The sequence below is a fragment of the Paraburkholderia fungorum genome, from assembly GCF_902833645.1.
GTDB classification, from domain to species: domain Bacteria; phylum Pseudomonadota; class Gammaproteobacteria; order Burkholderiales; family Burkholderiaceae; genus Paraburkholderia; species Paraburkholderia fungorum.
The window spans coordinates 1-57,671 of sequence record NZ_CADFGE010000007.1; the positions used below are offsets into that span (position 1 = coordinate 1).

General features: G+C 59.5%; 45 protein-coding genes (1 of these 45 running past the window's edge). 17 read left to right on the forward strand and 28 right to left on the reverse strand.

Features of this window, described 5'->3' with window-relative positions:
- On the forward strand, positions 1–2,271 hold a 2,271-nt coding region (locus HWX91_RS21340), incomplete at its 5' end, for a hypothetical protein (protein WP_176035677.1).
- 294 nt (positions 2,272–2,565) lie between these two features.
- Here HWX91_RS21340 and HWX91_RS21345 read toward each other — a convergent pair.
- The 7 genes from HWX91_RS21345 to HWX91_RS21375 all read right to left on the reverse strand — a co-directional run bounded on the left by HWX91_RS21345 (position 2,566) and on the right by HWX91_RS21375 (position 10,553).
- The gene (locus HWX91_RS21345; protein WP_028199844.1) at positions 2,566–2,991 is read right to left on the reverse strand and encodes a GtrA family protein; all 426 of its coding nucleotides are present in this window, start codon (positions 2,989–2,991) and stop codon (positions 2,566–2,568) included.
- Positions 2,988–4,271 carry an NAD(P)/FAD-dependent oxidoreductase gene (locus HWX91_RS21350; RefSeq protein WP_028199843.1) on the reverse strand — a complete coding sequence of 428 codons (1,284 nt, stop codon included), beginning with the start codon at positions 4,269–4,271 and terminating at the stop codon, positions 2,988–2,990. Before HWX91_RS21350 ends, HWX91_RS21345 begins: the two co-directional genes overlap by 4 nt.
- A gap of 14 nt (positions 4,272–4,285) precedes the next feature.
- Positions 4,286–5,224 carry an NAD-dependent epimerase/dehydratase family protein gene (locus HWX91_RS21355; RefSeq protein ID WP_028199842.1) on the reverse strand — a complete coding sequence of 313 codons (939 nt, stop codon included), beginning with the start codon at positions 5,222–5,224 and terminating at the stop codon, positions 4,286–4,288.
- 123 nt (positions 5,225–5,347) lie between these two features.
- Positions 5,348–7,057 carry a hypothetical protein gene (locus HWX91_RS21360; RefSeq protein ID WP_028199841.1) on the reverse strand — a complete coding sequence of 570 codons (1,710 nt, stop codon included), beginning with the start codon at positions 7,055–7,057 and terminating at the stop codon, positions 5,348–5,350.
- 14 nt (positions 7,058–7,071) lie between these two features.
- Positions 7,072–7,812, reverse strand: a complete 741-nt coding sequence (locus tag HWX91_RS21365) for an SDR family oxidoreductase (protein ID WP_028199840.1) — start codon at positions 7,810–7,812, stop codon at positions 7,072–7,074.
- Positions 7,809–9,125, reverse strand: coding sequence for an FAD-binding oxidoreductase (locus tag HWX91_RS21370; RefSeq protein WP_028199839.1), 1,317 nt, complete (start codon positions 9,123–9,125; stop codon positions 7,809–7,811). The genes HWX91_RS21365 and HWX91_RS21370 overlap by 4 nt, the downstream gene beginning before the upstream one ends.
- A 3-nt stretch (positions 9,126–9,128) precedes the next feature.
- Positions 9,129–10,553, reverse strand: coding sequence for a UbiA family prenyltransferase (locus HWX91_RS21375; RefSeq protein ID WP_028199838.1), 1,425 nt, complete (start codon positions 10,551–10,553; stop codon positions 9,129–9,131).
- Positions 10,554–10,890: 337 nt separating this feature from the next.
- Between HWX91_RS21375 and HWX91_RS21380 the strand changes: the two genes are divergently transcribed.
- From HWX91_RS21380 to HWX91_RS21395, 4 genes are read left to right on the forward strand one after another with little or no spacing between them, the layout of a single operon-like run.
- Positions 10,891–11,736, forward strand: a complete 846-nt coding sequence (locus HWX91_RS21380; protein WP_028199837.1) for a glycosyltransferase family 2 protein — start codon at positions 10,891–10,893, stop codon at positions 11,734–11,736.
- A complete protein-coding gene (locus HWX91_RS21385; RefSeq protein WP_028199836.1) occupies positions 11,733–12,689 on the forward strand; it encodes a UDP-glucose 4-epimerase family protein in 957 nt (318 codons plus the stop codon). The genes HWX91_RS21380 and HWX91_RS21385 overlap by 4 nt, the downstream gene beginning before the upstream one ends.
- 14 nt (positions 12,690–12,703) lie before the next feature.
- Positions 12,704–13,720 (forward strand): MraY family glycosyltransferase, encoded by a 1,017-nt coding sequence (locus HWX91_RS21390; RefSeq protein ID WP_042276885.1) that lies wholly within the window; start codon positions 12,704–12,706, stop codon positions 13,718–13,720.
- A gap of 12 nt (positions 13,721–13,732) precedes the next feature.
- Entirely contained in the window at positions 13,733–15,619 is a 1,887-nt protein-coding gene (locus HWX91_RS21395) for a polysaccharide biosynthesis protein (protein ID WP_028199834.1), read from the forward strand.
- Positions 15,620–15,687: 68 nt separating this feature from the next.
- Here the strand turns inward: HWX91_RS21395 and HWX91_RS21400 are convergent, their stop codons facing one another.
- Entirely contained in the window at positions 15,688–16,788 is a 1,101-nt protein-coding gene (locus HWX91_RS21400; protein WP_028199833.1) for an MraY family glycosyltransferase, read from the reverse strand.
- 269 nt (positions 16,789–17,057) lie between these two features.
- Between HWX91_RS21400 and HWX91_RS21405 the strand changes: the two genes are divergently transcribed.
- Together HWX91_RS21405 and HWX91_RS21410 are read left to right on the forward strand one after the other, a co-directional pair.
- The gene (locus tag HWX91_RS21405; protein WP_028199832.1) at positions 17,058–18,701 is read left to right on the forward strand and encodes a methyl-accepting chemotaxis protein; all 1,644 of its coding nucleotides are present in this window, start codon (positions 17,058–17,060) and stop codon (positions 18,699–18,701) included.
- A gap of 721 nt (positions 18,702–19,422) precedes the next feature.
- The gene (locus tag HWX91_RS21410) at positions 19,423–20,541 is read left to right on the forward strand and encodes a glycosyl hydrolase (protein WP_042276882.1); all 1,119 of its coding nucleotides are present in this window, start codon (positions 19,423–19,425) and stop codon (positions 20,539–20,541) included.
- A 66-nt stretch (positions 20,542–20,607) separates the two neighbouring features.
- Here the strand turns inward: HWX91_RS21410 and HWX91_RS21415 are convergent, their stop codons facing one another.
- The gene (locus HWX91_RS21415) at positions 20,608–21,588 is read right to left on the reverse strand and encodes a glycosyltransferase family 2 protein (RefSeq protein WP_028199831.1); all 981 of its coding nucleotides are present in this window, start codon (positions 21,586–21,588) and stop codon (positions 20,608–20,610) included.
- 402 nt (positions 21,589–21,990) lie between these two features.
- On the opposite strand from HWX91_RS21415, the gene HWX91_RS21420 reads away from it, so the two are divergent.
- The 6 genes from HWX91_RS21420 (at position 21,991) to HWX91_RS21445 (ending at position 31,130) form a co-directional block, all read left to right on the forward strand.
- On the forward strand, positions 21,991–23,058 hold the full coding sequence (locus HWX91_RS21420; protein ID WP_221306618.1) for a glycosyltransferase family 2 protein: 1,068 nt from the start codon (positions 21,991–21,993) through the stop codon (positions 23,056–23,058).
- Between the two features lie 39 nt (positions 23,059–23,097).
- Positions 23,098–24,567: a N,N-dimethylformamidase beta subunit family domain-containing protein gene (locus HWX91_RS21425; protein WP_028199830.1), complete on the forward strand. Its 1,470-nt coding sequence runs from the start codon at positions 23,098–23,100 to the stop codon at positions 24,565–24,567.
- The gene (locus HWX91_RS21430) at positions 24,567–25,817 is read left to right on the forward strand and encodes a membrane protein (RefSeq protein ID WP_042276841.1); all 1,251 of its coding nucleotides are present in this window, start codon (positions 24,567–24,569) and stop codon (positions 25,815–25,817) included. The genes HWX91_RS21425 and HWX91_RS21430 overlap by 1 nt, the downstream gene beginning before the upstream one ends.
- A 280-nt stretch (positions 25,818–26,097) precedes the next feature.
- On the forward strand, positions 26,098–27,237 hold the full coding sequence (locus HWX91_RS21435; protein ID WP_244144117.1) for a cellulase family glycosylhydrolase: 1,140 nt from the start codon (positions 26,098–26,100) through the stop codon (positions 27,235–27,237).
- 120 nt (positions 27,238–27,357) lie between these two features.
- Positions 27,358–29,619, forward strand: a complete 2,262-nt coding sequence (locus HWX91_RS21440) for a polysaccharide biosynthesis tyrosine autokinase (RefSeq protein WP_042276838.1) — start codon at positions 27,358–27,360, stop codon at positions 29,617–29,619.
- A 26-nt stretch (positions 29,620–29,645) separates the two neighbouring features.
- Complete coding sequence (locus HWX91_RS21445; protein ID WP_028199828.1) at positions 29,646–31,130, forward strand: MOP flippase family protein; 1,485 nt, start codon at positions 29,646–29,648, stop codon at positions 31,128–31,130.
- On the opposite strand, the gene HWX91_RS21450 is transcribed toward HWX91_RS21445, so the two are convergent.
- The 7 genes from HWX91_RS21450 to HWX91_RS21480 form a co-directional block, all read right to left on the reverse strand.
- Positions 31,056–32,117, reverse strand: coding sequence for a glycosyltransferase (locus tag HWX91_RS21450; protein WP_244144118.1), 1,062 nt, complete (start codon positions 32,115–32,117; stop codon positions 31,056–31,058). The genes HWX91_RS21445 and HWX91_RS21450 overlap by 75 nt on opposite strands.
- Positions 32,118–32,351: 234 nt before the next feature.
- Positions 32,352–33,440 (reverse strand): glycosyltransferase family 4 protein, encoded by a 1,089-nt coding sequence (locus HWX91_RS21455; protein ID WP_028199827.1) that lies wholly within the window; start codon positions 33,438–33,440, stop codon positions 32,352–32,354.
- Positions 33,441–33,474: 34 nt separating this feature from the next.
- A complete protein-coding gene (locus HWX91_RS21460) occupies positions 33,475–34,620 on the reverse strand; it encodes a glycosyltransferase (RefSeq protein ID WP_028199826.1) in 1,146 nt (381 codons plus the stop codon).
- 523 nt (positions 34,621–35,143) lie between these two features.
- A complete protein-coding gene (gene galE / locus HWX91_RS21465; RefSeq protein WP_028199825.1) occupies positions 35,144–36,166 on the reverse strand; it encodes a UDP-glucose 4-epimerase GalE in 1,023 nt (340 codons plus the stop codon).
- A gap of 12 nt (positions 36,167–36,178) precedes the next feature.
- Positions 36,179–37,327 (reverse strand): glycosyltransferase family 4 protein, encoded by a 1,149-nt coding sequence (locus tag HWX91_RS21470; RefSeq protein WP_028199824.1) that lies wholly within the window; start codon positions 37,325–37,327, stop codon positions 36,179–36,181.
- A gap of 67 nt (positions 37,328–37,394) precedes the next feature.
- The gene (locus HWX91_RS21475) at positions 37,395–38,225 is read right to left on the reverse strand and encodes a glycosyltransferase (RefSeq protein WP_028199823.1); all 831 of its coding nucleotides are present in this window, start codon (positions 38,223–38,225) and stop codon (positions 37,395–37,397) included.
- Positions 38,222–39,484 carry an oligosaccharide flippase family protein gene (locus HWX91_RS21480; protein ID WP_028199822.1) on the reverse strand — a complete coding sequence of 421 codons (1,263 nt, stop codon included), beginning with the start codon at positions 39,482–39,484 and terminating at the stop codon, positions 38,222–38,224. Before HWX91_RS21480 ends, HWX91_RS21475 begins: the two co-directional genes overlap by 4 nt.
- Before the next feature lie 304 nt (positions 39,485–39,788).
- Here HWX91_RS21480 and HWX91_RS21485 point away from each other — a divergent pair, with 304 nt between their 5' ends.
- The 4 genes from HWX91_RS21485 to waaA all read left to right on the forward strand — a co-directional run bounded on the left by HWX91_RS21485 (position 39,789) and on the right by waaA (position 44,675).
- Positions 39,789–41,183: a phosphomannomutase/phosphoglucomutase gene (locus HWX91_RS21485; protein ID WP_028199821.1), complete on the forward strand. Its 1,395-nt coding sequence runs from the start codon at positions 39,789–39,791 to the stop codon at positions 41,181–41,183.
- A 162-nt stretch (positions 41,184–41,345) separates the two neighbouring features.
- Entirely contained in the window at positions 41,346–42,347 is a 1,002-nt protein-coding gene (gene waaC / locus HWX91_RS21490) for a lipopolysaccharide heptosyltransferase I (protein ID WP_028199820.1), read from the forward strand.
- Between the two features lie 53 nt (positions 42,348–42,400).
- Positions 42,401–43,285 carry a Kdo hydroxylase KdoO gene (gene kdoO / locus HWX91_RS21495; RefSeq protein WP_028199819.1) on the forward strand — a complete coding sequence of 295 codons (885 nt, stop codon included), beginning with the start codon at positions 42,401–42,403 and terminating at the stop codon, positions 43,283–43,285.
- Between the two features lie 76 nt (positions 43,286–43,361).
- Positions 43,362–44,675 (forward strand): lipid IV(A) 3-deoxy-D-manno-octulosonic acid transferase, encoded by a 1,314-nt coding sequence (gene waaA, locus HWX91_RS21500; RefSeq protein ID WP_028199818.1) that lies wholly within the window; start codon positions 43,362–43,364, stop codon positions 44,673–44,675.
- 22 nt (positions 44,676–44,697) lie between these two features.
- Here the strand turns inward: waaA and ureG are convergent, their stop codons facing one another.
- The 12 genes from ureG to urtD form a co-directional block, all read right to left on the reverse strand.
- Positions 44,698–45,351, reverse strand: coding sequence for an urease accessory protein UreG (gene ureG, locus HWX91_RS21505; RefSeq protein WP_028199817.1), 654 nt, complete (start codon positions 45,349–45,351; stop codon positions 44,698–44,700).
- An 11-nt stretch (positions 45,352–45,362) separates the two neighbouring features.
- Positions 45,363–46,043 (reverse strand): urease accessory protein UreF, encoded by a 681-nt coding sequence (locus tag HWX91_RS21510; protein WP_028199816.1) that lies wholly within the window; start codon positions 46,041–46,043, stop codon positions 45,363–45,365.
- Positions 46,030–46,692 carry an urease accessory protein UreE gene (gene ureE / locus HWX91_RS21515; protein WP_028199815.1) on the reverse strand — a complete coding sequence of 221 codons (663 nt, stop codon included), beginning with the start codon at positions 46,690–46,692 and terminating at the stop codon, positions 46,030–46,032. Before ureE ends, HWX91_RS21510 begins: the two co-directional genes overlap by 14 nt.
- Positions 46,693–46,694: 2 nt before the next feature.
- Complete coding sequence (gene ureC, locus HWX91_RS21520; RefSeq protein ID WP_028199814.1) at positions 46,695–48,401, reverse strand: urease subunit alpha; 1,707 nt, start codon at positions 48,399–48,401, stop codon at positions 46,695–46,697.
- A gap of 52 nt (positions 48,402–48,453) precedes the next feature.
- Complete coding sequence (locus HWX91_RS21525; RefSeq protein ID WP_028199813.1) at positions 48,454–48,759, reverse strand: urease subunit beta; 306 nt, start codon at positions 48,757–48,759, stop codon at positions 48,454–48,456.
- A 32-nt stretch (positions 48,760–48,791) separates the two neighbouring features.
- Complete coding sequence (gene ureA / locus HWX91_RS21530) at positions 48,792–49,094, reverse strand: urease subunit gamma (protein ID WP_028199812.1); 303 nt, start codon at positions 49,092–49,094, stop codon at positions 48,792–48,794.
- Between the two features lie 163 nt (positions 49,095–49,257).
- Positions 49,258–50,061 carry a transporter substrate-binding domain-containing protein gene (locus tag HWX91_RS21535; RefSeq protein WP_028199811.1) on the reverse strand — a complete coding sequence of 268 codons (804 nt, stop codon included), beginning with the start codon at positions 50,059–50,061 and terminating at the stop codon, positions 49,258–49,260.
- A 206-nt stretch (positions 50,062–50,267) separates the two neighbouring features.
- The gene (locus HWX91_RS21540) at positions 50,268–52,100 is read right to left on the reverse strand and encodes a tetratricopeptide repeat protein (protein ID WP_063627896.1); all 1,833 of its coding nucleotides are present in this window, start codon (positions 52,098–52,100) and stop codon (positions 50,268–50,270) included.
- Positions 52,101–52,185: 85 nt separating this feature from the next.
- On the reverse strand, positions 52,186–54,288 hold the full coding sequence (locus HWX91_RS21545) for a S8 family serine peptidase (RefSeq protein WP_081833225.1): 2,103 nt from the start codon (positions 54,286–54,288) through the stop codon (positions 52,186–52,188).
- Positions 54,289–54,699: 411 nt separating this feature from the next.
- Positions 54,700–55,581: an urease accessory protein UreD gene (locus HWX91_RS21550; RefSeq protein WP_028199809.1), complete on the reverse strand. Its 882-nt coding sequence runs from the start codon at positions 55,579–55,581 to the stop codon at positions 54,700–54,702.
- A 170-nt stretch (positions 55,582–55,751) separates the two neighbouring features.
- Positions 55,752–56,444 carry an urea ABC transporter ATP-binding subunit UrtE gene (urtE, locus tag HWX91_RS21555; RefSeq protein ID WP_028199808.1) on the reverse strand — a complete coding sequence of 231 codons (693 nt, stop codon included), beginning with the start codon at positions 56,442–56,444 and terminating at the stop codon, positions 55,752–55,754.
- A gap of 808 nt (positions 56,445–57,252) precedes the next feature.
- Positions 57,253–57,671: the final stretch of an urea ABC transporter ATP-binding protein UrtD gene (gene urtD, locus HWX91_RS21560; RefSeq protein WP_028200539.1), read on the reverse strand. The gene runs 445 nt beyond the window's last position; the window shows 419 of its 864 coding nt (coding positions 446–864); its start codon lies off the right edge, out of view; it ends in the stop codon at positions 57,253–57,255.

Consider the following 57,671-nt stretch of genomic DNA (forward strand, 5'->3'; position numbering starts at 1 on the left):
CGCGCCCGGAAAACCACGAAAGAAAAGAAGAAGGAAAGCGAAACGACAACAATCCGTCGGGTAACATTCCTTCGTGAGGCAACACGATGGGCATATGCCATGAATGAGGCTGTCGCCCGCGGCATGGTGTTTGGCCGAGACATGATCTTCACGTATGGCCCATACGCATCGTTGTTTACCCGGCTATACCACCCTGGAACCGACAATCTGATGTTGGGCGGTGCCCTTGTTATTGGAGTGGCGTGGATGCTGATGGTTGTCGCGCAACTCCGATATTCGCCGAAATCGTTCATGTGGCTCTGGCCAGCCATGCTGATTGGCTTCGTGCGTGATGCACCGTTCTTCATGTTGCCGATTTTCTATCTGGCTACCGCTGCGCGAGCAGCATTACCGCCCGACCATCCAGACAGGATCGACCACGACGCGTTGACACGAGTGGCTCTGCTGATCGGAGCGGCGGCACTAGGCATCATTCCGCTCGTGAAGGGTACATTCGCAATCTCCGTCGGACCAGCACTGTTTCTCGCGCCGGCGATGCTCTGGAGACGCTGGAGACGGTCGGTCGTCACTCTGCCAGTTTTCTTCTGTTCAATGGCGCTCGCGTGGCAATTTGCCGGGCAACCGATCGAAGCGTTGCCGCTATTTTTTCACGCGCAGTTGCCCATCGTGTCGGGTTATGCAGGAGCTATGAGCCTACCTGCACATGCTTACGAGGTTTGGCTAACGGCCGTGTGCATAAGCGTGCTCCTACTCGCGTCATGGCAATTTTGTGAGCGTGCAGGGTTCGTCACGTGGGCATGGCGAGTTGGATTTGTCTTCGTTTTGTTCCTCAGTGTCAAAGCTGGATTTGTGCGGGCTGACGCGCATGTCATGATGACGATGTCTCTTGTCGTGATGTGTGTAGTCCTGGTTACGGCGCGTCGCCCAGCAGTAGCAGCAGTGGCGCTCGCGGTCACTTGCGGAGGGTATTGGTACATTGACCAATCGTACTGGCAATTCGAGAACGGCTCGTTTTTCCAACGCGTGTCTCGTGAAACATATGCCATTCTGACAAGTCCGACGTGGGTCGGAAGTCGCGGCGAAGCGCTGGAATCTTCATTCAGTGACCATCTCCGTCAAATCAGAGAGAAAAATCCTCTCTTGAGTATTGACGGTACTGCAGACATTTACCCGATCGACATTTCGATATTGCTCGCATATGGGTTGCGGTGGACCCCCCGGCCCGTTACACAGAGCTATTCCGCTTATACGTCATCGCTTGCAAATATCGACGCCCGCCATCTATCAGACGAAAACGCGCCGCAACACCTATTCTTCGGCATCGCCCCAATCGACGGCCGGTTCCCGACGATCGAGGACGGCCCGAGTTGGATCCCTTTGCTGACCCGATACCATCCAAAGAAATTTGTTAACGAATACGCTCTAATGGATCGCACATCGAACGCTCCTCGCGCTGCTGTCGGTTCAACGATGGAACTTCGCCTAAACGAGGCGACAACAATCCCAAAGACCGAAAATCCACTTTTCGTCCGCATCGACATTCAGCCGACCCTGCTCGGTCAGGTGTTGAACGCTCTACTAAAAAATTCCCGCATCGAACTCCAAGTCACGTTGGTAGATGGTCGATCTCTGACGTATTGGATGCCACCGGATATGGCACGCGCGGGCTTTGTTTTATCACCCCTCGTCCAATCGAAGCTTGATCTCGTCGCCCTATATACCGACGAACGGCAAGAGTATTTCCAAAACCTCCGCGTGCAGACGATCAGAGTCCGAGCGTCTGAGTCGCATTGGAGTCAGAAGATCACGACCGTATTTAGCACGATACCCGTGGCGCGAAACAAACTTGCCAACGCGATCATGATGACATCCCAAGTGCCCGGCAATCTTGCTCCAGCGATTGGCGCGGACGCTGAGTGTTCCCCACCCATGATCAACGGTGAATCGCTCCTGTCGATCTCGACGGTGACCGGCAAAACCCTGCGTGTCGATGGATGGGCTGTCTGGTCAAGAAAGAATGGCATTGCTCCGGAGACGGCCGCTGTCACCCTTACCGGGCTAGATAAAAGAACTGTCAGGATGCCTGCGCATCTGCAGTTCAGAAGGGATGTGAATGCCCATTTTGAAAAGCCCGCTATGGGACCTGCCGGCTATATCGCTTGGTTTGATGTCGCCCCTCTTAGAGGTGACTACTTGCTGGACGTTCAGTTGACCAAAGGCGGTCAAACACTTTCCTGCGGCATTCAAAAGCACATCAGGATTGCGGGGTAGAGGACAGGCTAGCCTGCAACAGGCGTAATAGTCATTGCGATTGAATGTTTTTGTGGTGGCGGCTCTTACCGTTACGTTAGTTGGTCGCTTCGGGCGTACGCTCAGCGCTCGCCCGGCAGCCCAGATGATCGCGTAGCCCTGCGCCCAGTTCGTGCTTAATTAGCGTGTTCTTGAAGACAATCGATATGGAGGGAATCGTTCCGGTTCCCTCAAGTACCGGTGGATCAGATTCTTTCGGATCGATGCCAAGGTTGTCTAGGCCTTTACTGCCAGCTTCAACTTGCGCGGCAGACACTAATGCTTAAAACTCCACCGCTTATGCCCCATATAGCTCGTAAAAACCGGCACAGCGACCCCAACCGCATGCGCGACATCCCTAGCGTGCCAGGTCATCCCCATCCTTGGGAACACGTAATACGCCAGCCCCACGCTAACCGCCCACGTCTGCACCACCGCAACCAAATTCACGAGCGTAAAGAAGAACACTGAGCGCCCGGTCGATTGCGTGCTCTTCGTGAACACAAACAGCTTCGCCAACACAAACGCCGTGATCATGCCTGTGATGTACGCAATCACGATGGCCGTCGAATACGGCATCCAGATGTTGTAGACGATCCGGCTGCCCCAGTTGACCGCCGCAGCGAACCCGCCGGTCAACAGAAACAGCAGGAAGCTCTTCGAGATAAACGTACGTTTGGCGACCGTATGAGCGCGCGTCATATCATCTTCGCCATCTTGCGGGACAGTCCGATGCTCTCCGAAATGCCCCGATCTTCAGGGTAGTAGTAGGAGGTGTCCGCCACTAGCAAACCTTTCACAGGCAACTGGATCGGAGGCAGGCGGTCCAGATACCCCGGCTCGCAAATCGGTTGCGCGAACCGATAGCGGCTCGCCCGCACGTCGATGAAATCATCTTGCGTCAGTGCAGGATTGATCTTCATCAGATAACGCTTCACCTTATCGATAAATACCGAATCGGCCTCCTGATACTTAGGATGCTCACCCGGAATATAGAAAGGCACGTAGACGACGTGATGATCGAGCGGCCGCAGGTTCGTATATTCGACGATGCCCGGAATATCCATCTCAGGGTCATTCGTATTCAGCCAGAAGTTTTCGGTGACCGGCTTCTTTAGCTTGGCGATAATACACACCACCGCCACGTTCTTCACGCTGCGAAACGCGTCGAGAATGCTCGCCGGCAGATCGGGCATCACACGCGGCACGTAAGGCAGCGGAATCGTGCTGATGACCTTGTCAAAGGGTAGAAACTCACCGCCTGCTTCGATGCCGGTAACTTTTCCGTTTTCGATGGAGACCTTCTGTGCCGGCGTGCCTAGGCGAAATTCGCCGCCGTTCGCTACGATGTAATCACGCATCCCGTTGAGCAGCGTATCGGACCCGCCTTCGAGGTAGCCGAGCTTCTCGTGAAAGAGGTTGTAGCGCGACCGGCCGATACGGCGGATGCGGCTCCAGATCCAGGCCGCGGAAAGGTTATAGGCGTAGTCGTAAAACTTGTAGTCGAAGAGCCGCCGCCAAAGGACTTCCCACGCCTCTTCACCGATCCACCGGCGGATCCATCCAGTTGCCTCGACATGATCGAGCGGCTTCCAGTTGTTGCGCTTGGTCGACAGAAATGCGTGCAGACCATAGCGGAATTTGGCCTGCAGGCTGAGGCCTTTGAACTTGAGCAATGCCATGGGGTTACCCCACGGTTGCACGCGATTTTGATAGAAGTAGCCCATCTTCGTTTCGCGCCACTGCATTTTCTCTTCGATACCGAGTTCGCGCAGCACCTCAAAAAATGCGTGATCGGAAATCGCGTGAAAGTGGTAATAACGTTCGATCGAAAGGCCGCCGAAGTCGAAACATGCGGCCATCCCGCCCACGCGATCATCGGCTTCGAAAATGACTGGCTTGCGACCGTCCTTGACAAGCTGGTAGGCCGCGCCGAGGCCCATTGGTCCGGCGCCCAGGACTGCAATGCGCTCTGTGCTCATGGTGTTTTTCCTGCTCAGAATTCTAGTGCGATGTGGCTATACGTCGGATCGTTGAAGGTCTCGTCCATCGCCTTCGCGAACGGCGTAGCTCGGATCTTGAAGATGCCTTCCCAGTCAATCACTTCGAATTCGTCCCCGGCAGTCAACGCTTTGAGCTGGTCGGCAGTGAACGGCGGGTTTTTGTCGAAGAGGGCGTAGATCTTCAGCAACACGTAGAAGAGCCCATACGGAATCCGTACGATCGCGCAGCGTGCGCGAGTTGCGCGTTTTATCTGGCGAATGATATCGATGTAGTCGACTTGTTCGAGGCCAGTGATATTGAACGCCTGGCCCTTGATGCGCGACTCGATGCAGCTGATGATCACGTTGCAAAAGTCACCGACGTACAGCGGTTGGCGCATATAGCGGCCGCTGCCCGGGATCGGGAACACCGGCACGCGATGCATGAAGCGTGAGAGCCAGCCCAGATGCTTACGGTCGAACCAGCCGAACATCAGTGTGGGCCGCAGCACAACACATTCGATACCCGAGGCGAGCACGATCTCTTCCTGCTCGCGTTTAGTGTCCGTATAGAAGTCTTCGCCCACCGAGTTCACAACTGAAGAGCTGATGTGCACGGTGTACGGAATCTGATATTGCTTGATCACGTCGAGTACGTTGCGCGTGGCGGTAATGTTGTTGCGAATGAACGGTTCGATGGTCGGTGCGCCGATCTGCGCTTGCAACATGACAACAAGGTCCGCGCCTTTGAAGTGTTGTTCCCAACCGCCCGGCTCGGCAAGGTCGGCATAAATCGCCGTGACGTCCGGATGGACCTCGCGAAGCACTTCGAGGTTGGCTTTGTGCTTGTCGAGTACAACCAAATTGGAATACCCGCGCGCTTTCAGTCGCGCAACAAGATTCTGGCCGACTAGGCCGGCGCCGCCTGGAAGAAGGATGCGGGTCTGATTCATGCGTTCACTCGGTGAATTTAGATGCTGTTTGCAACGTCGTAGGAGCTAGATGATACAAGCAAGCTCAGGGCGATCCGAAAAGCAGCTGGGGCGTTGGTTACGTGATCGATGCAGCACCGCTGGCTATTGATTCGAAGTGCTGGCCGCAGCGGGCATGGTTTTTTCGTCTTGCAGGGCGCAGTACGTATTTGCAGCAATTTGCCCGCTTATCCGTATGCTCCCCGGCGCCGGCGCCTTGAAAAATGCTGTCCAGCCGCTGTATGCCGCACTTCGGCCGAACCTCTTGCGAATGTCGTCTCGGCCGCCGCCTGTAATGCCGGTGCCGAGAGTTGTGCCCGAGGCATCGGTGACGACGACGGCTCGAGCCGTTCGCCGAATCGCCGTGTCGTAGATCCATCCTGTTGCACGATAGATGCCCGGGGTCCTCGTGGTCGATATGTTCTCGATTGCTCCGTCGCATGCGGCCGCGGTGCTGATGCGATCGGCGGGCACGAGAAAATCGGGTTGATCCGGTGCAAAGATTGAAATCTGGGCTACATCGGCTTGCTTGGCGACATTGGTCAGAGCATCGGGGAACGGATAGACCGCCTTGGTGATGTCGGGATCATAGACGTGGGCGCGCAATGCGAGACCTGCAACGAGACGCGAGTAAACCACATCATTATCGGAATGGGTTACGAAGCGCTGGCCCGACGCGACAATCAACGTAGCGATCACCGCCGCGATTATTACACGCTTAAATTGCTTCGCCGTACTGCTGTTGAGCGCCATAAAGATGATCAGCGCGAGCCAGCATGTCAGAGAGGCGGTGGTGTAACGCGAAGCCAACGCAGTTCCGATACCGAACCAGAGCCGCCCGCTTGCAGTCAGTACTGCGTTGCCCGCTACAAATATGGCAAATGCCAACATTGCGATGCCTTGCGGGCGCTTTTCACGGACCCGTGCGGTCTTGACACAACTGGCCACAAGTACCGCCAAAGCCCACATCCCACTGATGTATGCAACTACCTGGCCGAGTCGGGCGTGGAACGCCGGCGCGCCAAGATACAGCAATACATATCTAAGTGCGCCAATTGGATGCTCGCGCAAGCCGGTGGTCAGGTTGCCGCTGCTGGCAGGCTTTGTCCAGTCGATGAAATACGCAAACCATACGGCTACGGTAAGCACAACGAGCACTGCCAGGTCGCGCCGCTTCAGTCGTAGATAGGTTGCCTGAACGACCAGTACCGGCAACACCAGCACACCGCTCGACATCGAATAGGCCGCGATCCATGCGCTTGCCAACGCAGTAGCAAACCATCCGCGAGACTTTGCGCGCTGATCGCGATCCTCCGCTTCAGCCGTGCGTTCAATCGCATGAAAGGCGAAGAGGGCGAAGAGATAAACGGCGAACCACTGGCTCTGAAAGCCCCACGTGAAGTTCTCGTTCTGAATCCACGAAAACGTAAATACCAGAACTCCGCCTGCGAGGCCAAACCGCATCGGGCGCGAAAGCGTGGCGCGGTGATGGAGCGTGACGCGGTAGAAGGTGGCAGCGAGCGCGCCTGCGAGCACCAGATTGGCGATCAGCGAAAGGACATTTCTCCCGCCAAAATATCGCACGTCAGCGAAAAATATCAGGCGTGAAAACGTCAGGCGGTGTTCGTTGTGCTGCTCAAAGAACGACTGCCACGGCGCTTGCATGGCGCGCATGTAAAAGCCGATCGTGCCATCCCATGAATCGCCGAACGGCACCGGGGAAAAGTGCCGCCACACTGCGAATACCGTCGTCGCGAATGTAACGACGCCCAGCGCGAAAAGGGCATAGCTGCCCACGGTCTCTCGGCGATTCATCTGCGTTCCCTGCATTACAGCGATACGCGCTTGAACAGGAAACGGGGCACTGACCGGATGATCATCATGATGATCGCCCAGAACCACCGCGTATAAAGCACGTCTTTACGTTTTTCGACGGCGCGTACGATGTCGCTCGCGACTTGCTCGGGCGTTGCCACGAGCGGTGCCGGCAACGGCAAACCGGCAGTCATCGGGGTGGCGACAAAACCCGGCTTGATCGTCACCACGTGTACACCGGCCTTGAAGAGCCGGGCATTGAGACCTTCGCAGAACGCGGAGAGCGCAGCTTTGGCACTACCGTACAAATAGTTCGAAGGCCGGCCGCGGTCGCCCGCCACCGATGAGATCACGGCCAGCGCGCCACGCTTCTGGACTTCGAGGATGTTGGCGATCGGAGTCAGCAATGCAATTACTGACACGGCGTTTGTATTGAATTCGCGTACAGCCAAAGCTGGATCGGCCTGACAAGCTGCTTGATCCGGCAAGGTGCCGGGCGCTACGAGGACGATATCGAGTGCGCCGAGTTCGCCTGCACAGCGTTCGAGCATGCCGGAATGCTTTTCCACGCTATCAATGTCCAGTTGATAGCAGGCGGCGAGTTGCGCGCCACGCGCAGTCAGATCGTTCGCTACCTGTTCGAGACGCTCGCCGTTGCGGGCGACGAGGAAGAAGCGCGCGCCTTCTTTGGCCCATTGGCGGGCGCAGGCGATTGCGATTGCCGACGTGGCGCCGACGATAAGAATGTTTTTCATGTTCGAGTAGTTCGTTCCCAGAAGCGCGACAGCAGAGCAGGGTCGCGTAGCGCTTCGAGCTGCTGCCATTGAGGGTAGGCGGCGCGAAAGTCGGCGCCCGGCATGTGGGCGTCCTTGGCCGGATAGATGCGGCCGCCCGCTTCGCGCACGATCGCATCGAGTTGGGTAAAGAGCCGCATGTTCAGCGCCTCGCGTTGCGGAAAATCGAGCGCCAGCGATGTGCCTTCCCGTGGAAATGACAGAAGACCCGGCGAGCGCACATCGCCGCAACGCTTGAGCACAGCGAGAAACGAACCGGTGCCGCTTGCGGCAATCGCATCGAGGATCGCGCGCGTTGCGTCGCGCGCTGTGTTCGGCGGTACGACGCACTGGTACTGCTGGAAGCCGGCGCGGCCATAAATCCGATTCCATTCCAGCAGGCTATCCAACGGATAGAAGTAAGTGTCGTAACTGACCTGTGTGCTTACTTCGCCACGTTGCTGCTTCTGATAGTAAAGCTCGTTGAACACGCGCAACGTGGCGCGGTTAAACACGGGGATCGGCAGCGTAAACGGCACCGTCCGCTTCTTGCGCCGCGTGACCTCGAGGGGGCCGTCATTTGCATGGTCGCCGACCATGAAAATGCCGCGACCCAGCGCCGAACCACGACTCTGGCAATCCACCCACGCAACGCTGTATTCGTGCAGCGGGTCGAGTTGCTCCGACAACGAAAAGAATTCGTCGAGATTGGCGAAGCGGATGCTCGTCATGTCGATCATGCTGGAGCGGATCGGCATCAGCTGGATTTCGGCCCAGAGGATTAGCCCAGTCAGGCCGAGTCCGCCGATTGTGGCGGAAAAATATTCAGGTTGTTCGTCTGGCGTGCATTCGAACTGCGTGCCGTCACTACGCGCGAGCGCGAAGCGGCGTACGTGCCGGCCAAAGGTACCGCGTACGTGGTGATTCTTGCCGTGAACATCGTTCGCAATCGCTCCGCCCAAGGTTGCGTACTTGGTGCCGGGGGTCACGGGAAGCATCCAGCCGCGCGGAATCGCGACGTCGAGAATCTGTTCGAGCGTGACACCAGGCTCCGCCCGCAAGACGCCGGTCTGCCAGTCTGCCGTAATGAGTCGGTCGAGCGGTAGCGTCTGCACGACGTGACCCGAGGCGGCGAGGCAACTGTCGCCGTAGCTGCGGCCGTTGCCGAAGGCGAGCGCGGTGCCATGTTCGCGGCTTGCATCCGTCCACGCAGCGCGTACGCCATCGCGCCAGGCGGCAGTGTGTACTTCCTGCGGCAAATGCGGGTAGCGCCCCCATGACAGCACCGTATTCATCGCTTAGGTCGCAGCCCAGAAGACGAGGCCGCAAAGTACGACGACGGCGAGGCTCATGCGATCTCGCGCGGCGAAAACGATTGGATCGTCGTGCATCAGGCCACGGTGGGCAATGATCCAGGTGCGGCTGACCCAGTAGAGTAGCAGCGGGCAGGCGAGCCAGATTACCTGCGGATGGCGATACATGCCTGCGGTCTTCGCGTCCTGAATGTAGAGAGCAAGAACGAGTACAGCCAGGTAGCCGGATGCCGTCCCAAGGGATGAGATAAGCGAAAGATCGCTCGCTACGTAGCCGCGGCCGCGCGTTTTGACGAGCCCGCGCTCCTTCATGGAATGCAGCTCGGCGTACCGTTTGACGAGCGCAAGGCTCAAGAAAATGAACATGGAGAATGCGAGCAGCCAAAACGTCAAAAGGCCGCCGATGGCCGCCGTGCCAGCGATGATACGGATCGTGTAAAGCGTTGCTAGCACAACGACGTCGACCATCACCTGGCGCTTGAGAAACATCGAATACGCAAGGGTCAAGACGTAGTAACCGAGCAGAACCACGCAGAACCGCCAAGGCAGGAACATCCATGCCAAAGCAAATGAGGCTATCAGTAGGACAGGAAAGAGCCCGATGCCCCAAGTAAGTGGCAGTGCGCCGGAGGCAAGCGGGCGTTTGCGTTTGACGGGGTGATGGCGGTCGTCTTCGAGATCGAGGAGATCGTTTAGCAGATAGACGCTCGAAGCGCACAAGCCGAATGTGAAAAATGCCAGCAGGGCTGCAAAGGCTAGATCAGGGGATGATAATTTATGCGCGGCCAGTAATGGCACAAAAATGAGGAGATTCTTTAGCCATTGGTGCAGACGTAACGATTTCGCCCAAGTCCGGACAGAGGGCGGACGCGATTCAATTACACGTTCCACATTGCCGATCTTACGAGCGGCACGTTCCACGCCATTTCCCGGATTGACGACGTACGCGCGATCTGCCGATTGCCAGACTGTCACGTCGTCATGCGAGTTGCCGGCGTAGTCAAAGCCTTTTTCCCCATACTCGGCCACAAGCAAATCGCGCTTGTTATGGGCGGAAAGATTGATGTCGCCGCTGGTGGCAAAAGTCTTGTCGAAGAGGCCGAGGTGAGCTGAGATTGCTTGTGCATAGCGCTCATGGCTCGCTGTGGCCAGCACGAGAGTACGGCCGGCGTCCTGCTCGGCTTTTAGCCATTTCAGCACGACCGGATCATACGGCAACACGGTGACGTCCACGTTCGTCGTGTCAGCGAGGCGTGCTTTCAATCCGGGCTTGCCGTTGCGCGCCAACCATAGCAGAGGCTCATAGAAGCGGTGCGGCGCCGCCTTAAGATAGGCGAAGCCCGACTCGATCAGAACGTCTGAGCGAATTAATGTGCCATCGAGATCGACTACAAGTGGTCTGCTGCGCATTCAATCTGCCCTTTGGGCTGTAGTCATGTTAGTGAACGTCGGATTACCGAGCGGGCGACGCGTCGAAGTCAGGCTTAATCCCGCTGGTTACGGAAGACGCGGAGTTTGGCGGCGATACTTTACTATTCCATGATATTGCGCACAACCTTGCTGGCAAGGTACTTAATTCTGAGGCGGAGCGTTCGAGGTCGGGCAAAATAACGGGGCTCGATGTGGCAAAGTCGAGCCCGTAACAAAAGGAAATGCCGGTTGCCGAAGCCGCGAAATTTGAGCAAACTTCGGGTTTGTTGCGGCCACACAACGAAGTGTCGTCCATAAGGCACGCAGTTTTACACACATGAAAGCCAAAAGCGCGCCGCACTCCGAATCCGTCGGAATGTCCGTATCGGTGGTGGTCTACCGGCCTGATATCGAACAGTTAACTTCCACGCTCGCTAGCCTCGGCGCCGCGTGCGACGCGTTGCATGCGGCGCGGCCAGGCCTGCCGGTCACTCTTTATCTGATCGACAACGGCGGCCTGTCTGACGTTTCCGTAGCGCTGGATAGGCTTCGGGCGCGCGGTGTCCTCTGTTCGATCATTGCTGGCCATGGGAATGTGGGTTACGGCCGTGGCCACAATCTGGCGATCGAGCGCAGCAACAGCCTCTATCACCTCGTGCTGAATCCTGATATTGATCTCGCGCCCGACGCGCTTGAATGCGCTGTCGATTTCTTTGAGCAGCGTCCAGAAGCTGGGCTGATTACGCCTTGGATCGGCGACGAGCGCGGTGAGCAGCAGTTCCTATGCCGACGTTACCCGACGTTGCTTGATCTGTTCGCTCGGGGCTTTTTGCCTGCGCGGCTGCGGCGGTTTTTCACACGCCGCCTTGCTCGCTACGAGATGCGCGACCAGATCAACGCACGCGATATCTTCTGGGATCCGCCAATCGTGAGCGGTTGTTTCATGCTGTTCCGCACCTCTGTGCTGAAACGGTTGGGAGGCTTTGATGCTCGCTATTTCCTTTACTTCGAGGACTATGACTTGAGTCTTCGTGCGCATGAAGTTACCCGGGTTGTCTACACGCCTTCGGTACGCGTACTGCATCACGGCGGTGGCGCAGCGCGCAAAGGCACCGCGCACATTCGCATGTTCATGGCGTCGGCGTACAAATTCTTCAATCGGTTTGGCTGGAAGTGGCTATGAGTCACGTGCTCGTCACAGGCGCTAATGGATTTGTCGGTCATGCGCTTTGTCGCGCATTGCTTGACGCCGGGCATACGGTCACCGGCCTTGTTAGGCGTGCGGGGCAACTTGAAAAAGACGTGAACGAATGGATCGACGTCAGTGCGGATTTCACGGGCGTCGACGCAGCATGGCCCGTTGCGTTGCAAGTCGACTGTGTCGTACATCTCGCGGCGCGAGTTCATGTGATGCGCGAGGAGTCTGCGGATCCGGACGCGGCGTTTCGCGCAACCAACGTGGATGGCGCGCTGCGCGTCGCGCAGGCAGCGCGACGTCATGGCGTAAGCCGCTTCGTCTTCGTCAGCAGCGTTAAGGCGCTGGCCGAAGGCGATCCTGGCCGTCCGCTAAGCGAAGACGACACACCGATGCCGCAGGACGCATATGGTCGCTCGAAGCTTGCGGCTGAGCAGTTGTTGTCTGGTTACGGAACGCAGAGCGGCCTGGATGTCGTGATCGTACGCCCGCCGCTGGTGTACGGTCCACAGGTGCGTGCCAATTTCTTGCGGTTGATGGACGCGATCTGGAAGGGGGTGCCGTTGCCGCTAGCCTCGGTCGACGCACGGCGCAGCCTGATTTACGTCGACAACCTTGCGGACGCTCTGATGCATTGCGCTATAGATCCGCGCGCCGCGGGCCAATGTTTTCACGTTGCAGACTCGGCGTCTCCGACCGTCGCTGAACTGGCCCGCTCGCTCGCCAAGCACCTGCAAAAGACCGCGCGCCTGTTGCCAGTTCCGCCGGCCTTGCTGCGTCTTGCGGGGCGGCTGACGGGCCGTTCGGCGCAGGTGGACCGGCTTATCGGCGCCCTGCAGCTCGACACCGCACGCATACGTACGACCCTCGGCTGGCAGCCGCCGTATTCCACCGACGAGGGACTGGCGGAAACTGCCCGTTGGTATCGATCCACCCATTGAGGGCGCGCATTCTGATGGACCTTTCGACCTTTCCCATGTGGATTACCGTAACCCTGGTTGCGCTGGGCGCGGCGTGCTTATGCGCAGCCATCCTCTGGACATTGCTGCGAACCGGTATGGCCTGGCGCCTTGCCACAGATGTTCCCAACGACCGCTCGTTGCACGTCGTGCCAACGCCACGCGTGGGCGGCTGGGGCATTGTGCCGGTGGCTGTGGTGGGCACGCTGCTGTTTGCACCGAGCCTTTGGTATGCCGCTCTCGGCACCGCCTTTCTGGCGGCGATTTCACAAGTTGACGACCGTCGCGGATTGCCCGCGAGAGTGAGATTTACCGCGCATCTGATCGCAGTGGTCGCGCTGGTAGTGCTTTTCCCCGCTAATGCGCCGTGGTGGGTTTTAGTAATTCTTGCCTTTTTGATGATTTGGCTGGTTAATCTTTACAACTTCATGGATGGCGCCGATGGCCTGGCGGGCGGTATGGCGCTGTTCGGCTTTGCCGGGTATGCGGCTGGGGCAGTGCTAAGCGACCGTCCTTCGCCAGAGCTGGCGTGGTCGGCCACAGCCATCTCCGGCGCCGCGCTCGGCTTCCTCTTGTTCAATTTTCATCCGGCGCGCATTTTTCTCGGCGACGCGGGATCGATTTCACTGGGATTTCTAGCAGGAGCACTTGGTTATTGGGGATGGCGCGGAGGAATCTGGCCCATATGGTTCCCGATGGTAGTGTTTGCGCCTTTCATAGCCGACGCTTCAATTACGCTTGCTCGTAGGCTGTTGCGAGGTGAAAAATTTTGGCAAGCGCACCGCGAGCACTACTATCAACGGATGGTGCGCTCCGGAATTGGGCACGCCAGGACAGCTTTGACGTGGTATCTACTAATGGTAGCTGGCATAATGCTTGCTATTTATGCACTTGGCCGCTCAGTGACGTTCCAGTCGTGGGCGCTGGCCGGTTGGGTCGCCGTCCTCTGTGCAGCAGGCGCTTTTGTCGATTTGCGCTGGCGTCGTTTCCAATCAACACTGTCCGATAACTGAGGTATAACGCTGATGTTAAGAAGCAAGGCCACCTGGCTATCTTTCAGCGCTTTCCTTTTTGACTTGTGCGCAGTCGCCGCCGCCTGGCTGGTCGCGTACATCATCCGTTTCAACGGCCTGATCCCGGAAGACTTTCGGGTCGGGGCAATCCACTCGCTCATCTGGGTTCTGCCGACTTACGGCATTATGTTCCGCATCTTCGGCCTGTACCGTGGCATGTGGGTCTTTGCCAGCTTGCCGGATCTTGTACGTATATCGAAAGCAGTCGCCGCTGGCGCGCTCGTCGTTATGGTTGCATCGGTGCTGGTTCAACCTATGCCGATCGTGCCGCGCTCGGTGCTGGTGGTGTCACCGCTATTTCTGTTTCTCGCGATGGGCGGATCACGCGCACTGTACCGTGCGACCAAAGAGTTCTACCTGTACGGTGGCCTCGTTGCCAAGGGTAAACCGGTCGTCGTGCTCGGCGCGGGCAACGCGGGGGCGAGCCTTGCCCGTGAGCTGTCGCGTTCGAGCGAGTGGCGCCTGGTCGGTCTGCTCGACGACGATGTCTCCAAGCATGGGCGCGAGATCTACGGCTACAAGGTACTCGGTTCGATCAGCGAATTGCCGCAATTGGCTGAGACGCTGAAAACCGAATACGCGATCATTGCCATTCCTTCCGCCACCGTGGACGTGCAGCGACGCGTTGCGACGCTATGTGTCCGCGCGGGTGTCCGGGCGCTTGTGCTACCGGCGCTGACCGACGTCACGCAAGGCCAGGCGTTCTTGTCGCGCGTGCGACAGATCGACCTCGAAGACTTGCTGGGTCGTGACCCGATCACTATCGATACACCCCACGTTGAAGCGCTGCTGCATGACAGGATAGTGATGGTCACTGGCGCTGGCGGGTCTATTGGCTCTGAATTGTGCCGCCAGATTCTGCGCTTCCGGCCGGCTCAACTTATTGCGTACGATCTGTCCGAATTCGCAATTTATCGGCTCACCGAAGAAGTCAACGAGCGTTTTCCGGGCGTGTCCGTGATTCCGGTCATTGGCGATGCCAAGGACTCTCTGCTTCTCGATCAGGTGATGTCGCGTCATACACCGCACATCGTATTTCATGCGGCCGCCTACAAGCATGTTCCGTTAATGGAAGAGCAGAACGCTTGGCAGGCAGTACGTAACAATGTGCTTGGCACCTATCGGGTGGGACGCGCGGCAATTCGTCATGATGTGAAACATTTTGTGCTGATTTCGACTGACAAGGCAGTCAATCCGACCAACGTCATGGGCGCGAGCAAACGTCTGGCCGAAATGGCGTGTCAAGCCTTGCAGCAGACCAGTTCGCGCACGCAATTCGAGACGGTTCGGTTTGGAAACGTCCTTGGCAGTGCCGGCAGTGTCATTCCAAAGTTTCAGCAGCAGATCGCGAAGGGTGGCCCTGTCACCGTCACGCATCCCGAGATCACGCGCTTCTTTATGACTATCCCGGAAGCGTCGCAACTCGTGCTTCAGGCTTCTAGCATGGGGCATGGCGGCGAGATCTTCATCCTCGACATGGGCGAGCCGGTGAAGATCGTCGACTTGGCGCGCGATTTGATTCGCTTGTACGGCTTTAGCGAGGAGCAGATCCGGATCGTGTTTACCGGTCTGCGGCCTGGCGAAAAGCTCTACGAAGAATTGTTGGCCTGCGACGAAACGACGACGCGCACGCCGCATCCCAAGCTGCGGACGGCACGCGCGCGTGAAGTGTCGGATGATCTGCTGGACAAGTTGTTGCCCTGGCTCATGCAGCATCGCGTGTTAAGCGACGATGAAGTGCGTCGCGACCTGCGCCGCTGGGTGCCGGAATATCAGCCGGCCAATGCACCGCCGCTGCGTAGCGTCGGCAATGTTACGCCAATCACGCGGGCTTCCTAGATCGCACTTGCGACGGGAATTTCTCGCTTTGTCATGCAAAAAAGGCGCTTTCGAGCGCCTTTTTTCTATTACCGCTTCCCCTTCCTCACCACCATCCACCGCGGCGACTTGAACCGTACGATACTCACATAAAGCCACACATAAGTCGCCGCAAACACCACCACAAAACAGAACAGATGCAGCGTATGCCGCCAGAACAACGTCGCCGGAACGACGGCGATCAGGCATAGCAGCCACAAGTAAGGCGACGTCAGCGAGTTCCGCCGCGTCAATTCACGAGCGGTTTGCGTGCCGACTGCCCAGCGCATCAACCGCTTATAAACCAGCATATGCAGATGCACGCCATCGGGAATCCCGGGCGATATCCCGCGAATGAATTTCTTCCGGTAGATCGAGAAGCAGGTCTCGAAGATCGGGTACATGAAAAGCAGCACCGGATACCACGCCGACACATCGCGATTGCGCATCACGAGCATGATCGACAGCTCGGCCAGCATGAAGCCGATGAAATACGCTCCACCATCACCGAGAAAAATCAGCCCGGCCGGAAAATTCCAGATGAAGAAGCCAAGCACCGCGCCCATCATCATTAACGACGCTGATAGCACGATCGGATCGGACACTTGGAATGCGACATAAGCGAGCGACGCGAACATCATGAACGCGACCATCGATGCAAGGCCGTTGAAGCCGTCGATGATATTGATTGCGTTCGCGAGCGCCGCGACGGCCAGCACCGTGACCGCACAGGAGATCACCGCATACGAGAGCAGAAAGTCGAGCGGCGGCACGCTGATGCGCGTAACCGCGATATCCAGCAGGAAATAGGCGAAGGCGGCGGCGGCCATCGTGCAGACGAGCCGTGCAAGTGGCGATACGCGCTTGGTGAGATCCTCGACCAGACCGGAGCCGAATGCCGGCATGCCGCATGCGATCAGCCCGAGGATGCCGCCGGACACGGCAGGATAGGCATGATGCAATTGCACCGCGGAGACGATCAAGCCGATCAGAATCCCGGCGCCACCAATGCGCGGCACCGGCCGTACATGGAATTTCTGCACCCCGGCCAGATCGGAATCGGTTGAGAATTTCTCATGCAGATGCGCATAGCGCACGATCAACAATGTGATCAGCAGTGAAACGAGAAAGCCGAGCGCAAAACTAAGCATGAAAGTGGGCCTGAGCGGAGACGCCGAATTATACAAACGAAACGCATGCCGTCCTGAAAAGCAGGGTTTGCTCCGATTATGCGGAAAATCCCAGATAGTGAGGTTGCGACTGCCCGCAAACCCATGCCCGTCATGGATTTCACCTATTTAACGAGGCTCGCGGAAGGCCGTTAACCTGGATGCGGCGACGTGTAAGTTGCAGGCGAAAAGGTTGATCGCCAGCGACTCGTGGGGTTCGCCGCCGATCATTAGGACGTTCCGGAGACCCAATGCTTAATAACATCACCATTCGCGGCGGCCTGACGCTCGTGATCAGCGTGTTCGTTGCTTTCCTGCTGATTGTGATCGGCGTCGGCTACGGCGCATTGAAGCTGGCGAATAGCAGCCTCGATGAAACGCAGCACAGCGCAGTGGCTCTGTCACATCTGAAGGCGAGCTCCGAGAAGCTGCTGCAAGTGCAGCTCGCGCTCGGCTCCTATCAGACGCTCTTCAGCGTCGGCAAGCAAACGGATGAGTTGTTGCCGGCTGCGCATAAGGTGCTGGTCGAATCGAACAAGGACTTCAGCAGCTACATGGCGGGTCCGTTCGCAAGCGAGGCGGAGAAGAAGCTCGCGCAATCCGTCGAGCAGGCACGTAGTGCGCTTGTCGATAAAGCGATTGAGCCCGAGTTCAAGGCGCTGACCGATTTCGACTTCAACACCTTCCGCAACATCCAGGGTGAGACGGCGAACGCCTTCTACGCGACGTATTCGAAGTCCATCGATACCCTCCAGCGTGTGCAAATGGATAGCCAGCGCCAGCAGGCCGAGACCGCTGCGCAGCGCTTCCAGATGGCGACGCTGCTGTTCGCCGGCATCGGCGCGATTGCCTTGGTGATCGGCGTGATGGCGCGGGTCGGCTTGTCGGCGGCGGTGATCAAGCCGGTCAATGCAACCATCAAACATTTCGAGCGAATCGCAGCCGGCGATCTGACGATCAGCATCAGAAGCAAGTCGCGCAACGAGATGGGCCAGTTGCTCGGTGCGCTGACGAAGATGCGCGACGGCCTGGTCGAGACGGTGGCCAAGGTGCGCGGCAGCACGACGGCAATCACTCAAGGTGCGAACGAGATTGCGTCGGGCAACGCCGATCTGTCGTCGCGCACCGAACAGCAGGCCGCCGCGCTTCAGCAAACCGCGGCAAGCATGGAACAGCTTTCGGCGACGGTGAAGCAGAACGCGGATAACGCGAAGCAGGCAAACCGGTTGGCGCAGGGTGCGTTGGATACGGTGACGCGTGGTGGTGCTGTGGTGTCGCGTGTCACCGAGACAATGGATGGAATCAGCGAGTCGTCGAGGAAAGTGGCCGAGATCATCGGCATGATCGAAGGCATCGCCTTTCAGACCAACATCCTGGCCTTGAACGCGGCCGTCGAAGCAGCGCGTGCGGGGGAGCAGGGGCGAGGCTTTGCAGTGGTTGCCTCGGAAGTGCGTAGCCTCGCACAGCGGTCCGGCTCGGCGGCGAAGGAGATCAAGGAGTTGATCGGCGAATCGGCCGCGAAAGTGGAGCAGGGGGCATCGCTCGTGTCCGATGCGCAGAAGACAATTCATGAAGCGATGGACGCGGTTCAACGCGTCACGGGTGTCATGAACGAGATCGAAGCGTCAGCGCTCGAACAGAGCGACGGGATCGAACAGGTCAACAAGGCAGTCGCACAGATCGACGAAGTCACGCAGCACAACGCGGCGCTCGTGGAAGAGGCTGCGGCAGCGGCCAAATCGCTGGAAGAGCACGCCGTCGCATTGCGTGATGCCGTCGCGGTGTTTCGACTCGATGACCCATCAACAACAGCTAAAGAAATAGTTTCAATTGAATATAACCCCAATAAAAAATCGTCTCTGTCGCACAACGAAATAGATTTAAAAATTGCTTGATTTATTGACTCGGTGTTGTTCCACGGCAAGTCATTTCGCGCCGTTCAAAGGCGCTCAGAGCTAGGCCTGGTGCGGGTTTCCACGGATCCGCGCCGGACCGGTCAAATTAGACGATTTGATTTTATATTAATAATATAAAAGTGAAACTTACCGCCTATTAGTCAGACGTTACACGTTGTTACGGTTCAAAACTCGAGAAAAACGTTTCATCTGTGTAACATTGCCTCACCTTATCGGACAGAACAGCGGTAGGTTCTGCCTAGGCGGTACGCATGTTGTGAAGTTGTGCCCAGTTTTGCCGGGTGCACAAGCCGTCCTGCCTTCTTTCATCCTGAACCAGTCGTCGATGGCTTCCCCCGAGGACGCCGGGGCGAACTTTTTTCTGGTTTTAGGCCGCTAAAAGCTCAGAGTCACAAAGATGAAACTACGAAATTTAATCAATTATTCCATCTACTTAGTTGTGCCAATTTTTGCGGCATGTGGTGGCGGTGGTGGCGGTAGCGACCCCGCGGGTGTTGCTGCCAACGCCGTCGATCCGACCACCGTAGTGAACGTCGCCAAGCATCCGGCGTCAGTCAGCGGCACCGCAATTCCCCCGTCTACCTCAATCAACGATGCATCGGGCGCTGTCTGGACCGTGAAGAGTGGCGTGGCCTATCGCGCGGGCCAGAAGGCCGGCTTTACGATGAACGTCACGCTGTTGCTGTGGTACGCCGGCAAGATGTATCAGCAGAACGTCGACAACCAATGGTGGGTCTGGCAGAACAGCAACTGGGTAGCATCGGCTGATCCGCGTCCTGCTTCTACTTCGGGCTCCACCTCGGGCAGCACTTCCGGTTCCACGACGACTTCCACCGCGGCATCCAGCACGGCCGGCACCACGAAGTCTGCGGCGATTCCGTTCTTCGGCGTCAATCAGCACTACAACTACGGCGGCATCTACACGTCGGTTCCGCTCGCCACCCAGGCCGCGACACTCACGGATCTTGGCTTGACGGGAACGCGCCAGGACATCCACGGCTACGATCAGATCGATACGGTCGCGAATACGGTTATCCCGGGCATGGGCTCGAAGATCACGGTCATGCCGATGATCGACGCCTATCCGTGGGACGATCCCTCGCTGAACGGCCAAACGCCCACTGAGGCGAGCGCTTACGCCTACGCATACTCGATGGCAGCGTACGCAGCGACCAAGTTCAAGGGCATTCCGGCGGTCGAATTCGGCAATGAATACGATCTCGATAGCCACAACCAACCGGTCGCTAACGACGGTGCGAACGTGTCGGACTACGACAACAACACGTGGCCGATCTGGCGCGGCGCGCTGCGCGGCTATTACGACGGCTGGCGTTCGGTGGACACCACCGGCACGACCAAAATCATCAACACCGCCTCATCGGGCTTCCTGCATCTGGGTTGGTACAAGGGCATGCTGACGGGTACGCAGCCGGATGGCTCGACCGGACACCCGGTGGTGAAGACGGACATTATCCAGTTGCACTGGTACTCCGACGGTGGCGATCCGGAGAATACGTGGGGTGTGACGGGCACGAACTACAACGTTCTGAAGTCCCTGCATGACGCGTACAACCTGCCGATCATGTTCACGGAAATCGGCGTGAACACCGACTTCTCCACGGCGCAGGCACAGACGTATATCAACAAGACGATTCCTGAGCTCGTCGCGGCCAAGGCTACGTACAACGTGATCGGTTTCAACTGGTACGAACTGTACGACGATCCGACCGGGAACTACGGCATCATGACCAGCAGTGCGACTCAGAAGCCGATCTACGCGACGATCAAAGCGGCGGTTGCAGCTTCGCCGGTACCTTAAGCAAGTAAATGAGGCGGTTGCGCGTGGCGCGCGCAACCGGCCTCAGCATGACTTGTCGCAGAGGTCCTAGCGTACGGAAAAGCGCCGGACGAAGCTGTAGAAGATTCTCGGATGTATCTTGAGCAGGCACATCACGAATGACAGCTTCGGACGGCTATCCGCATACATGCGATAAAGATGCTGAGGATGCAAGCGCTCGGCGACAGTCTCGAGAATGGGGCTGGCCAGTCGATACGTGGGTGCTCTCATTGCCACCTGAAACGCGATGGTTCTGAAGCCATAGATGTACTTCAGCCTGAAGAGACGCCGCTCCCGGTTCTTGATCGGAAGTGAAGCCGTGGTCTTCTCCACCAGATCCATGATGGCGAAAAGATCGAGGATCTTTGGATTGAAGCGCGTCGAGATTCCCGAATCGCGAAGCACATAGAAGTACAAACGGTCAGGTATCAGCCGGACCGTTCTGGATTTGCCCAAGGTCTGGACCGACACGCAGATATCTTCGTAGATGAGTCCGCTTGGATGGTGCACGTCTGCAAAGATGGAGCGCCGCACCAGTTTGTTCCAGCAGTAGGCCTGCAGCTTCAGGTCCATGATCCCCTCAACGGCCTCGACGCCGCTGATCACCTTGTCTTCACTGTCGATCTGGTAATTCACCGATCCGTCTGCATTGACGTTCGTCGCGGCGAACATCACCACATCGGCGTCATGTTTGACCGCTTCTTCGATTACTCTCTCTATCAGATTCGGTTCGACATAGTCGTCACTGTCAACGCAAAGCACATAGTCGCCAACGGCCTGCATGGCCGCAACTCGGCGTGTTTCGGCCAACCCCTGGTTGCGCTCGTTGACCACCAACTTCCACGGCACCTTGTTCTGCGCATTCAGAATGCGCTCCGCAATCTCGCCTGATCTGTCCGGGCTGCAATCGTCGACCGCAATGATCTCGAAGTCCGAAGAGGTTTGCGCTAGAAGCGAGATCAAGCAGGCTTCAACGTAAGGTTCGACGTTGTACATGGGCAGCAGAACGCTTACTTTTGGCGCTGGCATAGGTGAAGCCTCCTGATTGAGGTGTCGGACTGCTACTGGTTTGACGCAAGCACGCCAAGCACGCCAAGTACGTTAGGTACATTAGGTACATTAGGTACGTTAAGCACCTAAGTCCCCTCTCTGCCTGCCCACTGACACGCGCATTTCCAACTTGATGACGGTAGCTAACCGGTAATTTTGGGTCGGTGCGATACGTCACATTTCAGTGTCGCCGGCAATCGTCTGCGCTTTGCATCCGTGTTCCGGTCGATTCCACTCGGCGGTATGTGCCTGCACTGTGTGCTTCCGAACTTACGATCTCGTCGCCGCACCGCAATATGCAGTCGTACAGGGGGCGTACCGAAATATTCGCGTGGTCCGCATAAAACGAATCGACGACGATTTTTAAGGCTCACCCATCCTATGAAATCAGTGGATAGACGCAGCGGCGAGACGATTTTGTCCGTGGTAATCCCGGCCTTCAACGTCGAGCACTACATTGGCGTAGCGCTCAGATCGGCGATCGCTCAACCACGATCGGAAGAGATCGAGTTCATCGTAGTCGACGATGGCTCGACCGATGGCACGTTGAAGGAAATTCTTCAGGTCAAGGAAGAGGCGAGCGGACACAGCATCACGGTGATTCATCAGGAGAACCGCGGCGTCAGCGCAGCCCGTAACACCGCGATAGCGCGTGCAACCTCCCGCTACATCGGTTTCCTCGATTCTGACGATGAATGGGCGCCGAATTTTTCGGACATCATCATGCCGCTGCTCGATGCGGACACCGCGGACATCATCGAATTCAATGTCGGGATGGTGAATTCCAGCGGGCGCGTAGTGGGCGCACTAACGATGGTGGACGGCGCATCGACCGGGCTGCGTACCAACAGCATGACGACCCTGCTCGAATTTGCGCGCATATGTCAGGTTCATTCCGGCTCGCGCGTGTACCGCCGCGAGCTGTGGGACGGTATCGAATTCCCCGTCGGTCGCGTGTACGAAGACGCTTTTGCTATTCCGCTGGTGTACAAGCGCGCCCAGACGTTGTACGGCATTCGCGATCGCCTCTATTACTATCGGCGGCGCGCGGGCAGCATTACGCAGACCACCACGTTATTTTCAGTCGAATGCGTCGCACACTTCGCCGCGGATGCACTTAAGAAAAGCGAGGCGGAAGATGAGCGGGTCTACTGGCTCGCACTGTTCAGAAAGTTCTTCGCCAATCAGTGTTTTCTCGCTTCTCGCGTCGATGCGTCCGTGCTTCCCCAGGCCATGAAGCTGGTGGAGGAGACCGCCGCGAAGTACCGAAGCTTCGCGGTGAAACATAAGGAGCAGTTACCCGAGTTGCGCTTTCGTACGCAGATATCGGTCAACCGTCGCGTGTTTCAGATGAAGGGGTTGATCAAGCGCACGCTGGGCATGGAGTTGCGGCCAGCCGTAGCAGCGCCGAGCCGTGTCGATTCAAGTCGTCTGGACGATCGTCCCTGAGCCAGCGACCGATAAGTGACTTTTCGAGGCGCGCGAGGCATGCAACTCTACCCACTTCAAACTTCGTTTACTGCCGCAGACAATCTGGACCTGGCTGTGCAGCCGCGCAGCCGGTTCTCCATTGCGATCTATCAGCAACGGGGCGAGGAGTCATTGATCAGCGTGTGCGGCGTGACGGCGGTGACGACGCGGGACGTGACGGCGAAACTCATCAACGGTAACTACGTATTCGAATCGTCGCGCGAGCGCAAACCGGTTCGATTCGACCGCGACTGGCAATGGCCGACGATCACAGTCAAGCCGCAGGCTCACGCGCTGGAAAGCGGAGCTTATGCGGCGATTGCTTACGAAGTCGACAAGAACGGCGAGCCGCTGACGGATCTGGGGCGTCGTTGTGCTGCGCGTCTGCCGGTCTTCGCCGGGCCGCCGGATAGCGACAGCATGGCGCTGGTCGTGATCCGGCCGCGTTCGCCGGCGGCATCCATCGCGTACGTGGTGCCGATCGCCACCTATCACGCTTACAACTCGATGGGAGGCGGCTGCTTTTACGGCGATCCCGTCTACCGTACACGTCCGGCATCGAAGGTGAGTCTCCTTCGACCAGGCGGCGGACTCGGTATTCAGATCGGTCATGCCGAAGACCCATACGATAAGCGCTCACCCAGGCAGCACTTCACTCACTGGGATGCCAAATTCATCCGCTGGCTGCTTACGCAACATCTTGCGTGCGATTTTTATACCGACGTGGATCTGCATCGTGGGACGGACCTCGATCTCAGCAAGTATCGCTGCATGCTGAGCGTCGGTCACCATGAATATTGGACCCAGGAGATGCGCGATCACGTCTCGCGCTTCATAGCCGGCGGCGGCAATCTGGCCGTGTTCAGCGGTAACACCTGTTATCGGCCGATTGATTTCGGCACGAGTGGGGACCTGCAGAACATCAAGGAAATGAACCGGCTCGCCGACCAATGGCCGGATTTCAACGAGAGCAATCTGATCGGCTTGAGTTACGGCTATGGTGGCGGATCGTACGGTATCTGGAGCCGGTTCAGGCGGAAATGGGTGAGAACCGGCCGCGAACCGGTGGGCTTTACCGTGCAGCACGCCGATCATTGGGCATTCGATGGGACAGGCCTAAAGAATGGGCAGACGTTCGGCGCCGAAGACCATCTGGTCGGCTACGAAGTCGACGGCGTACCGCCCGCTCCGAACGGATTCGTTACGCTTGCCGATACGTCGCGGCTGGTGGGGTGGGAAATAGGCGGCGTCGGCGCGATGGGCATGTTCAGGCCGGAGCTGGGTGACGGGCTCAATCAGGGATGGGTTTTCAATGGCGGTACGACCGACTGGCCGCGCGTTCTGGGCGACAGCGGCGCGACCAGTCACGCGATCGTTTCGCAGATTACTCACAACGTGATCCGAAGGTTCACGAATGCCGCCGTTCACGACGCGTCGGCACTCGGGCATAGCGAACACCCAATGCCGATAGATGCGGGGAACGCGTGATGGGCGCACTTTGGGTATTCACCTTTTTCATCGGCGTCTTAAGCGATGTCATGTCCGGCGCGATCCGCTACTACACGTCGCTCGCGGGGGCGCCACAGGCCATCTATCTGCCCAAGCTGATGATGGCCGCGTGCGTTGTGCTGTTCCTTTCGTATCGCCCCAAGGTGAGCCACCTGCTCGTTTTCCTGTACCTCGCCATGCAGGCGTGCGTGTCGCTTTTCAACGGCATCAGTGCAAGCGCAGTGGCCTTCTGGGGGTGGACCGTATTGCCCATGTTCTTCGCGATTCTGGCGCCGCCTGAAGCGATCGAGATACTCGGCCGCCCGCTAGCCCGGGCGGCCTTCGTGATCGTCGCGGCGATTTGCATGTTAGGCGTGCTGGTGAATTATTTCGGTTACTTCACGCCTTTGCCCTGGGTCGGGGCAAGCACGATGGTGGACGGGACCGCTGTGCACGTTACGAACTCGAACTTCGTCGGAGAAATACCGCGCTTGCCGGGCTTCGGGCGCGATAGCGCCGCCACCGGACTCATGATCGGCCTGCTCTCGACGTGGCTGATACCGAGGTTCCGGTCACTCGCATTCGCGACGCTGATGCTTGCAGTGGCGGGGCTCTCCATCTGGGCCACGACCAATAAGACATCGCTCGTTGCGCTGGCGGTCGTGTTGTGCATCGAGCGATTCGGAAAGCTCGACACGATCAGAAAAGCGGCCGCCTGGGCTGCGGCGTCTGTGCTCCTGCTGCCGCTTGCGTCGTTTGCCATCACGGCGGCAATCAATCATTCGATCATTGGGGGCGGCGCGCTCGCTTCGTTTCAGGACCGATTCGAGAACACGTGGCCGCTGCTGCTGCAGGGCATGCTCCGGGAGAATCTCATCTGGTTCGGAATCGGTCCCGGCGGTTTTGGCGCGGCGACGACCTACTATCACCAGAACTTCGGCTTCAATATTGGCTATGCCGACAACGCCGCGCTCTATGCAATCGCGAACTTCGGCGTATTCGGCATGCTTATCTTCATCGTTCTGTTGGCAAGACTACTGTTCTTTAGTGAATCCAAAGATAGGCTTGCATGGACGATGTTGCTGTTTCTGTTGATCAGCGGCATCACCACGGACATTTTTGAATCGCTGGGTTGCCTGCTGTTCTTCGGCGTCGCGGCGAAATCGCTCTGGCTGAACACGCAGGAGCAACGCTTCCGTTTGAATCCCCGCGTGATGATGAGCTTGCGGGACAGAAAGTCGACGCTATGACGGAGCAGTCGTAGCAGGACAAATAACGACGGCACGTGGAATTCCCGCTACGCCGGCTTGGGGGCAGTAGATGAAGGCGCAACGAAGCAGGCGTTTCGGTCGGATTGGCATTGCAGTCGTAGGGTGCGTGGGTCTCGTCCTTGCGCTCGCGGGTGCACTGGCTATTCGCGCCTTTGCCGTACAGGCGCCGCCGCTCGTTGTTCTGGATGACCCGGCGCAAACGAACGAGAGATCGTACGTCGATCTGCCGTCATTCGCGGCATCGCGGGCTAACACCGGTGTGGCGATCCACGACATCGAGGATACGCGCCTGCTGGATGCGGTTAAAGATGTGGGCTTCTCGTTCATCCGCACGGATTTGTTCTGGGAAGCCGTGCAAGCGCCTGACGGCTGGCACTTTGAGAAATTCGACGCGCTCGTCGCCAATCTCGCGCAGCGAAAACTCGGCGCGCTCTTTATCCTCGGCTACAAGCACTATGTGTTCAGTCCGGATCAGCCGCCAACTACGACGAATCAGCTGAAAGCGTTCTACAGCTATGTTTACGAGTCGGTACGGCGGTACAGCGGTGCCGACGTCAAATTCGAAGTGTGGAACGAAGAGAACGATGCGGTGTACTGGCTCGCCCCGCCGTCGCCGTCGGCATACCGCAATTTGCTGATAACGGCGGTGAAGGCGGCTCGGGCGGCCAACCCCAAGGCAATGATTGCCACGGGCGGCGTGCAGGAAATGGATCTGGGATTCGTGCAGTCGGTCGGTGACATTTCGAGCACAACGCTGCGCGGACCGGATGCAGTCAGTGTGCATGCGTACCGTCAGCAGTATCCGGAGACGGTATTTTCGGATTACCGGACATTGCGTAAGGATCTGGCGGGCTACAAGAACTCACCCGCAATCTGGACGACGGAATGGTCTTACCCGAGTTATGGCTACGTGTATGTCGCCAAAATCGACGACGGCCATTCGCCCAGGGCGCTTGCGCTACAGGCCAAATATACCGTTCGGCGATTTCTGGTTGACTGGATCGCGGGTGTGGGACTCACGGCTTATTACGACATGCGCGATGACGGTAAAGATCCGATGAATCGCGAACACAATTTCGGCTTGCTGGATGCAAACAATAACAGGCTGCCGGCCTATAACGCATCGAAGTATCTGTTTTCATTTACGGCAGACATTGCCAGTGCAAAGTACTTTATCGACGAGAGCGGAAAATATGTCGTCCTGAAGTTAGCGACCACTACGGGCGCAAGCAAATATGTCGTGTGGGCCTATGGCGACCGAAATGTACTTAACTTGGACGCTTCGCATTTGCCTGAGCGTGCGACGATCACCGACATGTATGGACGAGTGTTAAAAGCGCCTGCGAATGGCGTGCTTGCAGTCCCCGAAACGCGTGGTCCGATCTTCGTCACTGTTTAAGCGGCAACGCCACCGTGCGATGTGGCAGAGAGTTTCTCGGCAGTTCCAGACAGGCCTATTCGAACGCTGGAAGCTGGTGTGTTAACGGGTTCACCTTCGTCTTTTATCGCGGGAAATGAAATGAGTTCATTCTACGGACAATCGGCAGTGGGTGTTTTTCCTGCCCAGAACGATGGGTTAACTGGCCTGTGGCGGAATATCGCCCGGCACAAGTTACTGTTCGCCGCCATTCTCGGCGCGTGTTGCCTTGCCGGCGGCATCTATATTTTGCTTGCCACGCCGCAATACCGGGCTGACGCATTGTTGCGCGTTCAAATTAAACCCGGTGCGTCGGTCAGCGCGCTCTCCGATGTGTCCGGAACGACGTCGGCAGACCAGTCCGCCGACGACGAGACCGATGTTCTCACGTCGCGCACCATCGTCGACGAGGCCATCGCGCAAACTGGTGCCGATATAAACGTGCAGACGGATAGTCACTTTCCGCTGATTGGGCGCTTCCTCGCATCCCGTCACGCGGCCGCCACCGAGCTGCAGCGTCCGTTCCTCGGATTGAGCGGCTATGCATGGGGCGGCGAGCAATTGAAACCCTCCGTCTTCGAGATACCGGGCGCGGCCTTCGGCGACAAGTTTCGGGTGGTGACGGGTGAAGGAGGCAGTTGGACTTTGTATGACAAGGACAGCCATCAGCTGGCGCAAGGCCATGTTGGGGAGACAGTGCCGTTCCAGGTCACGACAGACGAAGGAAGTGGGCCCGGGAAAATAAAAATCGACGTTCTGCGCGCACGACCGGGCGTGGAATTTACTCTTTCCAGGGTGTCCACGCAAACAGCTTACGAGAACATCACCAGTCAGATGAAGACTACCGTATCGAGCCAGAACTCGTCGGTACGGGACTCGTCGATGCTGAGATTGAGCTATCAAGCCAGCTCTCCGCTTGCCGCCCAGTCGATGGTCAACGCAATCGTGCAAGCGTTTATCAAACGCAATATCGACGACCGCGCGGCTCAGGCACGCATGAAACTGGAAACACTGCGGGCGCGCCTGCCGCAATTGCAGGCGGATATGCATGAGGCGGAAGACCGCTTTAGCGATTTCCGCACCCAGCATCAGGCGATCGATATGGAGCAGCAGGGCTCGGCGCTTATCACGAGCATGACTTCGCTTGCCGAAAGACAGCGGGCTTTGCGACTCGAATATGACGACAAGCGGCAGACATTCGGTCCGGATAGTCCCGTGATTCGAGGGCTGGTCCAGCAATTGGATCAGGTGAACCACGACATCGCGCAGAACACGGAAGCAACGAAGAATATGCCCGCCACGCAGCGTGAATATGTGCGGCTTTCGAGCGACGCCGGCATCAAGAAGCAGCTTTACATCGGTGTGCTCGCCAACGTGAACCAATTGGAAGTGGCGGCCGCGAGTACCGCATCTGGAGTTAGCGTCATGGATTGGGCCATCGCGTCGGAAAAGCCGTCCTGGCCGCGCAAGACGATCATTCTGCTCGGTTCGATCCTGGCCGGATTGTTTGGCGGCACGCTCGCCGTGCATCTCGTGTCGCTCAACCGTAAGGAACTCCGTACGCCGCAGGAAATTAACACGATCTCCGACTTGCCGCGTCTCGCTGTCGTGGCGCGCTCGAGAGCCCAGATTCGTGGCGATATCGATTCGCGAAGCCGTCGCGCGGAGCCGGTCAAGTTGCTGGCGATGAGCAGCCCCGGAGATCCGAGTGTCGAAGCGTTGCGCGCATTGCCGAGCAGCGTGAGAACCTTGCTGGCTGGGAATGGCGATGGATCGACGAACAAGGTGGTGCTGTTTACCGGACCTACTCAAGGCGTAGGCAAGAGCTTTGTCTCGTCCAATTTCGCCTACCTGCTTTCGCAGACTGCGGCATCCGTTCTGCTAATAGACGGCGATATGCGGCAGGGCAAATTGAGCCATCTCTGGGAGGAAGAAGACAGGCCCGGACTGGCCGAGGTGCTCAAGGGAACGGCGCAGCTCGAGGATGCGATTGTGCGCAATGAGGGCAGCCATCTGTCCATTCTGGGCGCCGGTAATCCGTATCCCGCGAACCCTGCGGAGCTTCTCAGCAGTCCGGCGTTCCGGGATATGCTGACCACGCTTCGTGAGCGCTACGATTACGTGGTGATCGACTCGCCTCCCGTTCTGCCGGTGAGCGACGCCGTGTCGATCGCCGCTCAGGGTTGCGACCTGGTGCTGCTCGTGTCGCGTGCCGACTACACCGGTTCCCGCCAGGTCGAAGAAGCACTCCAGCGGCTAGCCAACGTCGGTGCAAAAGTGGGCGGCCATATTTTCAACGGCTTTCTTCCGTCGCGATACGGCGAACGTGATGACTATGCGCTAAACGGCGCCCGGCGCTATTAAGCGTATCCCGGACAGCAAGGAAAACAATGTCATTACGTGAGAAGGCGATTTCGGGAGCGAAGTGGTCGGCAGCATCAATGATCTCGATCGTCAGCGTCCAGTTTCTGCAGGTGGCAATACTCGCGCACCTGCTGAAACCGGGCGAGCTGGGGTTGGCGAGTATGGTTTCATTGGTGACGACGCTGGCCGATATGTTCCTCGATATGGGGTTGAGTACAGCGATTGTGCAGCGTAAGAATGTGGCGGCGAATGAGCTGACATCGCTGTACTGGCTCAATGTAATGTTCGGTGCGGTGCTTGGCGGACTTCTGCTGGCCGGCAGCGGCGTGGCGGCCTGGTTTTTCTCCGAGCCCGAACTGAAGACGCTGGTTGCCCTTGCCGCGCTGATGTTTTTCGTCTCACCTCATGGCTTGCTGTATCAATCGCTCATGGCGCGCGAGCTCATGTTCGACATGCTCTCGAAGATCGAGGTAGCGTCGAGCATGGTGTTATTCATCACGACGCTGGTGGCCGCGTTGCGCGGCTTTGGCGCTTACTCGCCGGTTATCGGTGCGTTGACTGCCGCGGTCTGCCGCGTGACGCTGCTCAATCTGAACGGGCGCAAACTGCATAAGCCAGGCTTGCGTTTCAGGTTGTCGGAGACGAGGTCGTATCTGAGCTTCGGTGTCTTCCAGGCCATGGACTCGATGGTGAATTACCTCAACGGTAATTTCGGCGGCATCGTGGCGGGCCGCGTACTCGGGGCGGCGACACTTGGCGGCTACAACCTGGCGCTCAACTGCGCGGTCAATTTTCCGGCGCGACTGAATCCGTTCTTTACGCGCGTGCTCTTTCCTGTCTTCTCGATCATTCAGGACGATACGGCAAAGCTTCGTCAAAACTACTACAAGCTGACGGGCTTTATCGCCATGTTCAACTTTCCGCTCGTGTTCGGGCTGATGGTCGTGGCGCCGGATTTTGTCGTGTGCATGTTCGGCGAAAAATGGCTCTGGGCGACGCCGGTATTGCGGGTGTTGTGCCTCGTGGGCGCGTTTCGTTGCCTCGGCAATCCGGTCGCCTCCTTGATGATGGCGACAGCGAACATTCGCGTGAGCTTCTGGTTCAACCTGATAAAAACGACGGTGATGCTGCCGGCCATCATTCTCGGTGCCTCTCTGGGCGGTGCGCTCGGCGTCGCGATTTCGCTGGTCACGGTCGAAGCGATCACGATCATGCCGATGTATCACTTCATGCTGAAGCGCGTGCTCGGTCCGAGCCTGGCAGAGTTCTTCAACGCCTGTTTTGTGCCGCTGAGAATGACACTGCCCATGGTGGCAAGCGTGCTGGTCGCCTCGGAATTGCTTGACGCGTCGTCGACGGGGCACGTCCTCAGGCTGATCGCGGAAGTCACACTCGGTGCGGCGGTGTTCGGTGTGACCTTCCTGCTCGATCGATCGCTACTTTGTGCCGAGATCCGAGGGATTGTGCTTAAGATGGTCCGTAAAGCAGCGTTGCGGCACGGGCTGCAATAGTACGCGTTGCGCCTGAGCGTCGAACGCTTCGCGGGAAAACCGCAGCCGGAAAGAGGCAGTCAGTTCGGCGAGCGGATAGGTCTGCGCGGCAAAGATTCTTTCGACGAACGCGTCCTGATCGTGAACCGGAAACAGCAATTCCGCCGGCAGGTACGAGCCTAGTGCCGATACCTGTGAGGCCACGATCGGGCGGCCCGCCAGGACGGCCTCGATCATCACAAGCGGCACGCCTTCATAGCCCGAAGGCAACACGATTACATCGCTCGCTACGATGTAAGGCAGCACGTCGGATTGCGGACCGATGATCCTCACGCAACGAGACAGGACCTCGCTGGCTTGCACGGCTTGCAGCAATTTCGCCGCGTCCGGGCCGTCACCTACGATCAGCACAAGCGAATTGATAAACCGATCCGGGTTGCGCTCAATGGCTGCGAGCAGGAAGTTCTGCCGCTTGTGCTGAAAGTGAATCCGGCCAATATGGGTGCAAATAAACTTTCCGCTCTGCGGCAAAGAAAGCAGGCTGCGCGCCGCGTCGCGGGTGAGTGCGGTATTGCTGAACTTGTCGTCGACGCAGTTTTCCAGAATCGCGGTAGGCGTTGTCGGCGCCAGTTTCACCAGTTTGCCGCGTAGATGGTCGTTGAGCGTGATGTACTGCTGCGGCAACTGGTAGAGCACGCGTTTGACCAGAAACTTGATACGCTCCGTCGCGGGCGCTTCCGCTCCCGCTTCGTCATCCACCAGCGGGATGTAGCTGACGGCGATTGTTCGGGTCAAGCGCGCGGCGATCAAGCCGGCGAGGGCGGATACGATTGTTCCCTGAGCGATCACGAGTTTCGATAGATGAAGCCCGCGCAAAAGCGCTGCGGTTCGCCATGTGGCCGACAGCAGCGCAAGAGGGTTGCGGTGAATCTGTTCCGAGGTAAACGGCAATGAAATGGCGGTGACCTGACGGTGCCTGCCGGCAATGTTTTTGGCAAACAGGGACATGGCTTCATTCCCGGTCGGCACGAGAATGTGTAGGCTGACAATGCCCGGGCACTTCACAAGGGCATGAATAAGCCGTTTGAGCATTTCCTCGTGGCCGCCGTTGACGCCCGAATCGCAATAGATGCCTAACCTCACTGAAGCTCCCCTTAGGACGAAATGTGGCTTACGGATACGCCGACCACCGTGGCCCCTGATTTGAAAAGCTGATAGAGCGTTGCAAGAGCAACGATTGCGTTATGCCCCGCGCCGGGATCGATCGATGACCTGCGAGAGCATCTCCGCGCTTGCACCCCAGCGATACTCGGCCGCGTGCGCCAGACCCCGTTCTATTAAAGTTTTCCTCAACTCGGGCGAGCGCAGTAGCGTGCGTAGTTGCTCCGCAATATCTTCTGACGAGTAGGGATCGCAATAGAGTGCGGCGTCCCCGCAGGTTTCCGGCAAAGCGGCCGATCGGGCCACGATGACCGGGCAGCCGCTGCGCATCGCCTCGAGCGGCGGAATCCCGAATCCCTCATAGATCGACGGATAGACGAAACAGTGCGCGTGCTGATAAAGCGCTTTCAGCTTCTCGTCGCTGATATAGCCGACTGCCTTGACGTTCGGTGCGGCGCCTTGCACGTCCTGAACATTGCCAAATACGCTGGCGTTTTTCATCCCGACAATCACCAGATCTATCGTCGGGTCGTCGAGTTGACGAAAGGCCTCCAGTATCCGGCCGAAGTTCTTGGTCGGGTTCATGCTGCTCACCGCGAGCACGAAACGTTTCGACGTCAGGCCATGCTCGTGCAACACACTGGTATCGGGTACGGTTGCATCCAGATGATCCGCGCCAAGCGGAACGACACTGATTCGCGTTGCGGGTACTCCACAGTGATGAGCGAGACGCTGCCGCGAGAAGTTCGAATTGGTGACGACGCAACTTGAAGTGCGCGCAAGAATCCAGAACATCAACCGGTACCATGCGCGAAAACGCCACGAGAAGTGGGCCGGTGTATCGAACACCGCCGCGTCGTGCATGTAGATGACCTGATTGAAGCGAAAGATAGAAGCCGAGTTGCTGAGATTGACAATCCGATGCCGGCCGGCGAAGAACGGCAGAACGAGCTGCTCCCAGAACACGCCCTTGCCGAATCCGACCTTGACGGTGTTCGTATTGCCGACGGACTGGAGCCCAGGCTGTGGCGGCACAACGACGGTGACTTCGCCGTTGTCGGGCAAATGGCCGAGCGCGGCGATCAGTTCGCGCGCCACACGTTGTACGCCGGTCGTCTTCTGCGTCGCGAAGCGACCGTTGTAGATGAACGTCGGGGTGGTCGAGGCCATATTCTTCACACCGTTGTCTCCCCGAAGGACGGGCTTAGCGATTGACTTCATAGGGAAGCGCGATGTCGGCAATCAAGGGCTCTTTAGTAGCGGGGCGCTCATCGGCGAGTCCGTAGAGCTGTTGCCATTCCCGAAAAATCGCGTCCATGGAAAAGCGCTCCACCGCGCGCTTTCTCGCTGCCGCGCCCATTTGCTGCCGCAGCGACCAGTTGTTACGCAGGAGGTCGAGATAGACGGCCATTTCCTCGGTGTTTGACGCGACAAAGCCGGTCACGCCGTGAATGACGACGTCGCGATTACCAACTACGTTGGTCACTACTGCGGGAATTCCTGCCACTTGCGCTTCGATCAGCGCGAGAGGCATGCCCTCCCAACGGGAGGTCTGCACGTAGACGTCGAGCTGGGACATCAGGTCCAATGCACGTTCGCGGGTGACCCAGCCGCTGCATGTCACGGCATCGCCCTGATAGGGCGCGGGCACGTCTTCCGCATTCCCGCCTATCCAGACAAAGCTGACGGCGGGATCGCGGAGTTCATTCGCCAGTTGAATGAATACCTCGTGGTTCTTCTGGAAGGACGCGCGCCCTGTCATGCCGATTACCACCCGGCCGTCGCTTCGTTTGCATTGAACAGGGATCTCACGAACGTCTACGCCGTTTTCGATCATGATTGCGGCGCGCGCATGAACGCGGCCCTTGATCTCGTGCAACTCGCTGCGCGAGCACGCGACGATCGTTCCGCCGATATAGTTGGCGAGGCGCTCGAAGCTCAAATACGCGAATTGCTTGGTGGCCGACACATCGCGCCGCAGGAAGGCGGGGCCGTGTGGCGAATAAAGTACTTTGGCGTGAGGGGATGCTATTTTGGCCGCCGCGCGCCCGAGCGCGCCTGCTTTCGACGAATGGAGATGGATGACTTCGGGATTGCGATCGCGCAGGTTCTGAACCAATGCGCGCAGGCTCGACCAGTCTTTCTTGACGTTGATCTCCCTGCACATCGAGACGTATGTCATCTTGACCTTTGGATGAAACAGACGCGCAAAATCTTTTGGGGTTTCCCGCCGTAATGAATAAATGACTGACACATTTGCGCCAGCCTCTGCTGCGCGATTGGAAAGCTCGACTAGCATCGACAGAACCCCCCCTCCGAAGGCTTCTGTGATATGAACGATGTCTTTCATGTGTCTGTTCCCGTGGGCGAGATTCTGGTATTCGTGATGAAATGATTCGGCTAGATGGATGCACCCCTGCGGTTTGATCTTGTCTTCACGGCGCCAATGACTCTGTGTGATGGCGCACACTTAAAATGCATAAATAGATAGGCGTACGAAGTGATTAAGAAAGCATTCTCAATATGGTAGGAATGAATTAGGTTCTATCCGCAAAAAGGAAGCGAATCAAAGCGCTCGAGTGGCGGAATTAACCTGAATTGACGATCCTTGACGATTAGAATCCGGCCGGACTCGAAATGAGAGAGATCGACATATAAAGGCGGGAAAGTTCGCTAATTGCGGAGATTTACGTCAAACGACAGCGCTCAATATCGAGCCGATTTTCTTTCTGGAATTGGCGAGCTGTGCCGATGAGCACAGCAGACTTCGTGGAGACTGTTCGACATGGAACACAAGCGGTGCAAGATCTGGCTGATCGACAGCGGTTGAGTCCCTGCGAGGCAACTCGTTGCGCTGTCGACCTTTACTACATTCAGGCGAAGCCGTGCGGATTGGTCGACTGCCACCGCCAGTGATCCGCGCACATCCTCTCGATCCCATATTCGGCACGCCAGCCAATGACTTCCAGCGCCGCGGTGGGGTCCGCAAAACACGAAGCTACGTCGCCAGGGCGGCGAGCCACGATCTCGTAGGGCACGGGCCGGCCCGCGGCTTTCTCGAACGCCTTGACGACGTCGATCACGCTATACCCCTGGCCCGTGCCGAGATTCACGACGAAGCTGGCGTCGCGCCTGACCAGCGCATCCAGCGCGGCCAGATGCCCGCGCGCGAGGTCCACAACGTGAATATAGTCGCGCACGCCGGTGCCGTCCGGCGTGTCGTAGTCGCCACCGAATACACGCAGCTTTTCCAGTTTGCCTACTGCGACCTGTGCCACATATGGCATCAGATTATTGGGGATACCGGCCGGGTCTTCTCCAATCAGGCCGCTCTCATGCGCGCCAACCGGGTTGAAATAGCGCAAGGTCGCAATTCGCCAGGAAGGATCCGCCACTTCCAGATCGCGCAAGACCTGCTCGGCAATCAGCTTGGACTGCCCATAAGGATTGGTGGCCGACAGCGGAAACGATTCGTCGATCGGCGAACTTTTCGGCACGCCGTACACCGTTGCGGAAGAACTGAACACGAACTGCTTCACCTTGCGATCGCGCATCACGCCAAGCAGCGCCAGCAGACTGCCGACGTTATTGCTGTAGTACTCGACAGGCTTGGCGACCGATTCGCCCACCGCCTTGAGCGCGGCAAAGTGGATCGCGCCGGTGATCGGGTGGGCGTCGAAAATGCGATTGAGCGCTGCTTCGTCGCGGGCGTCGGCTTCGTAAAAGGTCACGGGCTTGCCGGTGATCCTTTCTACGCGCCGCAGCGATTCGCGGTTGCTGTTCACGAGATTGTCGATTACCACGACGTCGTAACCGCCGTTCAGCAGTTCGACACATGTGTGCGAGCCGATAAATCCTGCACCGCCCGTTACCAGAATCGTACCCTTCGTGGTCATTCTGCTACTCCGTTAAAGTAAAACACCCGTCATTTTTTGCACCAGGTCTTTATATGTTTCGACGACGACGCGTTCGTCGAATTCTTGCGCGACTTTCTGTCGACCGCGTTCTGCCATTGCGCGGCGCCCGGCACTGCTCATATCGAGCATCTGCGCCAGTTTCGCCGCGAGACTCTCTGCATTGCGCACTTCACACAGCAATCCATTGACGCCGTCCGCCACCACTTCGCGGCAGCCGGGCACGTCCGTGGTCACAATCGGTCGGCCCATCGCGGAGGCTTCCATCAGCGTGCGAGGCACGCCTTCGCGATAGGACGGCAGGACGACGCAGTCCGCATCGGCGATAAAGGGCCGTACGTCATGTGCCTCGCCCAGGTACTCGATGATGCCTTCCTGCTCCCATGCGGCCACTTCTTCGCGTGTGATCGCGCTAGGGTTGTCGACGCCGACCGGCCCGAGCAACTGGAAGCGGGCCTGGGGATAGCGTTCACGCAGGCGCCGGGCGGCTTCGACATATTCGCCGACACCCTTGTCCCACAGAAGCCGCCCGATCAGCACGAACTTGAATTCCGCCCGCTCCGGCAGCGGCGTGAAGGCGAACTGCTCGAGATCGACGCCTTCGCCGTGCAGCAGACGCGCACGCTCAGGATGCACCAACAAATTCTGCTCGACAAACGCAGCCTGGTCGTCGCGGTTCAGAAACCAGATTTCGCGCGGGAAACGGAACGCGAAACGGTACAGTTTCTTGGCGACCTGCGCCGCGCGACTTTGCTGGATGAACACGTAGCCGAGCCCGGTGGTCACCGCCACCGACTGCACGCCCGCCAGTTTCGCGGCGATCGAGCCGTAAATGTTCGGTTTGATCGTGTAGTGGAACACGACGTGCGGGCGGATGCTTCGATACAAACGATACAACGCCAAAAGCGTGCGCAGGTCTTCGCGCGGACTGGTGCCCTTGGACGCCACCGGCAACTCGATGCAGCGGCAGCCCATCGCCGTGAGCAGCTTGAACGTGCGGTCGTGCGGCGCGAGCACCGTGACGTCGACACCGCGCCCGACCAGCATGCGGATCAGCCCTTGCCGGTACGTATAGATTGCCCAGGCGGTGTTACAGACCAGTGTAATGCGCAGTGCGGGCGTCGATTTCAGGGCAGGCTTCATGCGGGAACGGGCTCGACGGTGGGTGACGGGATGCATGACGGCAAGGGCATCAATGGCATTAATGACATCAATGGCTCGCGCGCGGTGCGAGCAGCCTGCGCTTGACCTGCTGCAAGGCGCGATAGGGCGTCACCAGGTGCAGCAGATTTTTGGCGAGGCCCAGCCAGTCGTACGGGTTGGCGGCGTTGAAGTAGCGTAGTTGCAGCCGCAGCGTCGAGCTGACCTGGCGACGCCGTTTGGTGGCGCTAATACCGCCTTCGTTCAATTCGTAATAGAGGCCGAGTTCCGGCAGATTCGCGCAGTCGTAGCGTTCCATCAGGCGTACGAACAGGTCGAGGTCCTCGGCGCTAGGATATGCCGCGCGATAGTTGCCGACCGCACGGACCGCGTCGATGCGCAACATCATCGACGGGTGCGCGAGGCACGACCGGAAGAAGCGCAGACGCCGGATCTGCTCCGGCTCCGCGGGCGGCGTCAGCATGAACAGCGGTTTGCCTTCACGCGTGACGACCTGTGTCCACATGCCGAGGCCGGCCACTTGCGGATGCGATTCCATGAACGCGCGTTGCCGGGCGAGCCGCTGCGGCACGCTGCGGTCGCCCGCGTCGATGCGGGCGGCATAGCGAAAACCGCGCTGCGCGAGCGCGTCGATGCCGGTCTGCAGCGCACGTTCGATGCCGCCGTTCTGCGGCATACGCAACACATCGATCTTCATGTTGGCGAGCGCCGGCGCGACGATCGGCGGCGTGCTGCCGTCGTCGACGATCAGGACATGGACCAGCGTGCTTTCGCTGAACGAGGCCAGCGTCAGATCGACGTCGGCCTGGCCGTTGTACGCGGGCATCAGGACGGCGACGTCGTCGAGGGAACACTGCGCGGCGGCGGATGAATTCGTCATGGGCGCAATTTGAAACGAATGTAATAAAGATTAACCGACGCGGCAGCGAGATAGCCGGCGGCGAGACCGACCAGCGCGCCGTAAGCGCCCAGCTGCGGAATCGCCAGCAGATTGACGACAAATGCGACGGCCAGCGCCAGCAGCCATTTGGAGAGCAAGACGAACTTGGCCTGATATTTCAGCACGATCAGATTGCCGATCGCTTCGATGCCGGCCGGTACGGAAAGCCACACAGCCCAGCGGAAAATCTCTATCGCGCCTTCAAAATCCGGTCCGAACACGCGGCGGATGATGAAGCCGGCCAGCAGATCCAGCACGAGCGCACCGCTCACCATCAGCGCGGCGGTCATGGCCGTGAGCCGCCACACGTTGCGGCGCAACTGCGCGGCGTCCTGCACGCGGTAGACAAAGGCGGGCGCGATCGTCTGCGCGAGCATCAGCGCGAGCGTGATCCAGTTTTCGTTCAACTGCTGCGCGGCGGAATAGCGCCCGAGGTCGGCGAAGGATATCGCCCGTTCGAGCATCAGTCTGTCCAGTTTCAGGAACAGATACATACAGATCAGGCCGAGCCAGAATACCGTGCCCGCGGTCGCGAAGTGCCTGAAGAGCGAGCGATCGAGTCGCCAGCCAAGCTGGCCGCCGTGCCGGCGCATGTAATAGATCAGCAGAACCGCGCCGATCACTGCCGATTCGGCCGCCCACAGCCAGCCAAAGCGCGCGGGCGTGGCCGCCGCACGCACCAGCAGATAGACGAAACCGGCCTTCAGCACCGCGGTGCTCATGCTGGTGAGCAACTGCGGCTTGCTGTACGTCATGCTTTGCAGCCACGCGTTGATCACGCCGACGAACGGCTCGCGAAACAGCATGGTGACCGCGAGACCGGCGAGCATGGCGCCCACCAGCGGGTCGAAGAAGTGCAGGGCGATGCCGAGCCACGTGAGCAGCAGCGCCGCGACCGAAACCGAGAAACGCAGCGCGAAGGCGCTGCCGAGCACCGTGCCCAATTCGGCTGGCGGACGGTTGACGATAGTGGGAACCAGGATCTCTGCGCCGCACACCCAGGTGATCGGCGAAAGCACCAGCAGCAGCGTGTTCGCGTATTGCCACTTGCCGAAGGTGTCCGGCCCGAAGTAGCGCGCCAGCATGCCGCTGATCACGATCGCCACGCCGATCTGAGTGAGCCGTTCCAGCCCGAGCCAGACGATATTGGCAAAGGCGCGCGTGACGTCGGGATTGGCGAAGCGCTTGAGCGTCAGCATCCGGTGGACACTCGCCCATGCGGTTGCGCGCATTGCACCGGTTGCCCGTCTCGTGCCGGAGACCCAACGTGCGCCAAGGCACGATATGTAACAGGCAACCTGGCCGGCAGTCGCGGCAACATTGCAAAAGCAGGGCGTCTAAGCATTAGAATGAGTGTCTATTAGGGCATGTCCGAAAGGCGCAATTATAAGTTGGAACCGGATCGCTTCCGGCCAGCGCGCATCGTTCGGTTTCACAGGTAGTTTTACCGATCCCTCGGCGATGTGCCGGTCAAAATTTTCCATTGCACGCAAGTGAGCCAACATGATCTCCAAATCCATTTTCAAGGCGTATGACATTCGCGGCGTAATCGGCAAGACGCTGGACGCTGACGCAGCGCGTTCGATCGGCCGTGCGTTCGGCAGCGAAGTGCGGGCGCAAGGCGGCGACGCCGTGGTGGTCGCGCGTGACGGGCGGCTCTCGGGCCCCGAGCTGGTTCAGGCGCTGTCGGACGGCCTGCGTGCGGCCGGTGTCGACGTGGTCAACGTCGGCATGGTGCCGACGCCGGTCGGCTACTTCGCGGCCAGCGTGCCGTTGCAACTCGACGGTGGCGAGCGCCGTGTCGATTCGTGCATCGTCGTGACGGGCAGCCACAATCCGCCCGACTACAACGGCTTCAAAATGGTTCTGCGCGGCGCGGCCATTTACGGCGAGCAGATCCTCGCGCTGCATCAGCGTATCGTCGACGAGAACTTTTCTGACGGTAGCGGCACGTATACCGAGTACGACATCGCCGACGCCTATCTGGATCGCATCACGAGCGACATCAAGCTCGCCCGCCCGATCAAGATCGTGGTCGACACCGGCAACGGCGTGGCCGGCGGCCTCGCGCCGAAGCTCTTCAAGAAGCTCGGCTGCGAACTGGTCGAACTGTTCACCGAGATCGACGGCAACTTCCCGAACCATCACCCGGACCCGGCTCACCCCGAGAACCTGCAGGACGTGATCCGCGCGCTGAAGGAAACGGACGCTGAAATCGGTTTCGCGTTCGACGGCGACGGCGACCGCCTCGGCGTTGTCACCAAAGACGGCCAGATCATTTACCCGGACCGTCAGCTGATGCTGTTCGCTGAAGAAGTGCTGTCGCGCAACAAGGGTGCGCAGATCATTTACGACGTGAAGTGCACGCGCAATCTTGCGAAATGGGTCAAGGACAAGGGCGGTGAACCGCTGATGTGGAAGACCGGGCACTCGCTGGTGAAGGCCAAGCTGCGCGAAACCGGCGCGCCGCTGGCCGGCGAAATGAGCGGCCACGTGTTCTTCAAGGACCGCTGGTACGGATTTGACGACGGCCTGTACACGGGCGCGCGTCTGCTGGAAATCCTCACGCGGGTGGCCGACCCGAGCAAGCTGCTGAACTCGCTGCCGAACTCGAATTCCACGCCGGAATTGCAGTTGAAGCTCGAGGAAGGCGAAAACTTCGAGCTGATCGCGCGGTTGCAGCAAAACGCCACGTTCACCGGCGCGGACGACGTCGTGAAGATCGACGGCCTGCGTGTCGAGTATCCGGACGGCTTTGGCCTCGCGCGTTCGTCGAACACCACGCCGGTGGTGGTGATGCGTTTCGAAGCGGATAGCGATGAAGCGCTCAGGCGTATCCAGGAAGACTTCCGCCGCGTGATCATGGCTGAGAAGCCGGACGCGAAGCTGCCGTTTTAAGAGCTTCAGCGGCGGCGCGGTTCTTCGTGAATCGCGGCCGCTGTCGAACGCGGCGCGGGTTTCACTTACCGCGCCGCGTTTTTTCATGCCATTTAGCTCTGTCGCGATAGAATTGCGGTCCTTTCACCGATTTTTCGGGCCGGATAGCCGGTTTTCCCACACTTGAGCGTGCAAAAGATACTAATCGTGAGGGTGTCGTCATTGGGCGACGTCGTTCACAACATGCCGGTGATCGCCGATATTCGACGCCGCCATCCCGAGGCGCAGATCGACTGGCTCGTCGAAGAAAGCTTCGTGGGGCTCGTGGAGCTCGTCAGCGGCGTGCGGCGGGCGATTCCCGTGTCGCTGCGACGCTGGCGCAAACGCATTCTCTCGGTCGACAACTGGCGTGAGATCGGTGCGTTTCGCCGCGCGCTCGCGGCTGAGAATTACGATCTCGTGATCGACTGCCAGGGGCTCATCAAGACCGCGTGGGTCGCGAGCATGGCGCGCGGACCGCTGGTCGGCCTTGCCAACCGCACCGACGGCGCGGGCTTCGAATGGCCGGTGCGCTTCTTCTACGACAAGCGCGTGCCGATCGAGCCGCGTACCCATGTGGTCGAGCGGACCCGTCAACTGGTGGCCGCGGCGCTGGACGACCCGCGGCCGCAGCCCACCGACGACATCGATTTCGGCATCGACACCGGGCGCGCGGCGCTGGCTTTGTCGGAGGCGAATCTGAACCTGCCGGTGCCTTATGTGGTGTTCGTGCATGCCACCTCGCGCGCCGACAAGCAGTGGCCCGACACCGCGTGGATCGAACTGGGCCAGTCTCTGGTGCGGCGCGGTGCGTCAATCGTGCTGCCGTGGGGCAGCGAGGAAGAGCGCGCCACCAGCGAGCGTCTGGCGAAGGAATTCGGCGGTGCGGCTATTGTTCCGCCCAGGCTGTCGCTGCCGGCCGTGGTCGGGCTGATCGAAGGCGCCGCCGCGACAGTCGGCGTTGACACAGGTCTAGTGCACATCGCGGCGGCGCTGAAGCGGCCGACGGTCGAGTTGTACAATTTCGCCACCGCGTGGCGTACCGGCGGTTACTGGTCGCCGAACGTCGTTAACCTCGGCACGGCCGGCAAGCCGCCCACGCTGCAGGAAGTCAAGTCCGCGCTGGCCGGTTTCGGCCTGCTGTAAGGCTGTAACGCGGCGTGCTTCGCCTTACGCGGCATCCGTTTTCAAGGGCGACCATGAACGAAACCCAGATCATCGAAGTAGCGAACGCAGACTGGCACGGGCGCAACCTGTCCGTGCCGCGCGAGACGCTGCTGGCCGGCGTGGAACGCGGCAAAGTGCTGTACTTCCCGAATTTGCGCTTTGCCATTGAAGGCGGCGAACAGGCCTTGCTCGATCCCGCACTGGCCGATCCGAGCCGCAAGAACATCAGTCTCGAGCCGAATGGCGGCGCCTTGCACGGCGTGGCCGGTGACGCAGTCACGCAATCCGCGGTGCGCGCATTGATCGCGCGTTATCAGTCCAATGCGCGCACGCTCGTCGACGGGCTGTTCCCGGAATACAACGGCAAGTTGCGCGTCGCGCCAACGAGCTTGCGGCTGCATCAGGTGCAAGGGCGTGAGACCTCATGGCGTAAGGACGATAGCCGCTTGCACGTTGACGCATTTCCGTCGCGGCCGAATTACGGTGAGCGCATTCTGCGCGTGTTCACCAACGTCAATCCGCATGGTGAGCCGCGCGTATGGCGTGTCGGCGAGCCGTTCGAGGACATGGCCAAACGCTTTCTGCCGCGCATCAAGCCGCAAATGCCGGGTTCGGCGTGGCTGCTGAATCTGCTGCACGTCACCAAATCGCCGCGTAGCGAATATGACCACCTGATGCTCAATCTGCACGACAGCATGAAGGCCGATCTCGACTATCAGAAGTCGAGCCCGCAGGAGACCATGCCGTTTCCGCCGGGTAGCGTGTGGGTATGTTTCTCCGACCACACTTCGCATGCCGTGATGTCCGGGCAGTTCATGCTGGAGCAGACCTTCTTCCTGCCGGTCAAGGCAATGGCGCAGCCGGAATGCGCGCCGCTCGGCATTCTCGAGCGCCTGAAGGGCAGGGCGCTGGTTTGAGCGCCGCTGTCGTTGTCGCTCGTACTTTGAGACTCGCACTTGCAGTCGGATTCGCGCTTGCGCGTGCGGAGTGCCGATGCTGAGGGCGATTTATAACGCGCTCTGGTGGATCGTCGCGCCGCTTGCCGTGCTGCGCCTGCTGATTCGTTCGCGTAAGGAGCGTGGCTATCGCGAGCATATCGCCGAGCGTTTCGGCTATGCGCGCGGCCGGTTGCCGGAAGACAATGCGCCGCTGATCTGGGTACATGCGGTGTCGGTGGGCGAGACGCGCGCCGCGCAGCCGCTGATCGACGCGTTGCTCAAGGCGCGTCCCGACGCACGAATTCTTCTGACCCATATGACGCCGAGTGGCCGCGCCACCGGCGAGCAGATTTTCGGCGACCGCGTGTTGCGCAGCTATCTGCCGTATGACATGCCGCATGCGGTGCAGCGATTTTTGCGGACGTGGCGGCCGTCGCTTGGGCTGGTGATGGAAACCGAAGTGTGGCCCACGCTGATCGACCAATGCCGTCGCGCGGATGTGCCGCTCGTGCTGACCAATGCGCGGATGTCGGCGCGCTCGTACAAGCGCGCGGCCAGGTTCGGCCATGCGACCAAAGACGTGTTCGGCGGCTTTGCGCGCGTGCTTGCGCAGAGCCCGGCGGATGCGGAGCGGCTCACCGCGCTCGGTGCCCGTAACGTCGCGGTGCTGGGCAATCTGAAGTTCGATATGAGTACGCCGCCGGAACTGGCGGCGCGTGGCCATGCATGGCGTGCGGCGATCGGCACGCGGCCCGTGTGGGTCGCGGCGAGTACGCGTGAAGGCGAAGAGGAACTGGTGCTGCAGGCGTTCGCCGCGTTGGGCATCGACAATGCATTGCTGATCCTGGTGCCGCGTCATCCGCAACGGTTCAACGAAGTGGCGGGGTTGGTCGAAAAGGCCGGTCTGCGACTTGAGCGGCGTTCGACGTGGGCGCCCGCGGCAACCGTGGCATCGGCGGCCGCGACCGCCAGCGGCGGCGCGCCTGCTTTGCCTTCAGACGTGAACGTGCTGCTTGGCGATTCGATGGGCGAGTTGGGCGCCTACTATGCCGCCTCTGATCTGGCGTTTATCGGTGGGAGTTTGCTGCCGCTCGGCGGGCAGAATCTGATTGAGGCCTGTGCGGTCGGGGTGCCGGTGCTGATTGGGCCACACGTGTTCAACTTCACGCAAGCCACGGCGGATGCCGTCGCCGCGGGTGCGGCGGTGCAGGTGCAAGATCCGGCCGATCTGGCGCGGGCGCTGCGCGAACTGTTCGGCGACAAGGCGCGAAGGCTGGCGATGGGCGGCGCGGCTTCGGCGTTTGCCGCGCGTCACCGTGGCGCGACCGCGCGCACAGTCGATGTGTTGATGGCGTTGTTGCCGGAATGACGGGAGGCGCGAATGCGCCTTTTTAGGCCTTCAATAAGCCCTTCTTCTCGATAAACTTCACCACCACATCCAGTCCGTCGAGCGCCTTCAGATTGCACATCACGAAGGGGCGCTCGCCGCGCATTTTCTTCGCGTCCGAGGCCATCACCTCCAGATTCGCGCCGACCATCGGCGCGAGATCGGTCTTGTTGATGATCAGCAGATCCGACTTCGTGATGCCCGGGCCGCCTTTGCGCGGAATCTTCTCGCCACCGGCCACGTCGATCACGTAGATCGTCAGGTCCGACAATTCCGGGCTAAACGTCGCCGCGAGATTGTCGCCGCCCGATTCGATGAACACGATGTCCGCGTCGGGAAAACGCGTCAGCATCCGGTCGACCGCTTCGAGATTGATCGAGGCATCTTCACGAATCGCCGTATGCGGGCAACCGCCCGTTTCCACGCCCATGATCCGTTCCGCCGGCAATGCGCCCGCCACGGTCAATAGACGCTGATCTTCTTTCGTATAGATGTCGTTGGTGATCGCGACGAGGTCGTACTGCTCGCGCATCGCCTTGCAGAGCATTTCGAGCAGAGTGGTCTTGCCCGAGCCGACCGGTCCGCCGACGCCGACGCGCAGCGGCGGCAGTTTCTTCGTGCGAACGGATGAGTGAGCGGCGTGATGAGGTGCGTTCATGATGGATCGTTTTATGAGCGAAAAAGCCGCGAATACTGCGACTCGTGACGCGCCGACAGAATGCCCAGTTGCGGCGCGAAGGTGTTGATGTTGTCGGGTGAGGTGGCCAATGCGCGCGTGACGGCGGCGTCGATCGGCTCACGTAACGCGACGATGATGCGTTGCCCCGCGAGTTGGCCGAGCGGCACCGCTTTCAGTGCGGCGGCCGCCTGGTTTTCCACCCAACTGAAGGCGTAGGCGGCAAGTGCGGCGTCCGGCGCTGCGTCGTGGGCGAACGCGGCGAAGGCGAAAGCCGTGGGCTGGGCGAGAGGCTTGAGCGACGCCAGCGTAGCGCGCCGTTCGGCATCGCCCCATTCCAGCGACACGCACAACTGCCGCAGCGACCAACCCATCTGTTCCGTTTCACGCCTGAGCTCGGCGGACTCGCGGCTCGCCAGGAATTCGCTGTTGGCTTCTCTCAGGCCGTCGGCGTCGTGGGCGCGCCAGCGTTCCATCTGATGCGCGAGGAACGGGAGCTCGCCGCGCGCGAGTACGTCGGTCAAGCCGCTCGCGATCCAGTCGCGTGCCGAATCGGCGTCGGTGATGAGTTGCGCTTCGATCGCGGCTTCCAGACCCTGCGAGTAGCTGAACGCGCCGATCGGCAGCGCCGGCGAGGCCAGATGCAACAGCGCCGTGAGTTCAGCGATGCGCATGGTGATGATGATGCCCGTGGCCGCACGATTCGTCGTGGACGTGATCGTCGTGGCTATGGTCATGGCCGTGCTCGTGACCGTGCTCATGCGAGTGGCCGTGCGCTTGATCATGATCGTGCGAGTGCTCATGGCCATGATGTTCGCCGAACACCTGCTGCGCGAGCGCATAGTCTTCCGCGAAGGTTTCGTCGTGGCCATGCTTGTGACCGCCGCCATACGCGCCCGATTCCGGCTGGAACGGCATCGACACCTGGTCCACGCTTGCGCCGATGCGCTTCAGCATATCGGCGAGCACCGGATCGTATTCGAGCTTCAGATAATCCGCGCCGACTTCAACGGGCGTATGGCGATTGCCGAGGTGATACGCGGCGCGCGTCAGCGTCAACACATCTTTCGCGCGCGCGACCAGCACCGCTTCGGGCGCGGCGACGATACGCACCAGAGCGCCGTCGTCAGCGACCAGCACATCGCCGTCGCGCAGCACCGTGCCGCGTGGCAGCAGCAGCGCGACTTCTTCGCCGTTATCGAGTGTGGCCGCAAGACGGCTCTTACGACGGTCGTCGAAGGTGAGCGTCAAGGTCGGCGCGCGTTTCACCAGCACAGGTGCCAGTTTCAGATGCGGCGCGATCAGTTTGTCGAGAGTGCGCATGCTTAGAACAGGAAGTAGCGTTGTGCCATCGGCAGCACCGTGGCGGGCTCGCAAGTCAGCAACTGACCATCGGCGATCACCTGATACGTTTCCGGATCGACGCTGATCGACGGGCGCCACGCGTTGTGAATCATGTCGGCCTTCGTGATGTTGCGGCAGTTCTTTACGGCAACGATACGCTTGTTCAGGCCATAACGTTCGCCCACGCCCGCATCCGCTGCCATCTGCGAAACGAAGGTCAGGGAAGTGCGGCCCAGTGCACCGCCACGCGTGGCGAACATCTCGCGATAGTGGACCGGTTGCGGCGTCGGGATCGATGCGTTCGGGTCGCCCATCTGCGCCATTGCGATCATGCCGCCCTTCAGGATCAGCGACGGTTTGATGCCGAAAAACGCGGGCTCCCAGAACACCAGATCGGCCCACTTGCCCGGCTCGATCGAGCCGACCTCGTGCGAGATGCCGTGCGTGATGGCCGGGTTGATCGTGTACTTGGCGACGTAACGCTTCGCGCGGAAATTGTCGTGGCGCGCGTTGTCTTCAGGCAGCGCGCCGCGTTGCACTTTCATCTTGTGCGCGGTTTGCCACGTACGGATGATCACTTCGCCCACGCGCCCCATCGCCTGCGAATCCGACGACAGCATCGACAACGCGCCGAGGTCATGCAGGATGTCTTCGGCAGCAATGGTCTCGCGACGAATGCGCGACTCGGCAAACGCGATATCTTCCGCAATCGACGGATCCAGATGGTGGCACACCATCAGCATGTCGAGATGTTCTTCGAGCGTGTTGACGGTATACGGGCGCGTCGGATTGGTGGACGAGGGCAGCACGTTCGCTTCGCCACACACCTTGATGATGTCCGGCGCATGGCCGCCGCCCGCGCCTTCGGTGTGATACGTGTGAATCGTGCGGCCCTTGAACGCGGCCACGGTCGCTTCCACGAAACCTGCTTCGTTTAGCGTATCGGTGTGGATCGCAACCTGCGTGTCGGTGTCGTCGGCGACGGACAGACAGTTGTCGATCGCGGCAGGCGTCGTGCCCCAGTCTTCGTGCAGCTTCAAACCGATCGCGCCGGCGGCGATCTGCTCCAGCGCCGGTTGCGGCTGGCTCACATTGCCCTTGCCGAGAAAGCCGAGATTCATCGGATAGCCATCGGCTGCCTGCAACATGCGTTCGAGATGCCACGGACCCGGCGTGCAGGTTGTCGCGTTCGTGCCCGTAGCCGGACCCGTGCCGCCGCCGAGCATCGTCGTCACGCCGCTCGCGAGCGCCTCTTCGATCTGCTGCGGACTGATGAAGTGAATGTGTGTATCGATGCCGCCCGCCGTCACGATCAAACCTTCGCCAGCGATCACCTCGGTGGACGCGCCGATCGCGATCGTCACGTTCGGCTGGATATCGGGGTTGCCCGCTTTGCCGATTGCGGCGATGCGGCCGTTCTTGATGCCGATGTCGGCCTTGACGATGCCCCAGTGATCGAGAATCACCGCATTCGTCACGACCGTGTCGACTACCTCGGCATGCACGCGTTGCGACTGGCCCATGCCGTCGCGAATCACTTTGCCGCCGCCGAATTTCACTTCTTCGCCATAGGTCGTGAAGTCGCGTTCGACTTCGATCAGCAGCTCGGTATCGGCGAGGCGCACGCGGTCGCCGGTCGTGGGGCCGAACATTTCCGCGTATGCGCGGCGGCCAATGCGTAATGTCATGGTGTGGGTCCGGAGATGAGCAAGGTGGCCAGAGCAGGTGCCTGAAGAGGCATCAGAGCTTGCCCATGATCTTGCCGTTGAAGCCGTAAACGATGCGCTCGCCCGCCAGTTCGACCAGTTCGACGGTGCGCTCCTGTCCGGGCTCGAAGCGCACGGCGGTGCCTGCCGCGATGTTCAGGCGGAAGCCGCGTGCCGTTTCGCGATCGAAGGAGAGCGCTTCGTTCACTTCGTAGAAGTGATAGTGCGAGCCGATCTGCACCGGCCGGTCGCCGGTATTCGACACGACCACCGTGACGGTCGCGCGGCCCGCGTTGAGTTCGTGTTCGCCGTCGTCGATGAGGAGTTCGCCGGGAATCATGAGGCTGCCTTTACGGGGTACGGAGGTACGGGTTACGGGATCGGATGGTGAACGGTGACGAGCTTGGTGCCGTCGGGGAAGGTGGCTTCGACCTGGATATCGGGGATCATTTCAGCCACGCCTTCCATCACATCGGCGCGCGTCAGCAGCGTGGTGCCGTAGTGCATGACCTCGGCGACCGTTTTGCCGTCACGGGCCGCTTCCATCAGCGCGGCGGTGATGAACGCGACCGCCTCTGGATAATTCAGTTTGAGGCCGCGGGCGCGGCGCCGTTCGGCGAGTAGCGCGGCGGTGAAGATCAGCAGCTTGTCCTTCTCGCGAGGTGTCAGCTTCATTGAATGTGTGCGGTGGGTTGCGCCGGTCCCGAGCTGGGCCGGCTGCGACAATGATAGGCGCTGCGCGCCATGGCTGCGATCGCATGCTGCGCACGGGATGAAGCCACGACGATTGCAATGCCGGATAAGCCAGCTACGGTATCAACTTTGGCTAACGACGCGCTTACAGATCGGCCGGCAGCGGCGCGCCGAACCACTTCTTCGACATGGCATTGAGCGTGCCGTCCTGCTTCGCTTGCGCGATTGCCGCATTGACCTTCTGTTGCAGGCGCGGCTCGTTCTTGTTCATGCCGACAAAGCACGGTGAATTCTTGATGACGAACTTCGGCTCCGGGCGCCGCGGCGGATTTTTCGCGAGAATCGCCGCGGCGACGATATTGCCGGCGGCGATCAATTGCACCTGCCCCGAGAGGAAGGCGGCGATGGTCGCGTTGTTATCTTCGAAGCGCTTGATGGTCGCATTCGGCGCCATTTGCGTGAGACCGATTTCCTCGAGCGCGCCGCGGGTGGCGCCGACCGTTTTGCCGGTGAGGTCGGCGGGACCGGTGACCTTGATGTCAGCGGGACCGAACACGCCCTGGTAGTAAGGCGCATAGGCGGTCGAAAAATCGATGACCTTGTCGCGCTCAGGCGTTTTGCCGAGCGACGAAATCACCAGATCGACCTTGCCCGTTTGCAGATAAGGAATGCGGTTCGCGCTGTTGACCGGCACGAGTTCGAGCTTCACGTTCATCGACTTCGCCAGCAGCGCGGCGGTATCGATGTCATAGCCTTGCGGCTTCATATCCGGGCCGACCGAACCGAACGGCGGGTAGTCTTCCGGCACAGCGACTTTCAGCACGCCTGCCTTGGCGATATTGTCGAGCGTATCCGCCTGAGCGATGGGCGCATGAATGGCGAGGACGGGCGAGAGCAGCAGTGCGGCGAGCCAGGCGCGACGCGCGGGACGAAGAATCGGTCGAGTCATGTCAGGTGAGCGGTGGTGGTGAAAGCGGTCGGCTGCCGTCAGGGTGCGGCAGCATCGTGGGGAATCCCGACGCAAGGTATGTGCCATGCCGGTGCGATAGGCGCGGGCGGGGCAATTATCGAGTCTGCGCACACCGGCGGGGCATTGTCGATCCCCAATCTGGTGCGCGAATGGCTTTGCGGCGATTGAGCGTCAAAGCCGCGCCGTTATGAGGTCTCGACTTCGCATGGGCACGCGCGGCGTTGCAATGCCTGCCGCACGGTCTCGACCACGCTGGTCCAATCGCCCGGCGTGCGCTGGCGAAACAATCGCATTGACGGATACCAGGGGCTGTCGGTCCGGTCTATCAACCACCGCCAGTCCGCACATGTGGGAATGAGCATCCATACAGGCAGGCCTGCCGCTCCGGCGAGATGCGCCACGGATGTGTCCACCGTAATCAGCAAGTCGAGCGTTTCGAGTATCGCGAGCGTGTCGGTGAAGTCGTTGATTTGCGGCCCGAGCGTCCGCAACTCAAATTCGAGGGCCAGGGATTCGCTCTGCCGCTCATGCGCGCCCTTTTGCAGCGAATGCCAGATCACGTCCGGAACGGAAAAAAGCGGCTTCAGCAAGTCCAGCGAAATGGACCGGTAACGATCGAGGCCATGCGTGGGACTGCCGGCCCACACCACGCCGACACGCAGTTGCGCGGGATGCCGCTTTGGCGAAATCGCATCGATGCGGGTTTGCCACTGCTGTCGCTTGTGTTTCGTGCCGCTGAGATAAGGCATCGCGACGGGAAGCATCGACATGCTCAGATGCATGTACTCCGGCATCCGCAGCATGCGGCACCAGTAGTTGTAATGTGCGGATGGCCTCGTTACGTAGACATCGCGCACACCCGCGGCGCAGGCTGCAATTTCCGCAAGCGGGCCGTGAATCCAGACGTCGACGGTTGCGCCTCGTCGATGAAGCCAATCCGCGCATCGCAGAAACTGCAATTCGTCTCCCAGACCTTGCTCGCCAACCAGCAGGAAGTCGCATCCGGCGACACTTTCCCCTTTCCACAAAGGGACACCCGGGACCGCCGCGTCCTCGTTTTCTGCGAGCTTGTCCAGCCACTTGTATCGTTTCCACCCCTCTTCGAAATCGCCGAAACGCAGCAGCGTGGTGGCCAGGTTGTATTGCATGGTCGCGTTGTCGGGCATGAGCCGCGCCGCTTCGATCGAGTGGGTTCGCATCTGCTGAAAATCACCGAGCATGCTGAGCGCGAAAGTTGCATTGTGATGCAGCCAGGCATTCGCCGGATCCAGGCGAAGACCTTGGTTTGCCACAGCGAGTGCGTCTTCAGCTCGATCAACGCAATTCAGAGCGAATGAGAGTTCCTTGAGTGCGGTGGCGTTGTCAGCAAAGTACTCGCGCATCTGCGAGACAACGGTGCCGATGAGATCGGCACGCCCCGCCTTGCCTAGTGCTTGTATGAGCTCGGCGCCGTCTGCCGCGCGGGTTGGATCGATGGCCCACGCGCGTAACCAGTAAGTTGCGGCGTTGTCGTGACGTCCTGACTGTTGGCTGATTGCCGCGAGCGAGCGCAAGGCGTGATGCGAGCCGGGTTCGATCTCCAGCGACTTCGCGTAATACGTCATGGCTTCGTCGAGGCGTTTAGACGAACGCAGGCAGTCCGCGAGATTCGCGTAGATGGTGGCGCTTCTGTCCGCGAAAGCCAGCGCGCGATGGAAGAAGGCTTCGGCCGCAATCGGGTTGCCAGTCAACGCGGCAAGCAAGCCACGTTGTTCCCATAAGTCGGCGCGCTGCGGAGCCACATGCAAGGCGCGGTCGAAGAATTTGCTGGCCTCGTCGAGCTGTCCGTTTTCGAAAGAGGCTATGCCGGCATGATGCAGCGCTTGCAAATGGCGTGGTTGCCGTTTGAGGATCTGTTCATACTCGTAGATTGCTTCAGGCAGGCGGCGCGCGCGGAAGTGAGCGTCCGCGCGCGCCATGCATGCGTCAATGCTCGCCGGGGCGGCCGGGCGATTGACTGACGGGATGCTGTTGTTCATAAGAGGTGCTGTCTGCCAACAGGGAGTGGATGCAGCGCCCTTGCACCTGTGTTCGCGCAAGGGCGCCGGTTTCACGTTCGTGTGATTAGTTGGCGAGGCTGGCCACCATCGAGACATCTTGCACGTTAGTGAAAGCGCTCAAGGCAATGTAGTACGTTCCGGGTTGCGGATTGCTAATCACGCAATTCTGGGCTCGTCCGCTGACAATCGTGCCTTCACAGATAGGGTTGAGCATGGACGGCGTATCGCGCCGCACCCTCATGATCGCCGTGCCGGCTCCGCCGGACATCGCGGTCGTCAGGCTCTTCGCGCCGGCCGGAACCGTAATCGAATAAAACGACACCTCGTAGCTGTTGGCCGAGAACCTGATGGCCTGATCGGGTCGCAACGTCTGGACGGGCGGCGCATAAACCGTCAGTCTGCGTACGACCTTGCTTGTTGCGCCGCTACTATCGGTGACCTTTAACGACATATCGTAGTTGCCGGCGTATTCGATATTCAGATTGTCCCAATGACGAGCGTCCGTCACCGTAACCTCAGGATTGTCGCCGAGCTTCCAGGTTCGCGACACGAGGGTGGGGCCGCCCCGACTGGTGGAAAGATCCTGGCAGTCCAACTGCATGACATTGCTTTTCTTCTGTACGCAACGGAAATCCGCCGCCGCCGGTATCTTGCCGGATCTGGCTGCTTCGACCGTTGCGGCGGCGTCGAGCATTCCCGCGCCCAATGGGAATGCCTGGGACCCAGGAACGAAAGCTCGGGCGTTCTGCATGAGCAGACTGCGGACCTCGGGCGGTGTCAGCGGCTTCGGCGCGGCCGCCTGGGCGAGCGCAATCACGCCGGAAACGAACGGAGCGGCCATCGAAGTTCCGCTCAGGAAGGTGTACGACTCCGAAGTCGGTGTGCGGCCGCCGCCGGCCCAGGTGGACCAGATGTTTTCGCCGGGGGCGGCGAGGTCCACAACGGGCCCGTAGTTCGCGGAGTTGCCGCGCGTGCCGTCCGGCATGAGGCTCGATGCGACGATGACGCCCTGGCAATTGCCGGGTTGATAGAAGCCCGCGTTCAGATTGTCGTTGCCGGCCGCGACCACGACCGAGGCGCCTCTGCCCGTTGCGTCATCGATTGCCTGCTGATAAGTGATGCTGCAATTCCCATTGCCGCCGAGACTGAGATTGAGGACCCTGGCAGGAAACGGATTCGCCGGGACGCCAGAAACGGTCCCTCCGGCCGCCCACGTGATGCCGTCGGCCACGTCCGACATCAAACCGCTCCCGCAGCCGTTCAGGACCCGAACCGGTACGACCTTCGCACCCCATGCCGTGCCGGCCATGCCCTTGCCGTTGTTGGTCAACGCGGCGAGGATGCCGGCGACGTGGGTGCCATGCCATGTGACGCCGCAAGTTCCCTCCGCGAGACCGGGATTCGAACCGTTGCCGCCGCGATTGCTTGCCGTAAAGTCATAACCCGGCAGGATGTTGGCATCGAGATCGCTGTGCGGTGTCACACCGTTATCGAGCATGGCAATCACCACGCCCGAGCCGTTGCTGATGTCCCATGCCTGCTCAGGCCGAATACCCGCGGGCCAATTGCTCATGTTTCCGCGCTGCTGAAGCGCCCATTGGCGCGGAGCATAGTCGGGGTCATTGGGTGTCATGGTCGTGTGCATCGGCACGTCGGCCTCGACATATTCCACGTCGGGATTCGACGCAAGGTCGCGCATGAATGCGGTGGCTTCGACAGCGGTCAATTTGCGATCCGACGCGATAAGGTCCGCACCGACGCCGAGGCGCCGCAGATGCCGCGCTTTCATCCCGAAGCGCTTGCCGTGAGCGTTGAGCAGCGGCTGGACCGTCTCCGGCGACGTGCGCTCAGAAGTGCCGTCGCGATACTTGACGATGAAGCGGTCATTCGACGCACCGGCTTCCATGCCGCTTGTGTTGATCATGGCGGTTCGCGAAGGCAGGCGCGAATCATCGGCGGTTGTAGCCGCGTTGTTGGTCGCGGAGGGAATGGTCTGATCGGCGGAATCGACATCGTTGCGTCCACCGCATGCCGTTAGCGCGAGTGATAACGACAGGTACGTTGCACCCAGCAACGCCGCTCTTAATTTTTTCGCCCTTGATGTCGTGGTGTGATCGAGTTGCGCTTGCCGCAAAACCGGCCGGCTTTTATCAAATCTTTTTTTCATTATTGGTAATGTCCTTCGTACCGCAGGAAGAAGGATGGCCCCTGTTTTTCTGTTGGCTGCAGTCGCGCACGCGGGTGCGCTGATCGAGCCGGTCTCCACCTTTGGCGATTGGTCACGCCGATGGTATTTTTCTTGATTGAGCTATTAATTAGCGCATGCGAGCTTAATATGGCTGGTGATCAGCCATGTCTGCTTTTGTTGCGGAAATTTCAGTGAAACTGGGGGGATTGCTGGTGATTCGCTGGAAGGCTTGGGGCGGGGTGATTCACATACCCTGCGTAAGCTGGTGAAGCCGGTCAGGGCAAGCGGCAAGCGTGACCGTCATGACGTGAGCTCACGCGACGGTCAACGAGGAGATGTTGTGTAGATGTGCACTGAAACAGGAATGAATGTTGCGGATGACCGTTGCAGTCACGTCGACCAGATTCGCAGTGGTACGGCCTCGACTCCGTGCACAACAGGTCTCAACTGAAGCCAGCACTGTGTCAAAGCCCGCTGCAGCATTTCCATGGACCGCGAGACCGCTCGCACGAGCAACACGCCATCCGTGACACAGGAAGCGGCGACCCGCAATGAATCATCGAACGGCAACTCGGCAGTGAGCGCCTCAGCGAGTGCATCATTGCAGGCTGTCCCCACCGCCCACAGCGTCCCGTAAGCGGGAAATCCGGCTAGCCCCTGGGCCGCGTCCCGCAATGAATCCTCCGCCGCAAGGCTTGCGCGTTCGAGCCACAGCGCCTCGCCATTCGCGCCAACGATTCGTGATACCGCGCGCAGATGCCCGGCCGACCATCGCTCGCCGGCCGCTTGCCGCCCAAGCTGCGTGGCATCCCATCCAATTGCGGTTGCGCCTTCATCCAGCGTCAGCGAAAAATCCAGCATTGCATTGGCGTGATCGAAAACGATATTGTTCTGCGGCAGCCAGTCGAGCTTTGCCTGCGGGCCGACACGCACTGCAATATTTTGCCGTGCGGCACGGCCATTGGACTTGTACCACTTGGTCGCGCCAGGCGTGGTGATGACGGCATGCGCGCCCTCGCCTACGGTCACATCGATGTCGAGATGATCGCCGCCTGCGATTCCGCCCGGCGGATGCACGATGACTGCATGACAGATCGCATGGCCTTCCGGGTAAAGCGGCCTTTGTATGCGCAACGGACCGTCATGCCGCCGATGTTTGAGCGTGGTCCGCTCGCCGTCTTTGACGAAGCCGAGTTCGAGGCGCGCGCGCCATTGCGAGTGCGTGGTGTTTTGCGCGGTGGCGAGTGCGACGTGGTTTTCGTGAAGCGACATACGGATGGAAGTGCGAATGGACGGGCGGGGCGGCGCGGCGCAAAAAAGGATGCAGCAAGTGACGCGCTGGCAGCCGCGTCAACGCGAAGCGTGTCAGCGCGCGCGAGGCAACGGCTGGTCGCGTTGCTACAGAATGCGGCGAGGATAGCACGCTGCGCTGCTCGCACGCGTCAGACGGCGATCAGTGCGCGTACGCCATCGGTATCCATGTTGGCTCCTTCGCCGCCGGCGACGATTTCACCGCGGCTCATGACCCAGTACCGATCGGCAATTTCCTTGGCGAAGTCGTAATACTGTTCGACGAGCAGTACGGTCATGCCCATTTCTTCGACCAGTTGGCGCAGTGTGCGGCCGATGTCCTGGATGATCGAGGGTTGGATACCTTCGGTGGGTTCGTCGAGGATCAGCAATTGCGGGTCGCTCATTAGCGCGCGGCCGATTGCGAGTTGTTGTTGCTGACCGCCGGAGAGGTCGCCGCCGCGGCGGCTGCGCATATCCTTGAGGACTGGGAATAATTCGTAGATGCGGTCCGGGATTTTTTTTGGGGCTTTTTTGCTGGCTGCGCCGACTAGCAGATTTTCTTCTACTGTCAGGCGGGGGAAGATGTCGCGGCCTTGGGGGACGTAGGCGAGGCCTTTCTCCACGCGGGAATAGGTGGGGAGTTTGGTGATGGGGGCGCCGCGCCAGGCGATGGAGCCGCTTCTGGTTTGGACGACGCCCATCAGGCATCGGAGCAGCGTTGTTTTGCCTACGCCGTTGCGGCCTAGCAGGACGGTGAGTTTGCCGTCCGGCACGGTGAGTTTTACATCGCGGAGGATGTGGCTGCCGCCGTAGTACTGGTTCAGGTTTTCTACTTCTAGCATTTTTTAGGGTCCTAAAGGGGAGCCTGTTTGGCGGGTTTCGTTTCTGTTTCCGTTTCTGTTCTGGTTTGGGGTTTGGGTGTTGGTCTTTTGGCCTTTCCTTGCTTTCTTATCGGTCTATTAGCGTTCCCCCTGTGCGGGGGGGCACCTACTTTTCTTTGCCTGCCGCAAAGAAAAGTAGGCAAAAGAAAGCGGCTCAAACCGCTAGCTCATAAGCGGGTCCCCCGCACAGTATCGGTAGTGGTGCATCTGGAATCTGTGTTCTCGCACATTTCCCGCTAGTGACAAGGCAGTCATACCTCCGGCGGCGCTGCGCGCGCCGACGCCCAGTTCAAAACACCATCCGCCGCGTTTCGCGGTGTGCCGTATCTGGAGTGATGCACCTCCAGAATGCCGTTTTGCTTGCGCATTGGTGCCTCGCCGAGGCGAAGCCGACGGCCCCCGCTACGCGAAGCGAAGCCGCTGGTTTCCCTGGCAGACCCATCCGCGACGCACGCAGTGCGGAGTGGGAACTGATGAGTCCTTTGTCAACGGCGCGGAGTGTGCGGGGGCACGGATTCCAGATGCACCACTACCGTGGCTGTGCGGGGGAACCGCTTAAGAATTAGCGGTTTGAGCCGCTTTCTTTTGCCTACTTTTCTTTGCGGCCGGCAAAGAAAAGTAGGTGCCGCCCCGCACAGGGGCAACGCTAATAGACCGCTAACAAATCAAGGAAAGGCCAAAGAACCAAAGCGCCAAAGAACCCAAAGAACCAAAGTCATAAACCCACAGACAAAAACAACCCGCCGTCAAGGCAAAAAAACCCACACCATTACCGCCCAAGATAAGACTCAACCACCATCTCATCACGCTTAACCTCATCCAAAGTGCCATGCGCAAGAACCCGTCCTTCGGCCATCACCGTCACCTTCCCGGCGTCGCCCGACAACGCAGCCACAAACTCCATATCGTGTTCAACAACCATCATCGAACACGTCCCACGCAAATGATTCAGCAACTCAGCCAACTGCATGGTCTCGTCATCAGTCATACCAGCCGCAGGTTCATCAAGCAAAAGCAGCGCCGGCTGCTGCATCAGCAACATCCCAATCTCAAGCCGTTGCTTCTGCCCATGCGATAACTCGCCGGCGAGCCGCCGAGCCTCGCTCTCCAACCCAATCAACGCCAACGTCTCTTCAATCCGCGCCTGCGCCTCACGATCCAATCGTGCACGCAGGGAAGCCCACCATC

Bases quoted from the DNA above. Each gene is read 5' to 3' on its own strand.
- HWX91_RS21475 (WP_028199823.1), bottom strand. From the start codon at position 38,225: ATGACGAATTCATCCGCCGCCGCGCAGTGTTCCCTCGACGACGTCGCC.
- HWX91_RS21365 (WP_028199840.1), bottom strand. From the start codon at position 7,812: ATGAAAAACATTCTTATCGTCGGCGCCACGTCGGCAATCGCAATCGCC.
- HWX91_RS21450 (WP_244144118.1), bottom strand. From the start codon at position 32,117: ATGTCCCTGTTTGCCAAAAACATTGCCGGCAGGCACCGTCAGGTCACC.
- HWX91_RS21545 (WP_081833225.1), bottom strand. From the start codon at position 54,288: ATGAAAAAAAGATTTGATAAAAGCCGGCCGGTTTTGCGGCAAGCGCAA.
- HWX91_RS21405 (WP_028199832.1), top strand. From the start codon at position 17,058: ATGCTTAATAACATCACCATTCGCGGCGGCCTGACGCTCGTGATCAGC.
- HWX91_RS21370 (WP_028199839.1), bottom strand. From the start codon at position 9,125: ATGAATACGGTGCTGTCATGGGGGCGCTACCCGCATTTGCCGCAGGAA.
- HWX91_RS21345 (WP_028199844.1), bottom strand. From the start codon at position 2,991: ATGACGCGCGCTCATACGGTCGCCAAACGTACGTTTATCTCGAAGAGC.
- HWX91_RS21425 (WP_028199830.1), top strand. From the start codon at position 23,098: ATGCAACTCTACCCACTTCAAACTTCGTTTACTGCCGCAGACAATCTG.
- galE (WP_028199825.1), bottom strand. From the start codon at position 36,166: ATGACCACGAAGGGTACGATTCTGGTAACGGGCGGTGCAGGATTTATC.
- ureE (WP_028199815.1), bottom strand. From the start codon at position 46,692: ATGCGCACTCTCGACAAACTGATCGCGCCGCATCTGAAACTGGCACCT.
- kdoO (WP_028199819.1), top strand. From the start codon at position 42,401: ATGAACGAAACCCAGATCATCGAAGTAGCGAACGCAGACTGGCACGGG.
- HWX91_RS21440 (WP_042276838.1), top strand. From the start codon at position 27,358: ATGAGTTCATTCTACGGACAATCGGCAGTGGGTGTTTTTCCTGCCCAG.
- HWX91_RS21410 (WP_042276882.1), top strand. From the start codon at position 19,423: ATGTATCAGCAGAACGTCGACAACCAATGGTGGGTCTGGCAGAACAGC.
- HWX91_RS21350 (WP_028199843.1), bottom strand. From the start codon at position 4,271: ATGAGCACAGAGCGCATTGCAGTCCTGGGCGCCGGACCAATGGGCCTC.
- HWX91_RS21525 (WP_028199813.1), bottom strand. From the start codon at position 48,759: ATGATTCCCGGCGAACTCCTCATCGACGACGGCGAACACGAACTCAAC.
- HWX91_RS21395 (WP_028199834.1), top strand. From the start codon at position 13,733: ATGTTAAGAAGCAAGGCCACCTGGCTATCTTTCAGCGCTTTCCTTTTT.
- HWX91_RS21390 (WP_042276885.1), top strand. From the start codon at position 12,704: ATGGACCTTTCGACCTTTCCCATGTGGATTACCGTAACCCTGGTTGCG.
- HWX91_RS21430 (WP_042276841.1), top strand. From the start codon at position 24,567: ATGGGCGCACTTTGGGTATTCACCTTTTTCATCGGCGTCTTAAGCGAT.
- HWX91_RS21455 (WP_028199827.1), bottom strand. From the start codon at position 33,440: ATGGCCTCGACCACCCCGACGTTCATCTACAACGGTCGCTTCGCGACG.
- HWX91_RS21535 (WP_028199811.1), bottom strand. From the start codon at position 50,061: ATGACTCGACCGATTCTTCGTCCCGCGCGTCGCGCCTGGCTCGCCGCA.
- ureC (WP_028199814.1), bottom strand. From the start codon at position 48,401: ATGACATTACGCATTGGCCGCCGCGCATACGCGGAAATGTTCGGCCCC.
- HWX91_RS21380 (WP_028199837.1), top strand. From the start codon at position 10,891: ATGAAAGCCAAAAGCGCGCCGCACTCCGAATCCGTCGGAATGTCCGTA.
- ureG (WP_028199817.1), bottom strand. From the start codon at position 45,351: ATGAACGCACCTCATCACGCCGCTCACTCATCCGTTCGCACGAAGAAA.
- HWX91_RS21415 (WP_028199831.1), bottom strand. From the start codon at position 21,588: ATGCCAGCGCCAAAAGTAAGCGTTCTGCTGCCCATGTACAACGTCGAA.
- HWX91_RS21445 (WP_028199828.1), top strand. From the start codon at position 29,646: ATGTCATTACGTGAGAAGGCGATTTCGGGAGCGAAGTGGTCGGCAGCA.
- HWX91_RS21375 (WP_028199838.1), bottom strand. From the start codon at position 10,553: ATGCGCAGCAGACCACTTGTAGTCGATCTCGATGGCACATTAATTCGC.
- HWX91_RS21485 (WP_028199821.1), top strand. From the start codon at position 39,789: ATGATCTCCAAATCCATTTTCAAGGCGTATGACATTCGCGGCGTAATC.
- HWX91_RS21480 (WP_028199822.1), bottom strand. From the start codon at position 39,484: ATGCTGACGCTCAAGCGCTTCGCCAATCCCGACGTCACGCGCGCCTTT.
- waaA (WP_028199818.1), top strand. From the start codon at position 43,362: ATGCTGAGGGCGATTTATAACGCGCTCTGGTGGATCGTCGCGCCGCTT.
- HWX91_RS21385 (WP_028199836.1), top strand. From the start codon at position 11,733: ATGAGTCACGTGCTCGTCACAGGCGCTAATGGATTTGTCGGTCATGCG.
- HWX91_RS21355 (WP_028199842.1), bottom strand. From the start codon at position 5,224: ATGAATCAGACCCGCATCCTTCTTCCAGGCGGCGCCGGCCTAGTCGGC.
- HWX91_RS21540 (WP_063627896.1), bottom strand. From the start codon at position 52,100: ATGAACAACAGCATCCCGTCAGTCAATCGCCCGGCCGCCCCGGCGAGC.
- HWX91_RS21470 (WP_028199824.1), bottom strand. From the start codon at position 37,327: ATGAAGCCTGCCCTGAAATCGACGCCCGCACTGCGCATTACACTGGTC.
- urtE (WP_028199808.1), bottom strand. From the start codon at position 56,444: ATGCTAGAAGTAGAAAACCTGAACCAGTACTACGGCGGCAGCCACATC.
- HWX91_RS21400 (WP_028199833.1), bottom strand. From the start codon at position 16,788: ATGCTTAGTTTTGCGCTCGGCTTTCTCGTTTCACTGCTGATCACATTG.
- HWX91_RS21420 (WP_221306618.1), top strand. From the start codon at position 21,991: ATGAAATCAGTGGATAGACGCAGCGGCGAGACGATTTTGTCCGTGGTA.
- HWX91_RS21550 (WP_028199809.1), bottom strand. From the start codon at position 55,581: ATGTCGCTTCACGAAAACCACGTCGCACTCGCCACCGCGCAAAACACC.
- ureA (WP_028199812.1), bottom strand. From the start codon at position 49,094: ATGAAGCTGACACCTCGCGAGAAGGACAAGCTGCTGATCTTCACCGCC.
- HWX91_RS21460 (WP_028199826.1), bottom strand. From the start codon at position 34,620: ATGAAAGACATCGTTCATATCACAGAAGCCTTCGGAGGGGGGGTTCTG.
- HWX91_RS21510 (WP_028199816.1), bottom strand. From the start codon at position 46,043: ATGCGCATCGCTGAACTCACGGCGCTGTTGCATCTGGCCTCGCCGGCG.
- HWX91_RS21360 (WP_028199841.1), bottom strand. From the start codon at position 7,057: ATGAATCGCCGAGAGACCGTGGGCAGCTATGCCCTTTTCGCGCTGGGC.